We start from the raw sequence: 57346 nt of genomic DNA, 5'->3' as shown, positions 1-57346 counted from the left end.
CTAGCGACATCGGTCCGCCTGCGATGGCTGGTCGCATTCCTGACCGTCGTCGTCGTCGCGTTCGGCGCATGGCAGATCACCAGGCTGCCGATCGACGCGGTGCCGGACGTCACCAACCGTCAGGTGCAGATCAGCACCTTCGTCCCCTCGCTCGGCCCGGTCGACGTCGAAAAACAGGTGACGTTTCCCGTTGAGACGGCACTGGCCGGCATTCCCGGGCTGGAGATGACGCGCTCCTTCTCACGCAACGGCTTCAGCCAGGTGACGGCGGTCTTCACCGACGCGACCAGCATCTATTTCGCGAGGGCGCAGGTCACTGAACGGCTCGCCCAGGCCAAGGACAGCCTGCCCGCCGGCGTCCAGCCCAACCTCGCACCGCTCAGCACCGGGCTGGGCGAAATCTTCTTCTATTCGATCGCCTTCCGTCATCCCGACGGCAAGGGCGTTAAAGCGATCGACGGCAAACCGGGCTGGCAGTCGGACGGCAGCTATCTGACGCCGGAGGGCGAGCGGCTGACCACCGAACTCGCGAAGGCCGCCTATTTGCGCACGGTGCAGGACTGGATCATCCGGCCGCAGATGCGCAACGTGAAGGGCGTCGCAGGCGTCGATTCCAACGGCGGTTACGTCAAGCAGTACCTGATCGAGCCCAACCTCAATGCGCTTGCGTCCTACGGTATCTCGATCACCGAACTGGCCGATGCGATGGAGCGAGCGAACGTCTCGGCAGGCTCGAACTATGTGCGCCGCGCGGGCGAAAGCTTCCTTGTCCGTGCCGACGCGCGCCTGAAGTCGATCGAGGATATTCAAGAGGCGGTCGTCGCCACGCGCAACGGCGTGCCCGTGCGGGTGAAGGACGTGGGGCAGGTGACGATCGGCGGTGCGGTTCGCACGGGTTCGGGCAGCCGCATGGGGTCGGAGGCGGTCATCTCGACCGTGCTGATGCTGGTCGGCGAGAACAGCCGCATCGTTGCGACCGCGGTCGGAGAGAAGCTGGAGCAGATCAACCGGACGCTGCCGCCCGACGTGTTCGCAGAAGCCGTCTATAACCGCTCGAAGCTCGTCAACGCGACGATCGCCACCGTCGAAAAAAATCTGGTCGAGGGCGCCTTGCTCGTCATCGTCGTCCTCTTCCTGTTGCTCGGCAACGTTCGCGCCGCGCTCATCACCGCCGCGGTCATCCCGATCACGATGCTGATGACGGCATCGGGCATGAATGCGTTGGGCGTATCGGGCAATCTGATGAGTCTCGGCGCGCTCGACTTCGGCCTGATCGTCGACGGGGCGGTCATCATCGTCGAGAATGCGCTGCGCCACCTCGCCGAGCGTCAGCACGCCGAGAACCGCCTGCTGACGCTGGAAGAGCGACTGGAAACGACCGCCGTATCGGCGAAGGAGATGATCCGGCCAACCGTTTTCGGGCAGCTCATCATCTTCCTCGTCTTCGTGCCGCTGCTCACCTTCCAAGGCGTTGAAGGCAAGACGTTCTCGCCGATGGCGACGACGCTGATGATCGCGCTGGCCTGTGCCTTCGTCCTGTCGCTGACCTTCGTGCCGGCGATGATCGCGATCCTCATCAAGGGGCGGGTCAGCGAGACGGAGGTGAAGCCGATCCGCTGGTTCAAGGAGCGCTATGCGCCGCTCCTAGCGAAGGCGATCGCCCGTCCGCTGCCCTTCATCGCGGGCGGCGCCGGCGTGTTCGTCGCGGCGGTGTTCGCCTTCGGCTTCCTCGGCGAGGAGTTCATGCCGCAGCTTGACGAGAAGGACATCACCGTCACCAACTTCCGCGTGCCTTCGGCCTCGATCGACCAGTCGACGCAGATGCAGATGCGGATCGAGGATGCGTTGAAGACGCTGCCCGAGGTGGCGCTGGTCTTCTCCAAGAACGGCAATGCCGACCTCGGTACCGACCCGATGCCGCCCAACGCGTCCGACACCTACGTTATCCCTAAACCAGAAAGCGAATGGCCTACGGATGTGACGAGCAAGGAGGACATCCTCGCTCGCATTGAGGAGCGGATGAAGAGCGTCATCGGCAACCGGACCGAAATCCAGCAGCCGATCCAGATGCGCTTCAACGAATTGATCGCCGGCGTCCGCGCTGACGTGGCGATCAAGCTCTATGGCGACGACCTCGACGCGATGAGCACACAGGCACAGAAGATCGCGAACGCGGTCCGCACGATCCCCGGCGCCGGGGACGTGAGCGTCGAGCAGACCGACGGCGCGCCGACCTTCGACGTGCAGATCGACCGGCAGGCGGTCGGACGGCTCGGTCTCTCGGTCGAGGAGGTAGCGAACACCGTGTCGGCCGCACTTGGCGGCCGGGAAGCCGGGCTGTTGTTCGAGGGCGATCGACGCTTCTCGGTGGTGGTGCGTCTGCCCGACGCGCAGCGCGACGACATCGATACGCTGGGAGCGATCCCGGTCATGCTGCCGACGGCTGAGGGCCAGACCGCGCGCTCGATCCCACTGCGCGAGGTGGCACGGTTCAACTACACACAGGGGTTGAACCAGATCAGCCGCGAGAATGGCAAGCGCATGATGACCGTGCAGGTCAACGTGCGCGGGCGCGACCTTGGCGGCTTCGTCAAGGAGGCCGAGGCCCGCATCGATGCAATGCAGCTTCCCGCCGGGATGTATACCGGCTGGGGCGGCACCTTCGAGAGCCTGCAATCGGCGCGGCTGCGCCTGATGTTGGTGGTGCCGATCTGCTTCCTTGCGATCTACGCGCTGCTCTACATGGCACTCGGCGGCTTCGTTCCGGCGCTCATCGTCTTCTCGGCGGTGCCGATGGCGCTGGCAGGCGGCGTATTTGCGCTCTTGCTGCGCGGTATTCCCTTCTCGATCACCGCTGCGGTCGGGTTCATTGCCTTGTCGGGCGTCGCTGTCCTCAACGGCCTCGTCATGATGGGCGCGATCCGCAAGCATCGCGAGGAGGGCGAGGACGATGACAGGGCCATCGCTGACGGCGCGATGGAGCGGGTTCGTCCCGTCCTGATGACGGCGCTGGTGGCATCGCTGGGCTTCGTGCCGATGGCGCTTGCCACCGGCACGGGAGCCGAGGTGCAGCGTCCGCTCGCCACGGTCGTCATCGGGGGGCTCGTCACGTCGACCGCGCTGACGCTGCTGGTGTTGCCGGCGATCACCGCATGGGCATCGCGCTTGCAACGACGGCGCAGGGCAGTCGAACCAGCCCTCGACTAGATAAGTGCTGCCAATCGCTCGAACCGGCGATTGGCAGCACCCCGCTCAGCGACCCGCGCTACCGAAAATTACTCGGCAGCTCACTTCATCCTCTTCTCTCTGTCTTACGGGCTGGAAGTCAGCGTCCGACGACATTTTCAACAGCCACGTCCGGTTGTGACACCAGCGCGCAGCCCGCGGTTTCCGCGAAGTTATGGGTGTCAGAAGTCCACGTCAGATCGTCTGTGTTAGGAATGACCGGCCATCCGATGCAGGCTCACCATCTGCACTTTGTTCATACCTGCCGGGATGAATAGGCGTCCGCTTCTGGGAAAAGGACAAATGCTGGTGAATGACCGCAATTGGGTCTTATTAACCCCCATGAGTTCCGATGCCGGTCGGCCCCTCAATGACCTGGCGGACTTTGGTGGCGAGTTCCCGCCGCTTGTAAGGCTTCTGGATTAGCTCAAACTCCGATCCGCGCGCATCTACCCGCTCGATCGAGGACTCTGCATAGCCAGTCGTCAAAAGCACGCGCATACGCGGCCTGCGGCGTTTCACCTCCCGCGCCAGCATGACCCCGTTCATGCCTCCTGGCATGATGAGGTCGCTGAACAGCAGATCGACATGCTCGGCACCATCGAGGACCGCGAGCGCCTCATTGGCATCCTGAGCGCGCAGGACAGTGTAGCCGAACTCTGACAACACGGTCTCCGCATAGTCGCCGACATCGACCTGATCCTCGACGACGAGCACTGTTTCACTACCACGCTTGTCGGCGAGGGACCGTGGTAGCGGAGCACCGGTCGGATCCACCTTGGCGTTCGCACACGGGAACAGCATGGAGACGGTGGTGCCTTGTCCTTCCTCGGACACAAGCTGGAGCAGGCCACCGGACTGTTTCATGAAGCCATAGACCATGGAGAGGCCAAGCCCGGTCCCCTTGCCCTGATCCTTGGTGGTGAAGAAGGGCTCAGTCACCCGCTTCAACACCTCCGGTGACATGCCCGTGCCCTCGTCGGTGATCGCAACCGAGACATAGTCGCCGGGCGCAAGCTCGCTGAAGTCGCGATCACCGGCTTCGATCTGTCGGTTGCCCACATGGATCTTGATAGTGCCGCCATTCGGCATCGCGTCGCGGCCATTCAGCAGGATGTTGATGATTGCGAGCTCGGCCTGGGTCGGGTCGATACGCGCATTGCACGTCTTTTCCTGATGTTCGATCTCGACCTTCACGACACCGCCGGCCGTACGCTCGATGAGGGGCTGCAGCTCATCAATCAGGTCGACCAGGTTGACGACACGACCTTGCAGCTTCTGACGTCTCGAGAAAGCCAGCAACTGCTGGGTCAGCGTCGCTCCACGCTCTGCGGCCTGCATGACGGCATTGATCGAGCGAGCCGCACGCTTTCGGTCAAACTCACCCTCGCCCTCAATCTGATTGCGTAGCACATCGCCAAAGCCCTGGATCACAGTCAGCAGGTTGTTGAAGTCGTGCGCAACGCCGCCTGTCAGCTGGCCGACCGCCTCCATCTTCTGCGCCTGGCGAAGGCCCTCCTCGGCATCGCGTCGCCGCGTGACATCGAGCTGTGAGGCAAAGAAATAGATCAGCCGATTGTTAGCGTCGAAAACCGGCGAAATGAACAGCGCATTCCAGAAGGCGGCACCATTCTTCTTATAGTTGAGGATCTCGACGGAGATTTCCTGCCGCCGCTCGATGGCGCGGCGAACCTCCGCAACCGTGTCGCGGTCGGTATCCGGACCTTGGAGCAAGCGGCAGTTGATGCCGACCAACTCGTCCCAGCCATAGCCGGTCATGTTGATGAAGGCGGGATTGGCAAAGACGATCGGGTTGTCGGGCTGGTTCGGATCCGTGACGATCATCGGCATGCGCGTCGTCTTCACGGCGGCAAAGAAGATGCTGTTGCTGTCGTCTCCCATGTCGTGGTTCGCATCGCCAGACAGATGGGGCGGTGGGCCGCCGGGTGGCGTCTCGGAGGTTTCGTCGGTCATGTCGGTCCGGCTCAGGAGGAAGGCATGCCCCGAAGTGCCGGCCGCCTCGTAAAACTGCCACACATTAGGAACGTTCCCGTCACGATGATAGGACAGGAACCTTGTCTTGGTTACTCCGGTAGATGCCCGTCTACCGCTTCGTTTACAGATTTAAGATCCGACCGGATGGACCCAATCCAGCGGGCTTGTAGAGCCTGCTTTGAACGGGACCGAGGCCATCATGATCTGCAACCTGGATGACCTAGGCGATCATGTCGCGAAGATGAATGGGCGTCCGGAAGTGGCAAGCGGGTGAGAGGGTTTGAACGTCTGCTTCTGGGTCATCGCGGCGAAGGGGAGGGGCGGCAGCTCTCGCCCAATAGCGGACATTCGCACCGCTAAAGTCAGCGCATTAGCAGCTTCCATCGCAAAAATGCCGTCCGTCAATAAGCAGGGCCTCACTGACTTAGGTCAGTTGCTCCTTTGATGCTGGCATGCGTAACTTCGTCATGGGCAACGACGATGAGATCGCTCTTCTAAGGCGCCAATTGGAAGCCACCCAGGTCGCGCTACGCAAGAGCGAGACGCGAAATCGTCTCTTTCTCGAGGGCTTGGCTCAAGCAGTCTGGGAAACGGACGCCGCCGGGGCTGTCACCACCGATAGTCCGAGCTGGCGCGCCTATACTGGACAGACGGAAGAGGAGATGCTCGGCTACGGGTGGCTGAACGCCGTCCACCCCGACGATCGTGCCTATGCCGAGCGGCAGTGGCGGGAAGCCGTGGCCGAGGAGCGGTCGGCTAGCGCAGAGTTTCGAGTAAGCGCACCCGGCGGCGGCTGGCGGTGGACCAACGATCGCGCCGTGCCGTTGCGTGACGAGGGAGGCAAGATCGCGGGCTGGATAGGCGTCAACCTTGACATCGATGCCCGTAAACGCGTCGAGGAGGCGCTGCGGAAAAGCGAGGAGCGGTTCCGCACGATGGCGGACAATGCTCCGGTACTGATCTGGGAAACCGATCAGAAAGGGGCGACATCAGTCAACCGGCACTATACCGATTTTTTTGGCGTAAACGCTGACGAGATCGTCCGGATGGGTTGGACCAATTTCGTGCATCCCGACGACGCGCAAGGCTATCTGGATGCTTATTCCGAGGCATACCGACAGCGGACCGCCTATGTTCATGAATGTCGGTGCCTACGTGCAGACGGTCAATGGCGCTGGCTGCGCAGCAGTGGCGGCCCCATAGCGGAGGACCGCTTCGTCGGCTGCTCCCTCGATGTCACAGACCTGCTCAATGCCCAGCGAACGCTGCGCGAAAATGAAGAGCGACAGGCGTTCCTGCTACAGCTTTCTGACGCGGTTCGCCCGTTGGCCGATCCCGGAGACGTGCAGGGTGAAGCCACCCGGCGGCTGCGCAGCGAATTGAGTGCGGGTTGGTGCTACTACGTCAATTGGGAATTTCACCGACGCATCGGCCTCGTGCTTCGCGACAGCGCGAGAGAGGGTCTGCCGTCGCTGTCTGGCACGCATGACGTGTCCGACGCACCCGAGTTCCTCCAGCTCTTGGCCGAAGGCGATGTGCTGAACGTCCCCGACTATGCCAGCTACGAAAAGCTACCCCAGCGCATCCGTCGAAACTTCGAAGCTTCAGGGTTCCGTTCGATGATGGTCGCTCCACTCGTCAAGAACGGCCGGCTGATCGCATCGCTGATCGTTGGCGACACGGACGTTCGAAGCTGGTCCGATAACGAAACATCGCTCCTGATCGACGTCGCGGAGCGCACCTGGGCCGCTATCGAGCGCGCGCGTGCCGAGGCTGAGCAGCGCGTGCTATCTGAGCGCCAACTGGTGCTCGTCGCCGAGCTTCAGCACCGGACGCGCAACATCTTGGCAGTGGTGCGCTCGCTGGCGGACAGGACGGTGCGGGCAAGTGCCGGCCTTGACGACTTCCGCGACAGGTTTCGCGACCGTCTGAATGCACTGGTTCGCGTTCAGGGGCTCTTATCGCGGCTGCATGAGCATGACCGGGTCACCTTCGACGAGCTGATCGAGACCGAGCTGGACGCCTTGGCCTGCGGAGACGGTCGGGTGCGGCTGAACGGGCCCAAGGGAGTGCGGCTCCGATCCTCGATGGTACAGACGCTGGCGATGGCACTGCACGAGCTGGCGACCAACGCCATCAAGTACGGCGCACTGGCTCAAGCCGGAGGACAGCTTGACGTTATCTGGCACGTTAGCCGCGAGGACAGCGTCGATAAAGCGCGGCTTCACATTGACTGGCGCGAGAGCGGCGTCCAGATGCCGCCCAATGGATCGCAGCCGAGCGGCGGAGGACAGGGGCGCGAGCTGATCGAGAAGGCTTTGCCCTATCAGCTCAGGGCGCAGACGACTTACCAGATCGGCACGCGTGGGGTCCATTGCACCATCACGATCCCCGTCTCGACCATGCCCGAGCGAGGAGCGGACAATGCCTGACAAAACGCTCAAGAACTGCCGCGTGCTGGTCGTCGAGGACGAGTATATACTTGCCGACGACCTCTCGACTGAATTGGGCTTGGCCGGAGCGACTGTGCTCGGACCTGTCGGCACGGTGCCGGATGCAATAGCATTGCTCGACGAGGAGCATGTCGACGGCGCCATCCTCGACATAAATCTAGGCGGCGAGATGGTGTACGATGTTGCCGAGCAGATGATGGAGCGCGGCCTGCCGTTCGTGTTTGCGACAGGCTATGACGCCTCGGCGATCCCGCCGCGCTTTGCCCACGTCATTCTATGCGAGAAGCCGATCAGCATGAAGCGGGTGGCTCAGGCGATCGGGCGCGTAATGCACGACTAGGTGGACGCGAGAGGCGGGCTGGGGTCAAATGGAGCGGTTGGTTCGCCGCAACCGAGCCAAGCCGAAGCGTCCGCTTTCCCCATTTTCGGTCTTCATTCATCCTGAGAGGGCCGCAGTTTTGCTGCCAGGTTCAGATGAACGAACGGCGGAAGCTGGCAGACCGGAAGAGCGGGTCGGATGACCGCAATTGGGTCAATCGAAATCGCTGTGGGGCAAACAGGTGTCGACCTCAGTCACCATCGCGCCGGAAGCGGCTGAGGTGGAGCTTTGAAGTTTAGGAAACTGGTACGCCGCCCGTAACGGCGACGACGTTGCCAGACATGTAGCTACCCTCAGGGGACGCGAGCAGCACATATGCGGGAGCAAGCTCTCCCGGCTGCCCAGCCCGCCCCGTCGGCGTGTCTTGGCCGAGCGTTTCGAGTTCCTGCGGCGATTTGGCGATCGGCTGTATGGGGGGTCCAGATCGGGCCAGGCGCAACCGCATTCACGCGGATCCCGTTACTGGAAAGAAGGTTGGATAGTCCGACCGTAAGGCTCGATATTGCGCCTTTCGTGGCGGCGTAGACGATCATGGTCTTGCTCGCGACCTTGGCCTGCTCGCTAGTCGTGTTGATGATCGCAGAGCCCGGCTTCATGTGCGGCGCGGCTGCCTTCGCGAGGCGGATCATGGCGAAGACATTGGCGGCGAATGCGCCTTGCATCTCGTCGTCGTCAATGCTTTCCAGCCCTTCGTTCATGGTCTGAGCCGCGGCATTGTTGACGAGGACGTCGATGCCGCCGAACTCCGTGACCGTGCGGTCGACAATACTTGCGCAATGGTCCCGGTCACGAATGTCTCCCGGGAGCAACAGACAACGCCGTCCGGCTTTCTCGACCCAGGTCCGGGTCTCCTCAGCATCTGTTGGCTCGTCGGGGAGGTAGGATATAGCGACGTCTGCGCCTTCGCGAGCGTAGGCGATCGCCACTGCCCGCCCGATACCTGAGTCACCGCCGGTGATCAGTGCAACCCGATCCTTGAGCAGTCCCTTACCGACATAGCTGTCCTCGCCATGATTCGGCTTGGTTCGCATCTGTGTCGTGAGGCCCGGACGCGGCTGTTGCGGCTCGTTGGGAAAGCTTGTTGGATAGCGAATGTGTAAATCGTCGGTCATATCGGTTCCTGATGATGGAGAAGTCAGGAAACGGTCGATGAGCAGTTACGTGCCGAAGCAGCGGACGCCGCTCACCTGCACCGGGCCAACACAGCAAAGGTGAACGAACGTTCGATCTTGGGTGGTTGAAAAGTTGCTCGAGCGGCCGCTTTTGGGTCTACCGATAGGTGAAGCGGCTGGCGCGAACCATGTCCTCGATCCAGCTAGTGAGCAATACGGAATAGATCCGTTGATGTTTGGGATCGCGCATCGAATGCGTCGCGCCCGGAATGATGCGGTGGCTAAACGAGTTCGTCTGCCGGAACGCAGCCTGCATCGAGAGCAAGGCCTCACGTGGGATCTGCTCATCGCGCTCGGATTCGACGATCAGCACGTCGCCGCGATAGGCGGCGCAGGCTGACAGGGCACGGTCGGCGCCCCCCGCATGCGACTGCTGGCGATAGGCGCGTACCACCGCCTTGTCGAGCTTGGCCTTGGGCGTGTCCCATTGATCGTCCGGGTAGAGCGCGGGTACGCGCATCGCGAGCCATCGCACCGGCCGCCGCGCGGTGAGCAGCATCGCCAGATATCCCCCATAGCTTGTGCCGACGACGCCGATGGCGCTGCGATCGACCAGCGGTTGCGCGGCGAGATAATCGTATGCCGCCGTCACGTCATCAAGGCCGTCCTGCCGCGTCACTTCATCCTGGCGGGCATCGCTGCCGGCATGGCCGCGCAGGTCGAAGGTGAAGCAGACGCAGCCTAGCCGCGCCAATTCCTCGGCATGACCCAGATCCTCGTCCTGATCACCTCCCCAGCCGTGGATGAAGAGGAAACCAGGCACCGGCACTTCGGGGCGCAGCAACGTGCCAACGAGCGTCTGGTCGTCCACGTTGAGTGATACCGCGCCCTTGTCGATCGCACCCGGTTCGCTCATGCATATCTCATCGCATATTTGGTCATCGCCCCGACCACCGGATCGACGCCCCGATAATATACCGTCGCGCCGATGGGCGGAGTGACCATATCATAGACCTCGACCGTGGAGCAGCGCACCTGCATCGTGTCGGGCTCGGCGCCGAAAGCCTCGAATGCGGCGACCTCCGCTCCGCTCGCGCCACCCACCCGCCAAGATTGTTCCAGTACGCCGATCCGCCGGGTCCCTGCTGCGTCACTGCCCTCGATGACGTCGTAGTTCCGCCGCGTCAGGAGGATGTCGGGATAGGCGGCATGGGCTGCCGCGTCGAAGATCGCCGCGCACCGGATCGCCTGTGCAAGGCGATCGGGCAGATCGAGCGCTGCCAGCTCCGCAAAGCCGCCTCGCACGACGTGGAGATCGGTGCCGCCATAGACCTCGCGTCCCTTGTGGTCGGTGGTGAGCGTCTGCGTGCCCCAATAGCCGATGCTCTGATGTCCGAGTTGGACCACGCCGACGCTGTAGGTGACGACATCGATCAAATTTTCTTCCAGCACGATGCCGAATTCGGCGAGATCCGCGGCGTTCTCGCTGGCGAGCGCGGTGTCCAGGTGTTCCGCAGTGCGCACAACCTGCTGGCCGAGTCCCGCTTTGCCGCACACATCCTTGATGCGCACCGGACCCCTGGCAAGCAACAGGCGACCGGCCAGCGCCGCGTCGGCATGGCTGAAAGCGGTGTAGCCCGGCAGTGCCGCGTCTCCCAGCAGCCGACCCATATCGAACGACCAACGGGAAGGGCGTGCCGCCCCGTCGCTGACCAGGCCGTGGGAGATCGCCTTGGTGGCGACAAACGATGCAGGGACGACGCCACCCAACAGGCCGTGGCGATCGACGATGCCGGCGGCGCTGGCGACGCGTGCCTCCAACGCTTCGCCGGGCACAAGCAACACAGCGGCGAGCGAAGCTTGTTCGGCGTCCATGGGGTCGAGCAGGGGCTGATCAAGGATCGCCGCGATCCGTGCGAGCAGCGTCGCCCGAGACGCCCGATCATGGACGTTGCCGGCCGGCCGGACATGATCGATCAGCTCCGCGACGCCGCTGGTTTGCCATGGCAGCACAATAGGGACGCAGGACATGGCCGTCGCCACATCGCGAAGCTCGGGAACGCTGGGCATGCCGTTCACCTTGTCAGAGGAAAGGCCTCAACGGACCATCTCCGCGCCAGTTCACGGGGCTATCAACTATTTCGTGCGCCAACCTACGTGGGGAACAAATCGATACAGGAAAGCCCGCGTTTGCTGGCGCGTCCCGGCGCCCCTTGGTCCGCAGCATAGTAAGAGGATTGGTGCTGGACGTGCTCATAATCACAGAAATGCCGCCTGCGCGCGCATTAGAACGACGAAGCGCATTAGCCAGATGAACGAACGTCGGAAGCTTGGAAGCATCGAGGGCCACTAAGCGTCCGCAAATTGGGTCAACGCAGCGGGGCGCAGCGCCGCGCTCGTTCTGAGTGGTCGGCTGCGAGCACACTGGAGCCGTCAGGATCAATGGCCGGATCAAACCCAAATCATATGACCTGATTCCCGCGCATATGGAGCGATCTTCTTTTCCACAAAGCGAAATCCCCTTCCTCAAGGAACCCTGAGTCCGGGATCTTGCGACGACAAACTGGGCGTTTTGCTAACGCAAAGTGGAGGACGGGTTAACGCGCTGCAGGCAGTCACCGCTCTGTAGTGAAGGTCCCGAAATTTTTTTTACAAATGTGTTGCACCGCAACGCAAAGGCTGATTGACTATCATTTGTTTGGTGGGCCGCCAAACAGCGTTAGATAGTTTCACGCGTAACCGCGTATGCGCACAAGCGTTGCGGCTATTAGGTCAGGATGTTTGAGGTGTCGACCGCCGACGGGGCGGAACGCGTGGCAACTGCCGCGACGGGGGCACTCATATGGTAACACGCAGAAAGATGCTGGGTCGGCTCGGTCTTGTGGGCGGTCTTGGAGCGACTTTGGGGGCAATGCAGGCGCTTGGGCTCGCCGGCTCGGCCCAGGCTCAGGACATGAGTGGACTGACGCCAGCGCTTGGTAAGGGCCGACATGTCGTCATCCTTGGTGCTGGCATCGCCGGCCTGACCGCCGCTTATGAATTGGAGCAGGCAGGGTTCTTGGTGACTCTGCTCGAGGCGCGCAGGCGCGTTGGCGGTCGCGCTTGGACTGTTCGTAATGGCGACAAGATCGAGATGAACGGCGAGACGACGCAGATCGCACGATTCTCAGACGGGATATATTTCAATGCCGGTCCCGCACGCATTCCAAGCTTCCATCAAGGTCTGCTCGGCTACGCCAAGAAGTTCGGTGTACCGCTGGAGGTTGAGGTCAATTCGAGCCGCTCCGCCTATGTCATGGCGGACGATGGATCGAAGATCCGTATGCGCACTGCTATCAACGACATGCGCGGGCGTATTGCGGAACTGCTGGCGAAAGCGATCGGCAAGGGTTCGCTCGACACTGAGCTGACCGCTGTGGATCGTGACAAGCTCATGCCGTTCCTCAAGGCATACGGCGACCTCGGCGACGGCAACGTGTTCACAGGCACCGAACGATCGGGTTTTGGGACTTCGCCGGGGGCGGGCGTCACCTTCGCCTCACCATCGACCGCGATGCCCTTGGACCAATTGCTGGCCAACCAACGGTTGCCGATGACGCTTTTCGAAGACAACCTCTATATGCAGGCGACAATGTTCGAGCCAGTCGGCGGCATGGATCGTATCCATGCCGCCATGGACAATGCGCTGCGCCGCCCAGCCCTGCGTGGTGCCGAGGTGACGCGCATTCGGCAGCGGCCCAGCGATATTGAGATTGTCTATCGTGACACTGCAAGCGACGCAGTTGAGACGGTCGTGGCGGACTATATGATTTGCACAATCCCGTTCCCGGTACTGGCCGGCATCGACACCAACTTTTCGCCGAAGCTTAAGAAGACGATCGCGGGCGTCGTCTACGACTATTCTAACAAGGTCGCGTTCGAGAGCCCGAGATTTTGGGAGAAGGAGCAGATTTACGGCGGAATATCATTCGTAGGCGGACCAACGACGTTAGTGTGGTATCCCTCTGCTGGACTGCACACCGACCGCGGTATGCTGCTTGGATGCTATTCGTCTGGACCAACCGCCGCGGAGTTTCAGAAAAGGCCAATCGCCGAACAGATCGCGTTCAGCCAAGGCGTCGTCGAAAAACTACATCCCGGTCACGGCGCCGATCTCGTCAACGGCATCGCGGTCAATTGGCACAAGATCCCCTACAGCTTGGGGCCCTGGCCTGACTGGAACGCCGGCAGCGCGAACGGCAGGCAGGAGGGGCACATTGACACCGACGCCTTTCGCTTCCTTCAGGCTCCCGAAGGGCGCATCTACTTCGCCAGTGCGGCACTCAGCCAGACACCCGGCTGGCAGGAGGGAGGCATCCAGTCAGCGCGAGCGCAGGTTTTGGCCCTCGCCAGACGGGTAACCGCTCAGGCGCTGGTCACTTCTGGGGTCCGCGCGGCATGAGCTTGGCGGTGCCGACGCTCGTGCTCCGTTCCGCCGAACCAGGTGACGCGCCGGCGCTGGGCAGGCTGATCGAGCAATCGGCGCGGGCACTCAGCCGCACATACTATACAGCCGAGCAGATCGAGGCGGCCATCAGCCATGTTTTCGGCATCGACAGCCAATTGATTTCGGACGGTACGTATCTCATCGCGGAGCGCGATGGTTCACTCGCAGGGTGCGGCGGCTGGAGCAGACGCGGAACGCTATTCGGGAGCGACCACTTCCCCGGCCGCACGAGCGCCTTGCTTGATCCCGGCTTCGACGCGGCCCGAATCCGCGCCTTCTTCGTCTGCCCAAGTCATTCTCGGCGTGGGGTTGCCGCAGCACTGCTGGCGGCATCTGAAGGCGGAGCTCGGAACGCGGGTTTCCGCCGCACGACGCTCATGGCGACGTTGCCCGGCGAGCCCTTCTATTCGGCGCAAGGGTATCTAGCGGAGGGCGCGACCATGCAGGATTGCGGCGGGATCGAGGTACCCTTCATCGCGATGAGCAAGATGATTGTCAGTTAAGCGTCGTTCGGCCGCGACCTGATTCCGCAAGTTCGATCGATGTGTTCGACAGTTCGCAAAAACTAGAAATCGTGTGAGAAGTTTATCGGCAGTCACAATCGTCACGGACGCGCTTCCGAGGCCGATGCGTTATGTGCACAAAAAGGGCGCGGAGAGGATGGCGGGGCTAACCTGAACATAAGGGGGCAGTCCATGAATTTCGATTCGACCACTTCGCGAACCGCGATCGCAGTTACGCTCTTCATTGTTTCTACGAGCGTAGCCGAAGCCCAGACCACGCAATCTGCTTCCGCACTCGTGCTCACGCCGGTTGCTGCTTCGATCGCTACCGACCCGGTAGTCGATGGTCAGCAGGCGCTGGTTTCAGACGCGGCGCAGCAGGACGGCAGCGACATCATCGTCACTGGGACCCGGGCCACCGGCATCACGGCAGCCGAGAGTGCGGCTCCGATCAAGGTGCTGGACTCCGACACGCTCAGCCACGTGGGGCAGCCCAACCTCAACCAGGTGCTCACGCAGCTTGTGCCTTCTTTCACAGCGCAGGCCTTCGGCGGCGACACAGCCAATCTGACGTTGTCCGCGCGATTGCGCGGTCTCAGTCCAAACCACACCCTCGTGCTGGTCAACGGCAAGCGCCGCCATGGCACGGCCAACCTTGCCGTCCTCGGTGGACCATATCAGGGCGCTGCGACCGCCGATCTCGACCTGATCAGTCCATCGTCAATCAAGCGCATCGAGGTGTTGGAGGATGGGGCGGCCGCGCAGTACGGATCTGATGCGATCGCCGGCGTCATCAATATCATCTTGAAGGACGACAAGGAGGGCGGCGACGGCTACGTGACCGCGGGGCAGAACTACGACGTCGGTGGCGAAACCTACGCCGGCACACTCCACCTGGCGACCAAGGTCGGCGAAAGCGGCTACTTCAACGTCACTGCCTTCCATCGCTACCATGATTTCACAAGGGTTGGCGGACTCGATCGGCGCGTCACGGACGCTAGCGGAACGCTATTGCCGCTTTCGACACCGACAACCTACGGCATCAGTGCCATTCAGCGGCAATTATATCCTGGCATCGCCGGCTTTCCGTACGTCAACGCCATCAACGGTGATGCACAGTCGCGGCTGACCAACCTGCAATACAACACGGCATACGATTTCGGGGACGGAGAGGTGTATAGCTTCGGCACCTATTCGAAGCGGATCGCCAGCGCGAACGAGAACGTGCGGGTTCCGACCCGCGTGTCCCGAACGGTGGCCGGCGTCACCACCTACTTCGATCCCGAGGGGAACAACCCGGCGAATGGTTTCATCCCGCGCGAGAAGATCCGCGAGGACGACATGGCGTTCACCGGCGGCGTCCGCGGCATGCTGAGCGGATTCCACTACGATCTCTCAACGACGTTCGGTCAGGACAAGAACGAAATCTATACGGTGAATTCCGCCAACGCCTCGCTGTTTGCCGACACCGGCTTTACTCCGACCAGCTTCTACGACGGCTTTTTCAAGTCTACAGAATTTACCGTGAATGCCGACTTTACGCATGAAATAGATGCGGGATTGGCGGGGCCTATCAATCTTGCCTTCGGTGCGGAGTATCGCAAGAACGTTTATCAAATTGGCTCCGGCGACCCAGGATCGATCTATAAGGAGGGGGGTCAATCCTACCCGGGCTTCCGCCCTTCCGATGCCGGCATCAATGGCCGAAACTCGCAGGCTGCCTATGTCGACATTGCTGTCGACGCGATCGAGGGGCTTAAGCTCGACGTTGCAGGGCGCTATGAGCACTATTCCGATTTCGGCAGTAAATTCATCTACAAGGGCACTGGCCGCTACGACTTCTCCGACGCATTCGCGCTGCGAGGCACGTTCTCGACCGGCTTCCGTGCACCAACGCTTGCGGAATCGTATTATTCGGCGACCAACGTGTCCCCGACATCGGCCTTCGTGCAGCTGCCGGCCAATTCCGCTGCCGCGAAGCTCATCGGCTTCCAGAACCTGAAGCCTGAGAAATCGACCAACTACTCGCTCGGCACCGTCATCCGCCCGATCGATAGGCTGACGATCACGCTCGACGCCTACCAGGTGAAGATCCGGGATCGCATCCTGGGCACTGGCTCCATCTTCGGCAGCGGCGGAGCGGTCAATTTTCCTATCGTGACGCGCGCGATCGTTGCCAATGGCAACGTGCTTGATCCGACCGTCAGCCAGACGGGCATCAACATCTTCACCAACGGCGCTGATACACGCACCCGTGGCGTCGATCTCGTCGTCAGCTACGCCACCGACTTCGGCGATTACGGCAAGGCGAACTGGACGATATCCGGCAACTACAATGAAACCAAGCTCACCAACCTGATTGCCGCGCCCGCGACGCTGACCAACCCGCGCACCGGGACGGTGATCCCGCTGTTCGACCTCGGCGCACAGGCAAATATCGAGACGGCGTCCCCAAGGGTGAAGGTGATCTCGTCGGTGCTTTACACGCTGGACAAGTTCTCGGCGACGCTGCGCGGCACGGTCTACGGCAAGTCGTCCGCGCAGCTGACGCCGGACGGCGGGACCTATTACAAGCAGACGATTGGAACCGCCTTTATCGGCGATATCGAGCTGAATTACGACATTAGCCCTGAGCTTCAGCTCACCGTGGGTGCGAACAACGTCTTCAACAAACGCCCCCCGACCGTTCCGCTGGTGCCGGGTACCACGAACCTCACTTTGGTGAACGGCGGCAACGTGCTGGATGCGCCGCTGACGTTCAGCCCCTACGGCATCAATGGAGGCTATTACTACGCCCGGATCAACGTGTCCTTCTGAAGCACTGGAGATTCAACATCATGCGTCTTGCACCCCTCGGCTACGCCGCGATCGGCCTCGCGGCATTGACTGCGCAAGCGAACGCCCAAAGCGTTGTAAAACATCCCAACTCGACCCCTGGGTTGATCCTCCAATCAGTGACGGTGAAGTCCGGAGCTTCGACGCTATACCTCAGCGGACAGCTCGCGGCCCCGCTCGAACCTGCCAAAAACGTCCCTACTGCCGAACTGACAATCGCCGACTTCGGCGATACCAAGACGCAGACCGCGAGCATCCTCAACAAGATCAAGGGCATTCTTGCCGAGCACGGTTACACGATGGCCGACGTGGTCAAGCTCACGGTGTTCGTCGCAGGTGATCCCAAGCTAGGCGGAAAAATGGATTTTGCGGGCATGAACGAGGGCTTTAAGCAGTTTTTCGGCACGGCAGATAATCCTGGCACTGTCGCCCGCTCGACCGTCCAGGTCGCCGCACTCGCGGGTCCCGCGTTCCTTGTCGAGATTGAAGCCACGGCAGCCAAGTAGGCGCCGTCGTCGGCGGCACGCATTCGCACCGCGTGCCGCTGATGCGGTCTTCTGAGAATTTGGGGCGGTGCTCGAGATCGGCACTGGGCGTCAGGATAGGCACGGCAAAGGTCAATCGCCATGTCGTGGGCAGTGTGATGACGGGCGCGCATCAACTTTCAGGTTGAAGACCGCACTGCTGCGCAGGTGACCGCGATCCATATGCCCCCTCTGTCAACTGCAAAACCTGCCTAATACACCTCACGCAGTTGGCGGTATTCAGCGAGTATTGGCAAGCCAAACGAAAAAGCGGCTTGGTGACCTCTGCACAGAACCAAGCGCCACCTTACCGGACGGTCGGCATTGTCATGTGCCCCTCGCAGCTCCTCAAAAAGCCAGTCGAATATCACTGTGCGTTTTCGTTCACCGGTCTCTTGTGAGATGAACGAATGGCGGAAGATGGGAGGCGGTGAGGGCGACATGAACGTCTTGTTGTGGGTCAAGTGTACTGAATGCGCTCAGTACGCCTCGGCATCGACGTGCTGACTGAATCAGCGACTTTGGGGTGATCTAATGTCCGAAAGGTTCAAGCGTCCTACCGCAGCTAAGCGGTATAGCCTGAGTCCGCACAAGGGGACGTTTCATGGCCAGCATCGCACATCCGGCACGGGGGCGCAGGGACGAGAATTCCTTTTTCGTCCGATCAGCGCTGGTCATGGCGACGATCACTTTCATTGGGTTCGCAAGCAACTTCGTGCTTGGACGGGTGCATGCGTCGGCACTGCCGCTTCACGTGCATCTCCATGCGCTGCTCTTCGCCACCTGGATGGCGCTCTACGTCGCTCAAACTATGTTGGCCAACCGTGCGGCCATGCGACTTCACCGCCGCCTAGGCTGGGCGGCAACGGCACTCGCCGCGATCCTGGTGCCGCTTGGCATAGCCGTTACCCTGATCGCGATCCGGCGTCATTCGGTGCCCTTTTTCTTCCCTGTTCCAGTGTTCCTTGCGATCAACGTTTTCGGCCTCCTCGGCTTTAGCGGCCTTTTCGCTGCGGCGATCATGATGCGCCGGCGCCGCGAATGGCATCCGCGGCTGATGGTGTGCGCAGCCGCCATGCTGTCTGCGCCGGCCTTTGGTCGACTCTTGCCGATGCCGCTGTTGGGAAATTGGGGGCCGCTGGCGATCACAATAGCCGTGCTTGCATACCCGGTGGCAGGCATGGTTCATGATCGCAATTCGCGGGGCGGGGTGCACCGCGCATGGTGGGTCGGGGCCTGCGTCATCGCGATCGTCCAACTCACGGCAGGACCGCTCGCATTCAGCTCTGCCTTCCAATCGATATCGGAGACGATCGCCAGCGGATGAATCAGGTCTGGGCTATGCGAGCCCACGCCGGGAAGAACAGGGTCGGTGCTGCCCCCGTCAGTTCGGCGCATTCTCGCGTGAAGTGCGCCTGATCGGCATAGCCCGCGGCGTACGCCAGGTCCGTCCAGCGCGCTTCCGGCCGAACCTGACGCGCCTGAAGGATGGTGTTTAAACGGATCGTGCGCGCATACAGTTTGGCAGGAAGTCCTATCTGGCGGATAAAGCGGCGCGAAAATTGTCGCTCGCTGAGTCCGGCCCAACTGGCAAGTCGATCGATACGCACCTGCCCGCCGAACCGCAGCAGGAGCCGGGCTGCGATGTCGATCTGATCCGGACGTCCTCCACCTCCGCTCCAGCGTCGCAGCCAATCTTCCGCCGCGACCACTCGTCCCTCGAAGTCGGAGGCGCGTAGAACGCCGTCGCGCAGTTCGGCGGTGAGCGGACCCAGGACATCAACCAAGTCGACGCCTCGGTTCGCGAGCTCGGCCATGTTGATCCCGCAAAGCCGATGAAGAGTGCCGGGGCGAAGGCGGATGGAGAAGGCACGGATCTCGCCGGCAAGGAGCAGACGCACATGGCCTCGGCCGTGGGGGCCGACCAGTGACACCTCGGGTGAGATCTCCGCTGCGCCACCATCGTGCGAGACCCGATAACGGTCCGCACAATAGATCTCAATGAACTGATCCGGACGAGCAGGAAGTGGATGGGTCAGCGTCTCTCCGGCAAAGGCGGCCGATCGTTCCTCGTAGCAGCTCGCGAGATGCCTGAGCGGTGCAGAAGTAAGGCGACGACGGGGAACCATCTGGGATTCGAATCATGTCCTTCGGAGTCCGCAATGCCTAATACCAAGACCCGGCGGTCAGGCTAACCTTCGTTGGCTTGCTGAACGAATGGCTGAAGTGCGAAAGCTGCAAGGAAGCAGCGAATGACCATATCTGGGTCGTCACAGACTACCCTGCTGCGTGTAACCTGATCTTAGGTGATATCAGCCTTTTAACGAGCTCCGCCTTCGTCGGTCATCTGAGAGGGCATCCAAAGCCCAGAAGGGGAGAGGCGTGATACATGACAGGAATCGGGTCACCCGATTAGATCCCTGAAGGGTCAGGAGGATACTAAAGAAGCGCAGTAACGAGGACGAAGAAGCAGCAAATCGCGGTGAGGATTGCAAAACGTCGCCAACCGCCAGCAGGCGTGCTGAAGATGGCAAATCGGCGTCTATCGACCATCAAGGATTTGCCGCCTGTGCTGCGCACCCCTCAGAGCCGTCGGCGACGATCAATGGCACACTATGACCGCATTCGGGCGTTCGCACGGCCTCGCCGATCAAGAGAAGGGTGGGGTCGTCATCGCTGATCGTCTGGACCAGAAAGGCGAGCGCCGACAGCCGGCCACGGATGCATCGTTCCTGTGGCAGCGACGCGTTGACGACGATCAGCACGGGAGTCGCGGGCGCGCGGCCCGCAGCGATCAGTCGCGTTGCGACCTCGCCGGCGGCCGCACGGCCCATGTAGACCGCGAGCGTGCCGTTCGGCCGGGCGAGCGCGGGCCAGTCCAGATCGATCGTGTCGCCCTGGCGCGCATGGGCGGTGACGAAGGTCAGGGAACGCGCCAACCCGCGCAGCGTCAGCGAGATGCCGCTCGACGCGGCGGCGGCGCTGGCCGCCGTGATGCCGGGACAGATGTGGACGGGGACGCCCTGCGCCGTCAGATGTGCCACTTCCTCCGCGGAGCGGCCGAAGATCGACGGGTCGCCGCCCTTTAACCGGACCACCCGCAGCCCGGCCCTCGCCGCCGCCAGGATCAGGTCGTTGATCGAACCTTGGGCCTTGGAATGACGTCCCGATCGCTTTCCGACGGAGACGCGCTCGGCGGTCGCGGAAGCCAGCGCCAGCACGCCGGGGCCGACAAGGGCGTCGTAGAAGACGACGTCCGCGGCGGCGATCAGCCGCTCGGCCTTGCGCGTCAGCAAGTCGGGGTCGCCGGGTCCCGCGCCGACGAGCCACACGGTGCCGGGGGCGAAGTCAACGGACGACGGCATCGGCGATCTCCTGATGGTCGCTCACGAGGCGAGCGAGAGCGGGGCGGCACGAGCCGCAATTGGTGCCGGCGCCGAGCGCGCGGCCGATCGCGCCGACATCGGTCAGCCGCTGCTGCGCGATCGCGTTGACGATGATCGTCAGGCCGACATCGAAGCAGGCGCAGACGATCGGGCCGCGGTCTACCTGCGCGCCGGGCGCGCGGCCCGCGAGCAGGGTCGGCCCGGCAGGCTCGCCCAGTTGCTGGATCAGCCAGTCGCGCGGCGGCAGCGATCCGTCGCGGGCGAGGAAGAGACAGGCGGCGAGGCGCCCCTGATCCAGCACGGCGGCGCGCCACGCGCCACGCCCGCGGTCGTGCGTCTCGACCCGCTGGCCGGCGGGGAGCAGCCCCTCCAGCACGGTGGTGTCGTCATCGCCGGCAAGCTCGATCATCCAGCCCATCGGCACTGCCACGCGCGTCGCCCAGGCGACGCCGGGCAACGCAGGCGGTGCATCGGCGCGGACGATCGCGAAGGCGCGCCATGCGGTGGCGACAAAAGCGATGGCGGCCGGGGTCGCCTTGAAGCCTGGCTGTCCCGAATGCGGGTCCGCGAGTGGACGCGGCAGCAATCCGGTGCGCCCGCCGGTCGCGGTGCGATCGGTCCAGTGGATCGGCACGAACAGCTCGCCGGGGCGCTGCCCTTCGCTCAGCGCGACGCGATAGAGGCTGGAGCCCTGCGGCGTCGATACGCGCGCGAGGCCGCCGTCGGTCAGCGCGAGCGCGGCGGCGTCGGCGGGGTGGACTTCCACTAAAGGCTCCTCGCGGTGGCGGGCCAGTTTCGGGCTCAGTCCGGTGCGGGTCATCGTGTGCCATTGGTCGCGATAGCGGCCGGTGTTGAGCGTCATCGGCCATTGCGCGAGCGGCGCGGCGATCGGTGCCTGCTGCGTCGGGACCAGCCGCGCGCGACCGGTAGGCGTGGGGTAGCGCCCGTCGGCGAAGGGGATTCCGCCCCAGCGAGACGGCGTCATCGTCTCATAGGCGGCGTTAGCGGTCGCCGCATGGCCGGGCAGCGCGAACAGCCGCTCGCCCGTATTGCCGTACAGCGACAGGCGCGCATGTTCGCGCCAGATATCGGCCGGGCGATCGTAGGGGAAATGCGCCGCCCAACCCATGCGCCGGGCGACTTCGCCGACGATCCACCAGTCGGGCTTCGCCTCGCCGGGCAGCGGCAGCACCGCGCGCTGGCGGCTGATCGTGCGGTCGGAGTTGGTGACGGTGCCGTCCTTTTCGCCCCAGGCGGCGGCGGGCAGGCGGACGTGCGCGTGTACGCTGGTGTCGGTCCGCGCGATGACGTCGGAGACGACGACGAAGGGGCAGGCGGCCAGCGCCTCGCGCACGCGTGTGGCGTCGGGCATCGAGACGGCGGGGTTGGTCGCCATCACCCACAACGCCTTGATCCGGCCTTCGCCGAGCGCGCGGAACAGGTCGACCGCCTTCAACCCCGGCTTGGTCGCCATGTTGGGCGCCGCCCAAAAGCGACCGACGCGCGCGACATTCTCCGGCGCGAAATCCATGTGCGCGGCGAGCGTCGTCGCGAGGCCGCCGACCTCGCGCCCACCCATCGCGTTCGGCTGTCCGGTGATCGAGAAGGGCGCGGCGCCCGGCTTGCCGATCCGGCCGGTCGCGAGATGGACGTTGAGGATCGCGTTGACCTGATCGGTGCCGCGCAGCGACTGGTTGATTCCCTGGCTAAATAGCGTGACGGTGCGCGGGGTGGCGGCGAACAGATCGAAGAAGCGGTTGAGGTCGGCGGGCGGCACGTCGCAGGTGCGCGCCGTGGACCACAGGTCGCCATCGCGCTCGATTACGTCCCAGAAGCCGTCCGGCACGTCGAGCGGCGCATCGTCGGTCAGGCCGGCGCGGCGGCAATGCGCGAGCAGGCCGTTCATCAGCGCGACGTCGCTGCCCGGCCGGATGGCGAGGTGCAGATCCGCACCTTCCGCCGTCTCGGTGCGGCGCGGGTCGATCACCACCAGCCGGGTGCCCCGCGCCTCGCGCGCGGCCATGATCCGTTGATAGACGATCGGGTGGCACCAGGCTGTGTTCGATCCGACGAGCACGATCAGGTCGGCGGCGTCGATATCGTCGTAGCTCGCCGGCACGATATCCTCGCCGAACGCGCGGATATGCCCGGCGACCGCGCTCGACATGCACAGCCGCGAGTTGGTGTCGATGTTCGCAGAGCCGATGAATCCCTTCATCAGCTTGTTGGCGACGTAATAATCCTCGGTCAGCAATTGGCCCGAGACGTAGAAGGCGACGCTGTTCGGCCCGTGCCGCGCGATCGTGTCGCGAAAGCGCTTGGCGACGAGATCGAGTGCCTTGTCCCAACTCGCCGTGCGGTCGCCGATCATCGGGGTCAGCAGCCGCCCTTCGAGACTCACCGTCTCGCCCAGATGCGTGCCTTTGGAACATAGCCGGCCGCGGTTGGCGGGATGGTCTGGATCGCCCTCGATGGCGACCGTCCGTTCGCCGGTCCGCGTCGCCACGATGCCGCAGCCGACCCCGCAATAGGGGCAGGTGGTGCGGACCGGCTCCCCCATCTCAGGCGGCATCCGCGAGGGGCAGGGTGCGGGCGAGCAGGATCCGTGTCCCCTCGCGCCGCACCGCCAGCGTCGGCGTGCAGCCGCTGTCGTCGCCCTGCGCCTGACCGTTCGCCAGCGCGATCTTCCAATTGTGCAGCGGGCACGCCACCGCATGGCCGTGAACGATGCCCTGGCTCAGTGGCCCGCCCTTGTGCGGGCAGCGGTCGACCAGCGCGAAGACGTGATCGTCTACCGTGCGGAATACCGCGACGGGGGTGCCGTCGAGCGTCAGCGTGCGGGCGCCCTGCGCGGGAATGTCGGCCAGCGTGCCGATGTCGAGCCAGTCCTGCATGATCGTCTCCGTCATTCTGCCGCGACCAGCAGCGGCTGGTAGAAATGTGCGTCCTCGCCCGCGGCACGCTTTTGCCACGGGTCGTCCTGCATGAAGCGCTGCGAGAAGCGGAAGCGTTCGGCGAGCGCGGGGATCGCGTCGGGATCGTCGAGCAGGCTCGCCTTGATGTGGTCGAGGCCAACCCGCTCGATCCAGGGCGCGGTGCGTTCGAGGTAGCGTGCCTCCTCGCGGTAGAGCTGGACGAAGGCGGCACAGACCTCCATTGCCTCCGCCTCGGTCGCGACCTTGCAGAGGAAGTCGGTCGCGCGGACCTTGATCCCGCCGTTGCCGCCGACGTGGAGCTCGTACCCTGAATCGACGCAGACGATCCCGAAATCCTTGATGGTCGCCTCGGCGCAATTGCGGGGGCAGCCCGACACCGCGATCTTGAACTTGTGGGGCATCCACGACCCCCAGGTCATCTGCTCGATCTTGACGCCGAGGCCGGTCGAATCCTGCGTGCCGAAGCGGCACCATTCGGACCCGACGCAGGTCTTCACCGTGCGCAACGACTTGCCGTAGGCGTGGCCGCTGACCATCCCGGCGGCGTTCAGGTCGGCCCAGACGGCGGGCAAATCCTCCTTCCTGATCCCGAAGATGTCGAGCCGCTGGCCGCCCGTCACCTTGACCATCGGCGCGTTGTACTTGTCGACCACGTCTGCGATCGCACGCAGTTCGCGCGGCGACGTCAGCCCGCCCCACATCCGCGGCACGACCGAATAGGTGCCGTCCTTCTGGATGTTGGCGTGCATCCGTTCGTTGACGAAGCGGCTCTGCTGGTCGTCCTTATACTCGCCGGGAAGCGCGCACAGCAGGTAGTAATTGAGCGCCGGGCGGCAGGCGGAGCAGCCGTCGGGGGTCGACCAGTGCAGCTTGTGCATCACTTCGGGGATCGAGCGCATGTCCTGCGCGACGATCTCGCGTCGAACGTCGTCGTGGCCGAAGCTGGTGCATTTGCACATCGTCTTGACCGTGCGCTCGCCGCCGTAATCCTCGCCCAGCGTGATCGATAGCAACTGCTCGACGAGGCCGGTGCAGGACCCGCACGAGGCGGACGCCTTGCAAATCGATCGCACCGCGTCAAGGCTGACCGCCCCGTCGACGATCGCCTGGCAGACCTTGCCCTTGGAAACGCCGTTGCAGCCGCAGATCTCGGCATCGTCCGAGAGCGCCGCAACGGCCGCCTTAGGGTCCGCCTGCCCCCCTCCCGAGGCGAAGGTCTGGCCGAAGATCAGCACGTCGCGGATGGCCGAAACGTCCTCGCCCTTCTTCAGCAGGTCGAAATACCAGCTGCCGTCCGCGGTATCGCCGTAGAGCACCGCGCCGACGATGCGGTCGCCCTTCACTACGACGCGCTTGTAGACGCCGCGGCTGGCGTCGCGCAGGACGATGTCCTCGGCCCCGTCGCCGCCCGCGAAATCGCCCGCGGAGAAGACGTCGATCCCCGATACCTTGAGCTTGGTCGACGTCACCGAGCCGCGATAGCCGCTGTGCCGGTCGACGAGGCCGTCGGCGAGGCTGCGGCACATGTCCCATAGCGGCGCGACGAGGCCGTAGACCTGGCCGTCATGCTCGACGCATTCGCCGACCGCGAGCACGTCGGAATCGGACGTGACCATATGGTCGTCGACCTTGATCCCGCGGCCGACGTCGAGCCCGGCGGCGCGGGCGAGCGCGGTGGCGGGGCGGATGCCGACCGCCATGACGACCAGGCTGGCGGGGATCAGCGTGCCATCGGCGAGGCGGACGCCCTCGACTTGGCCGTCGCCGACGATCTCGGCGGTATTGGCCTCGGTCAGGATCACCTGCCCGCGTGCCTCCAGCGCGGTCTTGAGCAGCCAGCCGGCAGATTCGTCGAGCTGCCTCTCCATCAGCGTCTTGGAGAGATGAATCACCGTCACCTTCATGCCGCGCAGTGACAGGCCGTGCGCCGCCTCCAGCCCCAGCAGCCCGCCGCCGATCACCACCGCGCTGCCGCCCTTATCCGCGGCGGCGAGCATATGGTCGACGTCCTTCATGTCGCGGAAGGTGATGACGCCGGGCAGGTCCCTGCCCGGCACCGGGATGATGAACGGGTCGGAGCCGGTGGCGAGCAGCAGCTTGTCGTAGCTGACGCTGCGCCCCGACCGTGCGGTGACTGTCTTCGCAGCCCGGTCGATCGTGTCGACCGGGTCGCCCGCGATCAACTCGATGGCGTTGTCGGCGTACCAGTCGTGGCCGTTGATGACGATCTCGTCGAACGTCTTCTCGCCCGCCAGCACCGGGGACAGCATGATGCGGTTGTAGTTCACATGCGGTTCGGCGCCGAAGATCGTGACGCGGTAACGGCCGGGATCGCGCGCGATCAGTTCCTCGACCGCGCGGCATCCGGCCATGCCGTTGCCGACGACGACCAGATGCTGGCGCGGGCGCATGCCCGCACCGCCATCCGGCGATGCCTCTGGGGCGGTCTGTGCGAAGCCTTCGAAATCCATGTGCTCAATGCTCCGGAAACAGAAAAGGCCGCCATGCGGACGCTGGTGAACCCAGCGCCTGCATGGCGGCCTTGCCATCATCGTGATCGGTGGCGGACAGGCCGCGACCGGGGCGATGCGCCGGCCGGCTCCATCATTGGAGCGGCCGACCTATGGTCGACGGGCTTCGTCGCCCGATCGGGTAGAAGGATGCCGTGATTCGCCGCGACCCGCAAGAGCCTTTTCGCAGGCGCAGCATCTTCACAGCGTCCAGTCGACCTGCGCCCAGACCTTGCTGGTATCGACCGCGAACAGGTCGGCGCGATAATCGGCGTAGCGGAGCGAAACGGCGGTGCGTCCTACCTTGGCCGAGGCGATCAGATCCCATTCGTCGCCGTAATGGCGGACCATCCGGTCGCTTTCGAAGCGGTGATAGGTCGCCTGCAGCGTCACGACGCCAAGCTTGGGTCCGGCCTGCACGCCATAGCCGACACTGCCGTACAGGTCGCGCACGCCGTCGGGCGGGGTGGTCAGGAACTTGTCCGCCCAGCCCTGAAACTTGAAGGCGGTGGCGAGCGGGGTCTGGAACGACGTCAGCGCCACGCCGCGATCGGCACCCAGCACCTCGTAACCGGCGCCCAGCCTCAGCGCGGACAGCGCCAATCCCACATCGACCAGATAATAATCCGCCTGATAGCGGTTGGGATTGCCGTGCCAGTCCTGCTGGCGCGCGTAGCTCGCCTGATAGCTGAGCTTCGCGACCTTCGAGAGGGCGTAGGCACCGGAGAAGCGTGCGCCATAGGTCTGGCTCGACAGGCGGAACCCCTGCACCGCGGCCTCGTCCTGATCGACCAGATAGGCGAAGCCAGTGAGCGTGCCGAGGTCGGTCTTGTACCCGATATTAGCGAACATATTGTCGCCCGACACCGACTGCTGCCGCGCCCCGCGGCCGTCGATGCCCCAGATCGTCCGCTGCGCCCAGGCATAGGTGAGGTCCAGCTTCAACCGCGGCGTCGGCGTGATCTCGGCCCGGACGGCATCGAAGGTCTGGCCGTTGTCGCGAAAGGCAATGGCGCCGACGAACCGTTCGTCGTCCAGCGCGATCCGCTGCCGTCCGGCGGTGAGCGCGAGCCCCTTGCCGGCATAGCGGACTTGCGCGCGATACAGGGCGATACTCTGCGGATCGGCGACCAGTGGCCGGGTCTGTATGCCGTTCAGCCCGTCGAAATAGCGGTCGACGACCGCCAGCGTACCCTGTCCCTCGACCAGCGCGGAGAGGCCGCCGGATTTCGCCTCCAGCCCCGTGCGCAGCCGGACGGTCAGCGCGTCGGCGTCCTGCGCGATGCCGTCCTGCGTGACATGTTCGTAACGCGTGCGGGCGTCGATCAGCGGCGTCAGCGTGACGGATTGGGCGCATGCCGGCCCGGCGGCGGCCAGTGCGGCCGCCGTTGCGATCAGTTTCTGCATGAATTCCCCCCTGAAACGGGCGGGCGGCGTGTGAATCGCCACACGCCCCGATGCGATCAGATCCGCACGCCGTCTGCGGCGCCCCAGGTCCGCCGCCACTTGCCCTTGACGAGGGTCAGGCCGCCGAGTGCGACGAGCGCGAGTGCGGCGAAGATCAGGAAACCGGGCGCGAAGCTGCCGGTCCACTGCTTGGCGAGGCCGAGCGAGGAGGCGAGGTAGAACCCGCCGATGCCGCCGGCCATGCCGACCAGCCCGGTCATCACGCCGATCTCCGCCGCGAACCGCTGCGGCACCAGCTGGAACACCGCGCCGTTGCCGGTGCCGAGCGCCAGCATCGCGACGACGAAGAGCAGCAGCGCGAGAGCCAGCGTCGGCGCCTGACCGACCCCGGCGAGTGCGAGCGCAGCGACGACGAACACGCCGGTCAACGTTTTCACCCCGCCGATCTTGTCCGCCAGCGCGCCGCCCATCGGCCGGACCAACGATCCGGCGAAGACGCAGCCCCCGGTGCAATAGCCCGCGGTGATCGTGGTGAGGCCGAATCGGTCGGTGAAATAGATCGGCAGGCTGGCGGCCAGTCCGACGAAGCCGCCGAAGGTGACGGCGTAGAAGCCCATCAGCCACCAGGAATCCGCCTGTCGCAACGGCTGGAGATATTCCGCGAAGCTCTTGGGCGCGGGGCGGCCCGGTGCGTCCTTTGCCATCATCATATAGGCGATGAAGACGAGGGAGAGGGGAATGCAGGCGAGGCCCAGAACGGCATTCCATCCGAACAGCTTGGCGAGCGTCGGCGCGAACAGCGCGGCGAGCACGGTGCCCGAATTGCCCATGCCGGCAAGGCCCATCGCCTTGCCCTGATGCTCGGGCGGATACCAGCGGCTGGCGAGCGGCAGGGCGATGGCGAAGCTGGCGCCGGCAAAGCCCAGGATCACGCCGAGCGCGACGGTGCCGCCGAAGCTGTCGACACCCAGAACCCAGGCGGACAGCAGCCCGCCGATGACGATGATCTGGCTGATCGCGCCCGCGCGCTTCGGACCGATCCGGTCGACCAGCAGGCCGTTGACGACGCGCAGCACCGCGCCCGCGAGCGTCGGCGTCGCGACCATGAAGCCTTTTTCGGCCGGGGTCAGCGCCAGCGCCTTGGCGATGTCCGGCGCCAGCGGCCCGAGCAGCACCCAGACCATGAAGGCGAGGTCGAAATACAGGAATGCGGCGATCAGCGTCGGCGTGTGCCCGCTCGACCAGAAGCCGGTGTCGGCCTTGGCGGGGCTGTCCTTCCAATATGCGGTGGCCATCGGATGTCTCCGTCGGAAAAGGGGTCCTGCTCGCACGACAAACGCCACCGGCCGCCCCTTCCGAAACGAAAGGGCGGTCAGCGGCTTTGCTGGCGAAATCGATTGGGAACACCCGCCCGCGCTGGCGGGGCATCCCGGCTGACTCCCGCGGCATCGCGGGTCAGATGCGAAAGCTGATCGAAGTCCGATCGTTTCGCAAGTGAAAAATTTCAGGCGTCGGAACCGCCCGCGCGATATCGGCTGAGATAGCCCGCGACGTCCGCCGGGTCGAACACCGCCCCGTCGAAGAACCGGTCGGGCCCGAGCGTCAGCGCACCACGATGCCCGCCCACTGCCATCGGCTGCGTCACCGCGCCCTCCAGCTTCAGGCTGGCGCCCGGCATCGGCTCGCCCGTCTCGCCCAGCGCGCGGCGGTACACGTCGGAGCGGAATACCTCCGCAGCCTGGCGCTCATGCTCCGGGCTGGCGCCGATCATGCCCCATCGAACGAGCTGCGAATAGATCCACAAGGCCTGGCTGCGCCACGGAAAACCCGCCGCCTCGCGATGGAACAGCAAGGCATCGGGCACGTCGACGGCGCTCCGGTCGGCGCGCAGGACGAGCCGCCCCGACAGCGCGGGCAGGATATGCGCCGCCGGCTGGCCAACATAGTCGTCGCGGGCGAGCAGCACGGCCAATTCGTTGCGGTTCGCCGGATCGTCGCACCAGGCGGCGGCGGCGGCGAGCGCCTGGAGCAGGCGGTCGACCGTGTCGGCGTTCGCCTCCATCCAGTCACGCCGCAGCGCCAGCACCTTTTCCACGCCGCGCTGCCAGATGCGCGGGCCCAGCGCCACGGTTTCGGCCAAGCCGCCGGCCACCGCGACGCTGCCATAGGGCTCGCCCGCGGTGAAACCGTCGATCTCGCCGGTGCGCAGCGCCTCCACCATCAGCGACGGCGGCAGCACGCGCAGAGCCACGTCGCGATCGGCGTCGATCCCCGCATAGCCCAGCCAATAGCGCAGCATCAGCGCATGACTGGAAAAGCGATGGACCACGCCGATCACCGGCTTGTGATGATACAGCCCGATCGCGGCGGCGAAATCGTGCGCGGTGCCGAGCGCATCGGCGGAGCGCCGCGCGACATCTGGGTCGAGCGCGGCGGCGAAGCGGTTCGCCATCACCAACGTATTGCCGTTGACGTTCAGCTTGAACGGCGCGGCCAGCGCCGCGGGATGCTGGCTCAGCCCCAGCGTCACCGCGATGGCGAGTGGCGCGAGCATATGCGCGGCCTGCACCTGCCCGAACACCAGCCGGTCGCGCACCGTCGCCCAGGACGTGGTGCGCACCAGCATCAGGTCGATGTCGCGATCGGCGGCAAAGCCCTTCTCCCGCGCGGCGACCAGCACCGCGCTGTCGGTCAGCGGCAGGAAGGCGATCGACAGCGGCGTCATGCGCCGCCGCCCAGCAGGCCGGAGGCGGTAATCAGCGCTTCGGCGACGTCGACGATGCGGCGGTTCTGGTTCATCGCGGTCGAGCGCAGCAGCGCATAGGCATCGGGCTCCGACAGGGTGCGGCTGGTCATCAGGATGGTTTTCGCCTTGTCGATGGTCTTGCGGTCGGCGAGCGCGGTGGTCGCTTCGTCGAGCGCGGTCTGCATGCGGGCGAAGGCGTTGAAGCGGCGGATGGCGAGGTCGATGATCGGCTTCACCCGTTCCTTGCGCAGTCCGTCGACGACATAGGCGGAGACGCCGGCGTCGATCGCGGCGCCGATCATCGCCTCGTCCGACCGGTCGACGAACATTGCGATCGGGCGCGCAAGCGCGCGGCTGACGACCAGCATCTCCTCCAGCGTGTCGCGGCTGGGATCGCCCAGGTCCATAAGCACGACGTCGGGCGCCATCCGCTCCAGCCGGGCGACGAAGGCGCCTCGTGGCGGCACGACATGGATGTCGTCATAGCCCGCCTCGCGCAGCCCCTCCTCCAGGACGGTCGCGCGCAGACCCGTGTCGTCGATGATCACGATGCGCAGGATCTTATCCTCCCGATCGCCACTCTGATTGCTGCATCTGCGAACGTCAAACTGCGATCGAGCAGACGTCGTGATTGCGGAGCGACGCTCGAGCGCCTTCGTCACGTTGCGTCATGCTGCTGACGTGCCCCCAAAGCTCTACCAGCCATTACACGATTCCGGGGTTGGTGTTGAGGGTCCCCTGGCTTATCATCCAGTTTGAGAGTGAGTTTCCGGCGTTCATTCGGCCGCGATGTTAGCCGCGGCAGCAGCATATTCGACCGGCGTCAGCCAGCCAAGCGAGGTGTGAGGGCGGCTCTCATTGTAGTTCCGCCGCCAGGCCTCGATCCTGGCCCGCGCGCCTTCGAAGGACAGAAACCAGTGTGTTCAGGTGCTCGTCCCGCGGGCGACCGTGGTCATCCCAATTCTAGCCAATTCCACCATCGCCGGTCGAGGTGTCGGCGAACATGAATGGATGTCCGAAGTTGGGGAGCGCGAAATGACCGCTGAATGTCGTGTTGTGGGTCTTCTCGTCGGCGGAAAACCACATATGATCGTCCGATTGGGCGCACGTTACTGGGAGAAACTACCAAGCCCTCGATGCACTTCCCACTCGTTGCGCAGCCGCCTGTTCAACCTCGTTCAGATCGGCTTGCGTCATGACGCCGGCTGCCATCATCTTTCTCATCAGTTCGTCGACCAGCGCAGCCAGGAAGTGAACTTCGGCACGCTCAGAACCGGTGTCCTCACCATCAGCATTTACGTCCATCCGTTACGGTCCCCGTCCAGCAAGCAAGAACGTCAAGGGATATGCTATATCAGGTCACGTCCATGTCTAGGTGACTGCGACGAATACCGCCTGAATGCCTTCCTCGCCATCGGTCACTCAAGGCGGGAACGGGGTTCTGCAAAGCAGCCCCGATAATCCAATTTGGCGATCTGATTTTGCTGATACAGGACATACGATTGGCCAACGACGTTGTTGTCCGTGCTAATGTGCTATGAATAAATAGCATATGTCGAGAGGCATGCAGAGCACTTCAGGTGAAGGCTTCCAGGTCACATAAGGCCGCACCATGATCCATTGACCATTCGGTATAGTTCCTGCCGCCCGTTGCGCCATGAAGGGGCGGCAAGCTTGCGCCGACATGCAGCGGGTTCATTTATTGGGAAAATGGATCCCGCTGAGCTTATTGCCATCGGGATCACGAAAGTAGGCGAGCTCGATCGTACCCATCGATTGGGTCTCGCGCGGGCCGGGCGGGCCGTCAATCGAGGTGCCGCCGTTGGCGACGGCGGTGTCGTGCAGTTGCCTCACCTGCTCGGGCGAGTTGCACGAAGATGCGACGGTGCTGCCGTTTGCGATAGTCGCTGGTTCATCGTTGATCGGTTCGCTGACGATGAAGTTCGTCCCATTGCATTACTATAGATAAGCCGAGTATGGCCGCTGTCAGCGATGTTCCGCATAAGTTCGCCGACGCCGAGGGTGCCGAGGATCTTGTCGTAAAAGCGCTTCGATCGTTCGATATCGTTCGATCCGACCATGGTGTGAAAAAGCATACTTGATACTCCTGATCAGGGCGTCCGAGAATGCCGGATGCTGCGGACGGTAGCTGAGGGCTGTCAAACAAACGGCTCATGGGCCTTCATCGCTAGCACGCGTCTCGACGCGTAACGCTTTGCCCGACCTGAATCCGAGCGCCGTGCCAACACGGTCATCCCAGCCGTAGGGATCGTTCCGCACGATCGGATCGCCAGCGTCGTCGATTAATACCGTCTGGTAGAGTAACCTTACCGGGATCTGCTTGGGCAGCTTGACGAACGTTTCCTCACCAGTGCCACGCGCCTCGTGCCACTGGTCCGTCACCCCTTCGTCACGAGCTAGGATTTCGGCAAAGCCAAGCGCATCGTCGACGCGGACGCAGCCGTGGCTGCGCTGCCGCTGGATCATCGCAAATAGCTGCTTGGCCGGCGTATCGTGCAGGTAGATCGCCTGGTCGTTGAGCATGTCCAACTTGACTAGGCCGAGCGAGTTCTTCGGCCCTGGCTGCTGGACCAGCCATCCGTTCTTGCGCGCGATGTTATTGGCCTTAAGATAAGCCGCCCCCTTCGCCGCCGTCTCGTTCTCGATCGAGCGGGGGATTGTCCAGGTCGGATTGGCGACCAGGCGGAAGATCGGCGAGCCGAGTTGCGGCGTTTCACGGTCGGGCTCGCCAACCACGACCTTGCGGCTGTCGGCTATCTTGCCGTCACGCCAGTAAGTCAACCTTGCCGCTGCCAGATTGACGTCAATGCGCGTCGCGGGCGGGTTCCGCTCGAGCCAGCGCAGCCTCTCCATTGCGATTGCTACGGCACGCGCGCGATCGATGTCGGACATGTTGAGGATCGCAAGCGCCGCGCTGCCGATGACGCCGTCTGGCTTCATTCCGTAATCGGCTTGCATCTGCTGCACCGCCTTGACCATCCCAGGTGTGTAGAGATTGCCCTGCGCGGCCCCCTGATCGAGATAGTCGAGGATCACGAGTTCACGGGCGATCGTTGCGACGCGCGGATCAGTTGCGCCAGGTTTGATCGCCTCGCCGTTGACCGGGATTGCGGGGGTTGCGGCGCCGGGCTGCTGACGCAGCGCGAGGTAGGCCTTTGAGAGACGTTGGTAGTTCTGGTCGGCGGGCGCGAGGCTGGCGAGCCACCCCTTCACGTCGTTGCTACGCACAGCGTCGGCCAGCCCAGCGATAAGGTTCGGGTTGGGGCGCGGTACGGTGTATACGTCGTACAGCTTCGTCGGATCGGTCGCGCTTGCGCCAGAGCGGACGCGTAGGCGAGCGCTTGCCTGGTAAAGCCCGCCTCATTGGTCGCATCACTGGTGAATGGCATCTTGTCGAGCCCGTGCACGGCGCGCTCTTCGATTGCTTGGCGCAGCTGCGCACGCGTTGCGTTGGTCCAGTGCGCTGGGACGGCGAGTTCACTTGCATTTGCCTTCATTGCTTGATTGTCGGGTGCCACGCTTACGCTGCATCCCGCCAAGAGCAACGCGGCTACCGACATTCGACCCAGCTCTACAAGCACACTTAATTCCCCTTGTTACGCAGGCAGAACGCGTGTGCAGACCGTCCGCTCCCGCACCACCCGGCGGAGACCTGCATGTCAAAGACGCGGTTTCGGCTTTTCGCTGCCGTGCACGGCCGGACATCGGGGCCGTTCGCCTTAGACGGGTAGCGCCGATCGGCTTGACAAAACGTCTTCGACAGTTTGCGCCTCGAGCTTCTGATTTGGCCTGTGTGCTTTCGGAGGTCGGCGACGTGTCTACCGGCTCGATTCCTGGTCAATCAGTTAACCTCTTCGTATTAGTGCTGGGGGGAACGCCAGGGGCTTCTCCCACGCGACATGGTCCGCGTTTGATTCAGATTGTGGCCGACCGGTACGGAACCGGTAAGATATTCGCCTCACTCACTGGCGCGCAAAGGTCATGCGACTTCTCAGCACAGCGTTTGAAGACGGCCGTCTGAATGGCTTGTGGGAGGGCGGTCAAGTGCGGGACTGTCCGTTCCTTTTCAGCGAGCGCATCCACCGAGATATATGGCTGCTGGGCTTCTCGACGGGGCGTAGGCAGGCAGCATCGTTGTCGGCTTGGCCACAGTGGTGGCGCGACCGGGTATAGCTATTTCCTCGCCGTTGACCTACGTGATCTAGCTGACGTAGGAGGGCGGAGAACTCATTGTCGACTGGCGCGGGGACGGTGCGTCGCAACCCCTTTCCCAGCACGTCGAGGTTTACTGAGCTCACAAACAATCCGCTGGCACCATTTCCACTCAAACGTGCCACCGGATCGCATCCCAAATCTCAGGCTTATCTAGCCCTAACGCTTCAATCCTAATTTGGCATCAACGTTGATCGTGATCTGTATCAACGGGTAAGCCGTACTAGCGGCAGTCGCTGATGACAGGGCCGCACGCGCATCCGCGGCGATACCGTTTAAGAGATTAGGCGTGTTGTGCCCTGGCTGATCGGGAGCGCTGGCGCTCGGCACGGGCAGCCTGATCCACCTGTTCACGCTGTCGGAATTCCTCGCCGTGTACGGCCATCATGTCCCAGCGAGCGGCCGATCGCTCAAGCGCAGCCTTAACCGCGGGCAGGGTGATCCGGGCTGCCGCACGACGATGTTTCTCTGCTTGGATGCGACAATATGCTGGGTCGGCGAACATGACTGCGTCTCCCTTCGGGGCCACATCATGAACGTTCGTTCAGCGAGTTCACTTAGCTAAATCAGACAAGTTCCGTTACATTTCTGACCTAAGTAACGCTGCGGTGGCGCATCCCCCCCCCCATGCAAGTCCCGCGTCGAAAGCGCCAACCATCTGCTTGACGCTGCCAGGCCTACAAGCTGGCAGGTTTGGCGTCTCCGTCCATCACCTTGTTGATGAAGGACTCGGTGCCGGCCGCTTCCAGGTCGCGACCCAATCGAATAGCAACTTCTGGTGTCATACGGATAATCACGCCATCATAAGCTTTGACGAAGACGTGGCCATCGTTCACCCACACCTCAGTCGCAATACCATATTCTATGAAATCCGACATTGGGAAGATCCGCTATACGAAATTGTGGGTACGGTAAAACAACCGTCACTAGTCGATCTGCTTCATGTCCCGCCGCAAAGGCCATTGAGCGTCATGCGGCTGCCTGCGCGATATGCTGCGTTCCAATTGCGGGCAGATGGAGATAATCCGCTGAGAAGTGGCAGAAGTGCCGTAGCGCCTCGATGTCGGGTACCACCACCTCCCCGTTCGATATCTCTGCCAGTCCTTGCAAGCGGAGAAGCTTGACCATCCGGTTGATGTGCACAGGCGTCAATCCAAGCGCATCTCCCATATGCTGCTGCGTCAGCGGAGCATGGAAGCGTCCGGCATTCGCCATGCCGATCACCGCTGTCCTGGCATGCAGCTCGCACAGCAGGTGGGCTAAGGCTTGCGCAGCATCGTGCGAGTTCAAAAGCCAGGTGCGCAGGATCGCTTCATCCGTAAGCTTCGCGCGCCATAACGCCTGGCCAATGGCAGGTGAGTCCGCCACGGCATCGCCAATAGCCTGTCGAGGAATGCGGGCGACTTCGCAGTCGGTCAGCGCGACGATCGCGTGGTCCATCGCCTGGCTGGTTACGGCATGAATTCCACAAAAATCGCCGGGCAGCATAAACCCGGTGATGCGACGGCTGCCATTGCCCCTGATGCTGTACCGCGCGGCCCAGCCGGTTTCGACAACATAGACGTAATCAGGCCTGTCCCCAAGCGAGAGGATGTCGCGTGCGCGTCGAACCCGGACGACCGACCATGGCATTGCCTGAATGCTGGCGACATCCTCGTCGCTCAAGCTTGCCAAGCTGCATAGTCGCTCAGCGAACGACCGAGCCGTCATCCAGTCTCTCCTTGCGCGTCGCCCATCGACCCGGCGGCCCTGAGCAGAAGCGACGCCCCAAGAGGTGGTCAAAAGCCTCTCAGGACGTCGGCCAGAGGTTCATCCACCAGCGGTGCGACCGATACAACATACATTAGGGGGTTCAACGGCCAATCCGCCGCGCTCTCGATCCAGACATGAGGCTGCGGACTGCTAAGGCAAAAATGGCCGGCGACGCACGATGTGATCGAAGCATCGCCGGCAGTCTTGCTCGTTGAGCGTGCAGGAACACGGAGAGGCGCGACATGTTCCGGCCCATAGCGGGCTTGCGGGTATTCGGAATGGGCGCCGAGACAAACCGACAAACGCGGCTCGAGCTCACCCGCCCTGGTTTAGCCCGACTGCGCGATCCGGTTGGACAGCGTGGAGGATGGGCGAAAGCGGACTCGGAGCTTGCTCATCGCATCGCTCGGCTGACCCGTGCGGGGATTGACGTGACTGCCCCGCATAGGCTCACCAACCCAGAACGTTCCCAAGCCCCGAAGCTCGATGCGGCCGTGTTGCTGTAGCTGGACCGCCATGGTTTCGAAGAAGACGGCAATGGCCGCATCGCTTTCGCTGAGGCTCATCTCCGGATTGAGATCGGCGATCTGCCGGATCAACTCACTTCTCGTCATCGCCTGAGCCGTATCCGTCCGACTGCGTCCACCGTGGTGCTAACCTGACCATAAAGCCTGGATCAAGCTCAGCTTCCAATTTCCTGCCGTAGTAGCCTGGCGCGTCAGGAAGGCTAAGATATGATGGCGGCATGACCAGCTGGACGACGAGCGATCCCAGCGCCTGCGCGCCCCAGCGACACCACGTTTGCGTCGAGTACGGCCTATGATCACCAACGACGTGAGCGTGATTCAGCGCGCGTTCCAACTTGCGATAGGCGGAGGCTGTCATAGCGTCGCCGACATCCGGCGGAAGCTCTCGGCGGAAGGCTATGAAAGCGTAGGTGCGCATCTACACGGCGCGTCGATCCAGCGGCAGTTGCGCGAGGCTCTTACAGCGCGGAGCGTACAGTTGACGGCGCACAAAGATGGCGATCTCTAATCGGCGGACGCACACGCTTCTCACGCAAGCCAGACGCTCACAGGTAGCGGTCGGAAGTCGAGCGAGCGATCGGGGCGGTTCGCTGCGTCCAGATGACAGACAATTCAATTGATCGCGAGGTGGGATCAGCGCATCGAAACGATGACCGCACGATCTCCCGGTTGGAGCGGTTTCAGCGCCGGCTTGGTTTCCCCCGGGCCGGCGCTGAATCTCGCTCTGCTGCCTATCGCAGACCAACCACGTTCCTGGCGAAGATCCGGAACGCTCGTCCCGAGGTAGCATACCTTTCCCGCAGCCGAACGCTGACGAAAGAGGCTGTTAATGCGAATGATCTTAGAAGGTTAGCGAGTGACTACCCACCACTCGCGTCCTCGGCCTGTATAGCAGAAGTATTGTTCATCGGACCGAAGCGTGCGCCCCGCCGATCGGCAGCCAATCATTATCGGCGGGGCGTATTGGCCACCGCGAGCCCTCTCGCGGCGGTCGACAACGTACATCGATTGCGCGGAGAATCCCCGGCTGCGAGGGCAAAGCGTGTCCTCGTATGGGACTCGCTGACCTTGGTGGAACGCCAGCCAAGCCGTGACGTTTGCCCAGTTCACATCGAAAGTTTAGACGTGGGCGTACCGGTTGAGGATCGTTTGGCTGCGCTCGAGACAGCGCTTTTCGCCTTGTTGGAGCACCTCGATGGTCGAGAGGTGATCAGCGAACGTGAAGCCGCCGCACTCCGCCAAACTTTGACTGGCGGTGACCGCGCTTACCTCGATGAGGGATCAACGCCCGCAGCTAGGCCCACACAAACCGCCGCAGTCATGCTGATGGAAAGCACAAGCGGTCGGTCACACCGCATCTCTCCTGCGATCGACATCGCAGCCTAGGGCCGGCCGGCGGGTCGGGCCGTCTGGACAACGCCTGATCGCAGCGAGTTCCGTTCCGCCCGTCTGGTCCCGGCGGTAATTCCGGCGCTTCATTGCAGCGCAAGCGCGGCAGCGACAGTCGGCGCTTGGCCGACCGCTCCACTGCCAGCTGCTGACCTTGACCCTTAGAGGACCATCATGCGGCCATCCAAGCGCCCGATTACTCGCGGCGCCGACGTGAAGCCGAGAGCTACACCCGCCGGCAGCAGAGCGCCGACCAGTGTCACTCTTAAATCATGAGCATAAACCTTGAAGGCCGATAGATCAGATCGGCTTGGCACCCGGCGTACCGCATTTTGCGAATTTGCCGTTGGCTGCCTTGCAGCGCGTGACTTTCACCGGCGCGGTCGTCGGGCATTTGATAAACTTGCCGGTCTTCGCGTTTTTGCACGGCGCGGCGGCAGCCGGACCGGCCGCAAGAAGGCCAATGGCGGTGGCGGCGAGAAACAGCTGACGCATCGAACATCCTCCTGCCCGGGGTGGGCTGACCTAGGCTATGCCGGCGCATCTGCCCTTTCAACTGCCAGCGTGCCTCAGCCAGAGGAGTGGCTGGAGATCGCCGCCGAACGTCCGCTCTCCCCCCGATCCATGCGCTTGTTCCTGTTCAAACGATTGGTGCACGCCGACTGCCTCCGCGATGAACGGATGCCGGAAGTTGAGAGAGCGTAGGGCGGCCTTCAATAACCGATACTGGATCTAGTCGGCCCGCTGTTGAAATCCCATCGAAGCACGATCGTACCGCCGAGTTGATCCAGCACAATGCGGATGGGCTCACTTCCTGTAACGATATGTGTCTGGTCGTGGACACAAGGGAGCGGGATGCGAACTCAGCGTGGCGACATAGCGGCCCGCATTGCCGTCGCGCTGCTGCTAACAGGGTGCCAGCGAGAGGCTCGTGATATCGGACCTTCCCTGCCCCAAACCGGTCCGAACCGCGCCCACGATCCGCGCATCGTTTACTATCAGGACAATGTCTATCAGGTCGCACAAGGCGGCCGGTATTTTGGCTGGTATGGCTGCACCGCCTGCCATGGCGAAGACGCATCCGGGGTTCGCGATCTCGGGGATGGCCGCTGGCGCTACGGCGGCAGCTTCGATCAGATCTTCGCCTCGGTCGCGGAACGGCATGGCGGCCTGAACTACGCCGCGCGCGTGCCCCCAGAGCAGCTGTGGCAGATGGCTGCTTATGTCCGTGACCTGCCGCAGCATACGCCTGAGAAGCGGCGGCGGCTGAGCGTCGATCAGGTCGGCGAGCCACAGGGGCGGAACTGGTCAGGGCCCGTGCGGTGAGGGCGCGTCTTCCCATCGTCTGCCTGCTCCTCTCCGGTTGCACCGGTGTGCAGAGCGCTCTCGACCCGGGGGGTGATCAGGCGAGCGCGCTGTTCTCGCTCTTCGCGCTGATGATGTGGGTGTGCGGCTTCGTCTATGCCGTCGTGGCCGCTGGGCTGATCTGGGCGCTGTGGCGCGCATGGCGTCGCAGCGGGACGGACGCGCGGGGGGACGGCAGCGCCACGCATGGCACGGACGGGCGATTGGCGCGCCTGCTGCCGCTCGCCGCTGGTGCCATCGTGATTGGGCTGGCGGCACTGATCACCGCCAGCTTCTTCGCCGATCGCGCGCTGTTCGCGACCCGCGCGCAGCCGGCGCTGGAGGTGCGCGTCACCGGTCATCAATGGTGGTGGCGGGTCCAGTATCGCGGTCCGGCGAGCGGCGGCTGGATCGAGACGGCCAACGAGATTCACCTGCCACAGGGGCAGACGGTGCGACTGGTGTTGGGCGCAGCGGATGTGATCCACAGCTTCTGGGTGCCGAACGTCGCGGGCAAGCTCGACATGATCCCGGGGCGCATCAACGTCCTCGATGCTACCGCGCGCCAGCCGGGCTGGTTCCGGGGGCAATGCGCCGAGTTTTGCGGGTTGCAGCACGCGCACATGGCGTTGGCCGTGAAGGTAGAGTCGCCCGCGGCGTTCCGCGCGTGGCTCGCCCGGCAGGCGGCTCCGGCCGCTGCCGCCTCCGGGCGAGGCGCAGCGGTGTTCGCCACGGCCTGCGCCGCCTGCCACGCGATCCGCGGCACCATAGCGGGCGGCCGGGCCGGCCCCGACCTGACGCATGTCGCAACCCGCCGCACAATCGCTGCGGGCACGCTTACGATGACGCGCGGCAATCTTCAGGGCTGGATCGCCCAGCCGCAGGCGATCAAGCCCGGCACGTCGATGCCCGCCATCCCCCTCGACCCCGCCGATGCCGATGCGGTGGCGTCCTATCTGATGGCAATGCGATGACCCCCGATACCGACCGCCGCGACCGGCTCGCGCTCACCTGGCGCGACCCGCCGGGCTGGTGGGGCTTCCTCACCACGGTCGATCACAAGCGGATCGCGGCGCGCTACATCGTGACCGCGCTGCTGCTGCTTTTCCTCGCCGGGATGCTTGCTCTCGACATGCGCTGGCAATTGTCCTGGGCCGAAAACACGCGGATGGGGCCGCAGCTCTATAATGAGAGCTTCTCGCTGCACGGCTCGACGATGTTGTTCCTCGTCTCCGTACCGGCGATGGAGGCGATGGCGCTGTGGCTGGTGCCGCTGATACTCGGGCAGCGCAACATGGCCTTTCCGCGGCTCGGCGCATTCAGTTACTGGCTCTATCTCGGCGGCGTGCTGACGCTCTGGGTGGCGCACGCGCTCGATATCACGCCGGACCTCGGATGGTTCGAATATCCGCCGCTGTCGGGGCCGAACTATGCACCGGGGCACCGCGCCGACATCTGGGCGCAGATGATCACCTTCACCGAGGTGGCCGCGCTGTGTGCCTCGGTCAACGTCGCTGCCACGATCCTGAAGATGCGGCCGCCGGGGATGACGCTGGCGCGGATGCCGGTGTTCCTGTGGGCGATGCTGGTCGCGTCGCTGATGACGATCCTGTCGATGCCCGCGATCATGCTGGTGACGAGCATGCTGATCGCCGACCGGCTGGTCTCCACCCACTTCTTCGCGCCCGCCGCGAACGGCGACGTGCTGCTGTTCCAGCACCTCTTCTGGTTCTTCGGCCATCCTGAGGTGTACATCATCTTCATCCCGGCGACGGGCTTCGTCTCGTCGATCGTCGAGACCTTCGCGCGGCGGCGGCTGTTCGGGCATCATGTGCTGGTGCTCGCGATCCTGGCGATCGGCTGCCTCGCCTTCGGCCTGTGGGTGCATCACATGTTCGCGGCCGGGCTGCCGCGGCTCGGCAACGACTTCTACACCGCGGCGAGTATGGCGATCGCGGTGCCCGCCGGATTGCAGATCTTCTGCTGGATCGCGACCATGGCGACGGGACGGCTGTGGCTGGCGACGCCGATGTTGTGGGTGCTCGGCTTCGTCGCCACCTTCGTGCTCGGCGGGCTCTCCGGAGTGATGACCGCCTCGGCCGCGCTCGACCTTCAGCTGACCGACAGCTATTTCGTCGTCGCGCACTTCCATTACGTGCTGGTTGGCGGCGCGATGTTCCCGCTCTTCGGCGCCTTCTGCTATTGGTATCCCAAGGCGACCGGGCGCCTGATGTCGGAGCGCTGGGGGCGGGTGGCGGCCGCGCTGATCGTCGGCGGGTTCAACCTTGGCTTCGCGCCGATGCACCTGCTCGGGCTGATGGGGATGCCGCGGCGGGTCTACACCTATCCCGCCGGCATGGGCTGGGACGGGCTCAACCAGGTCGCGACGCTGGGCAGCGCGGTGGCGGTGACGGGCGGGCTGATGTTCGTCGCCAACGCGCTGCTGAGCTACTGGCGCGGCGCGCCGGCGGGCGCCGACCCCTGGAGCGCGTCGACGCTCGAATGGGCGGGCGAGTCGCCGTCGCCGCCGTGGAACCTCGCCTACACGCCTGTGGTCGACAGCCTGACCCCGCTATGGGACTCGCCGACCCTGCGCGTGATGGACGGCATCGCGATCGAGCGGCGCGAGGTGGTCGTCACCTCGGTGATCGATGCCGCGCCGCTCTACCGGCAGAAGAGCGCGTCGCCGTCGATCTGGCCGTTCGTCGCAGCCTGGGCGGTGACCGCGATGTTCATCGGCAGCATCTTCACGCCCTGGGCGATCGTCGCGGGCGCGCTGCCGATCGCGGCGGCGCTGACCGGCTGGTTCTGGCCGCAGCGCGGGCACGCCAAGACCGGTCCCTTGCGGGTGCGGTCATGAGCGTCGCGGAACCGCGCGAGGTGGAGATCGTCGGCGATCTCTCCGGCCTGCCGGCGAGCGCGAGCGGCGCGCGCCATCTCGTCTGGTGGGGCAATATCGGCTTCATGCTGATCGAGGGCACCGGCTTCGCGCTCGCCGCCGCGGCCTATCTTTACCTGATGACGCAGCAGGCGCCGCAGTGGCCGCCGTCGGGCACGCGCCCGCCCGACCTGGGCTGGGGCCTGATCTTCACGATCGGACTGCTGCTCAGTGAGCTGCCCAACCTGTGGGTGCGCCGCCGCGCGCTCGCCAAGGACGCACGCGGCGTGCGGATCGGCGTGGCGGCGATGGGCGTGATCGGCCTGCTGCTGCTGATCCCGCGGGGCTTTGAATTCGCTCACCTCAACACGCGCTGGGACAGCGATGCCTATGGCTCGGTGGTGTGGATGCTGATGGTGCTCCACACCAGCCATATCGTCACCGACTGGGGCGACACCGTCGTACAGGCGGCGTGGCTGTTCACCCATGAGATCGGCGACGACCAGTTCGCCGACGTCGAGGACAATGCCAATTACTGGACCTTCGTGGTCCTGACCTGGCTGCCGATCAGCGCGATCGTCTATGGGCTGGCGCGGCTATGGTGAGCGTGCGCGCCCGAAGCTGGCTGGCGCTGACGCTGCCGCCGGTCGCGTGGTTCGGCTTCCAGCAGGGCCTGTCCGCGCTTCTGCATGCGCGCTGCGACCTTGCCGGCTGGGGAATCGTTTGGGGCGTGGCGAGCCTTGCTGCCTGTGCGCTGGCGGCGTGGTTCGCACGGCCACTGGCGCGGCGGGGCGGCGATCTGCTTGCTAGCCTGTGGCTGGCGCGGCTGGGGCTGGCGATCGCCGGTATTTTCGGGCTGGCGATAACCTTCCAGACCCTCGCGATCCTGCTGGTGCCGCCATGCGTCGGATGAGCGGCCTCCTGTCGCTGCTGCTGCTGGCCCGCGCCGCGCCGGCCGTCGCGCACGCGGCCGGCGCGGCCGATGATCATGCGCCGCCGGGCTGGACGCTCGATCCGTGGATCACCGGGCCGCTTGCGCTCGCGGCGCTGCTGTTCGCGCGCGGCTGGTGGCGGCTGCACGCGCGTTCGGGGCAGGGGAGCGCCGCGCTGCGCCGGCGCGGCCGGCTTTATGCCGCGGGGCTGCTGGTGCTCGCCGCCGCACTGGTGTCGCCGCTTCATCAGGCGGGGGAGCGATCCTTCGCGGCGCATATGTTCGAGCATGAGCTGCTGATGCTGGTCGGCGCGCCGCTGCTGGTCCTGGCCGAGCCGCTGGCGATCATGCTGTGGGCCTTTCCGTCCGCGGCAAGACGCGCGATCGCCGCCACGGTGCCCGTGATCGCCGCACCGTGGCGTCGGCTCACCGGCGCGGTGACGGCCACCGTGTTGCAGGCCGCCGCGCTCTGGCTGTGGCACGCCCCCGCATTGTTCGACCGCGCACTGGCGAGCGAGGGCTGGCATGTCGCGCAGCATCTCTCCTTCCTCGTCAGCGCCTTGCTGTTCTGGACCGCGATGCTGCACCGGCGCACCCCGGCGGGCATCGCCGCGCTCTGTCTCGTCGCCACCGCGATCGTCTCGGGCGCGCTCGGCGCGCTGATGGCCTTCGCCACCAGCCCCTGGTACGCCGGCTATTCCAGCCTCGGCATGGCGCCGTTCGGGCTGACCCTGGCCGAGGATCAGCAGCTCGCCGGTCTCTTGATGTGGGTGCCGGGCAGTCTGGTCCATGCCGGCGCCGCGCTGGTGCTGATGCGCCGGCTGCTTGTCGACTCAGCAGAAAGAGAACCTCATGCCCGCTAGTCTGAAATGGCTCGGTGTGCTGTTCGTTGGCAGCGTGCTGGCAGCAATCGTCGCGGGCGGGAAGATGTACGCGCAGAGCCGCGCCCGGACGCGGATCATGGCGGAGCAGATCAGCGGCGGAAACAGCCGGGCCGGGCGGATGGCAATCGCCGCATACGGGTGCGGCAGCTGTCACGTCATACCGGGTATCGCAGGGGCGAGGGGACAGGTTGGGCCGGCGCTGGGCAAGATGGCGGTTCGTGCAACGATCGCTGGGAAGCTGGCCAACAACCCTGTGGCGATGGCTGGCTGGCTCGAGCATCCGCAGGCGATGATCCCCGGCAACGGCATGCCCGAGCAGGGCGTGACCAGGGGCGAAGCCCGGGACATGACGGCTTATCTCTATACGCTGAAATAAACCGGCCGAAAGGCGGCTCACACCCGGCATGGAGGTCACGTTATTTCAATATGAAGGAACGGCAGGTTTGGAGAAGGAGCGGAGTGCTCCTGGATGGCCGCATGTGGGTCTCTCCGCTTGAAAGTGCTGAGGCGTTTCCACGGATGCATCAGCTTCTACTCCATGCATGCGAGTAGATTATCGATTGAAAGAGAGCCGAACGCCGAGAAGCTGTCGGCGACTGCGTAGGGCAGCAGCATCGTGCGTCCGCTGAGCAGCGCGCCGCAGCTGTAGACGACGTTGGGCACGTATCCGTCCCGCTCATGCGGACTCGGCGCGAGAACCGGCCGCGGCGTACGTGCCAGCAGTTTCGAGGGATCACGCCTATCGAGAAGACATGCACCGATGCAGTAGTTGCGGACCGTGCCGACGCCGTGGGTGAGCACGAGCCAGCCCTCGTCGATCTCGATCGGCGAGCCGCAATTGCCCATCTGCACAAACTCCCACGGATAGCGTGGCTCGATCAGCTTCGAGCCGCCGGTCCAGTGGAGGAGGTCCTTCGAGACGTTCAGCCAGATGTTTTTGTTGTCCTGCCGCCCCAGCGTCACGTAGCGGCCGTCTATGCGGCGGGGGAAGAGCGCCATGCCCTTGGCACTCGCGACGTCGCCGGTAAGCGCCCGCATCTCGAACGACTTGAAATCCGCAGTCGAGAGCAGCTCGGACCTGGCTTCTGCGCCGCTGAACGCGGTGTAGGTGCCGTAATAGGTCACTTCCCCGTCGTCCTCGACGAAGCGCACGAGGCGCATGTCCTCGATGCCCTGGCGCTGGCTCGGCAGCGTCGGGAAGAGCACGGTTTCGGAAATGCTCCGTGATCCACCGCAGTCAAGATGGACCGCGCCGTCGTCATCGCCGCGAGGCACTATGATCGGCGGTACAGACGTTGAACCCGGATCATCGATCGTAAGATCGCCGCCCGGCGTCCAGACACCCGTCCGGGAGGTAACCGAGGACACGTGGCCCTCACCGACGCCGCGTAGCGAGAGCACGAGGCGCACCGTACCGTCCGGCAGGCCCGTTTGATCGGGGTGCGGGACGGCGCTCGGGTTGAAGAGCGCCGCGGCCTCGTAGGCGTATTCCTGGCTGAAGTAGGCGCCAATGAGGCGCTGCTGTTCAGGCGACAGGCTCTCCGGATCAGGGATGCGGTCGGCGATCTCGCCGAACCGGCGCATGAGGGTCGCGTCCACGTCGCGGTGGTTCTCGTCGAGCGATGCGGTGACCCCGACAAGCTGCCGATTAAGCTCCTCCTCGTCGAGGTTGCGGATCATCTCGACCGTCTCGTCTGTCCGCGTGCGACCACCGTCGAAGCCCTTCGGATATCCTGGCTCGAATGGTCGTACCACTGTGCGGGAGGGGTCAGGTTTCAGAACGACGTCATAGAAATTCACATGAGCGCGGTCAGTCATTCGTGTTCCTTATTCCGCCGCGGCGAACGGCTCCGCCTCCTGGGCTGCTGCTCCGCCGCAAGCCTTATCCATGTCGGCGCATGGTCGCTGGTCTTCTCCCACCCGCGCACCTGCCGGTCCACCTGTGCGTCCACCAGGCGATCGGCAAGCGGGGGGCTGAGGAGCAGATGGTCGATACGGAGGCCGGCATTTCGACCAAAGGCGTTCCGGAAGTAGTCCCAGAACGTGTAGATTGTCTCGTCTGGATGCAGCTTGCGCAGCGAGTCCGTCCATCCCTGTTCCACCAGCCGCGCGTAGAGTGCCCGGACTTCGGGGGCGAACAGGGCGTCATCCAGCCAGCGTTCCGGTTTGTAGACGTCGGCTTCCGTCGGCATGACGTTGAAGTCACCGGCTAGTACCACCGGCAGGCCGCTCTCCAGCAGCGTCGCCGCGTGCGCTATGAGCTTCTCGAACCACACGAGTTTGTAGTCGAACTTCGGGCCGGGCCGCGGATTGCCGTTCGGGAGGTAGAGGCCGCCGATGATGATGCCGTTCACCGCCGCCTCGATGTAGCGGCTCTGCGTCGGGTCGGGATCGTCCGGCAGGCCCCGCCGCGTCTCGTGGATGTCGCCGACTCGGCTAAGAATGGCGACACCGTTCCAGCTCTTCTGGCCGTGCCAGATTGCGTCGTAGCCGAGGTCGCGGATGACGGTCGCCGGGAACTTCTCCTGCGGCGCCTTCAACTCTTGCAGGCAGACGATGTCCGGCTGTTCTTCCTCAAGCCATCTTAACAGGACGGGCAGACGCCCGTTGACCCCGTTCACGTTGTAGGTTGCAATCTTCATAGGCGACTAGAGATCCGGGAGAACCTGGTCGGCACGCCCCCAGCCGACGAGCGACTTCGAGCCTGCACGCTTCACCAGCTCGGCGGCGTGGCCGACGTGCCAGTGCGCCGGCTTGTCAATGGTTTCCATCTCCTTCCAGGTAATCGGCACGGCGACAGGAGCGCCGGCGCGCGCGCGAACGGCGTAGGGCATGACGGCCGTCGCGCCACGCTGGTTGCGGAGGTAGTCGACGAAGATCCGGCCCTTGCGCTGTGCCTTCGGCAAGGCGGCGGTGAAGTTGTCGGGATCGCTCTGCGCGACCGCCATCGCCAGGCGGTGCGCGAAGTCCTTCACCTCCGGCCATTCGGCCCTCGGGGTGAGCGGAGCGATCACGTGCACGCCCTTGCCGCCGGTGACCATCGGGAAGGTCGTCAGGCCGATCTGCTTGAGGATGTCACGGAACTGGAACGCGGCACGTCGCACGGCTTCGAAGTCGAGGCCCTCGTCCGGGTCCAGGTCGAAGACGAGCCGGTCCGCCCTCTCCACGTCCTCGATGCGGGACCCCCAGCCGTGGAACTCGATCGTCCCCATTTGCACGCAGGTGAGCAGGCCATCTGGCGTGTCGACGTAGAGGTACGGCTCTTCATGGCCGTCTTTCTCCAGGATCGCGACATGATGCACGTTCGCCCCGAAGGTGCCGGCGTCGTGTTTCTGGAAGAAGCACTTCTTCGCCCGCCCTTGCGGGCAGCGGACAAGGCTGATCGGCCTGCTGCCCACCCAAGGCAGCATGAGCGGGGCAACGGCGGCGTAGTGGTCGGCGAGCTGCCCCTTGGTGACGCCGCCCTCGGGATCGATGACGCGGTCGCGGTTGGTGATCACGACGCTTGATGTGACATCGGCGGCCGCGCTCGCGACAGGCGCCTCGGTTTCGAGCACCACGGCCTCTGCCTTTTTGTCGGCGCGCAGCCCGAGATAGCTCGGGTGGCGCAGCGTGCCGTCCTTCGTCATCTCGGTGTAGGCAATCTCGGCCACCAGCGTGGGTCTGATCCAGTGCGCGCCCTTCACCGCCGCGCGCGGAGCTTTCACTGGAGCGCCCTCACTGGCGAGCGGCTCCATCAGCTCGCCGAGCTTCAGGATCTCGTCGTTGTTGAAGCCGGTGCCGACCTTCCCTGCATAGCGAAGGCTGCCGTCCTCATGGACGCCGAGCAGCAGCGAGCGGAAGCCGCGGCCCTTGTCCGAGGAAGTCCAGCCGACGATCACGAACTCCTGCCGCTTGATGCACTTCGTCTTGAGCCATGTGCCGGCGCGTGTACCGACGTAGGGCGCATCGGCTCGCTTGGAGATGACGCCTTCGAGGCCGGCTCCACAGAACTTCTCGAACAAGGCCTCGCCCTTGCCGACGATGTGGTCTGAATAGTGGATCGGACCAGCGCTCCCCTCGAGCAGCTTCACCAAGCGCTTCTTTCGCTCGACTAGCGGCAGGCTCGTCAGATCCTCGCCATCGAGGCTGAGGAGATCGAACGCGTAGAATTCGAGCCGGCCCGGCTCAGCCTTGATGGCGGATTGCAACGCCTGGAAGTTCGTACGGCCATCGGCATCGATCACGACGACCTCGCCGTCGATCAGCGCCGAGCTCGACGGGAGGCTCTCGGCCGCCCCCACGATCGGCTTGAACTTGTCCGTCCAGTCGAGGCCGGATCGCGTGAACGCGTGCGACGGCCCGCCGCCAACGCTTATCAGGCACCGATAGCCGTCGAACTTGAGCTCGTGCAGCCAACGGTTTCCTTCGGGCACCCGATCAACCAGCGTAGCGAGCTGGACCGGCTGGAACGGGGGCGCTGACGACGCAGCGCCGGCGGTTTGTCCTCGTGAACCTGCCGTCTCATCGGAGCTGGTAGACCTCCGTGCCATGTGATCAGCGTTCACAATACGCTACGTGCGAGGTGCCGGCGACCGGGCCGGCCGGCTCGGGGGCGAACCTCGGTCACTTGGCCTTCTTGAGCTTCGCGGCAGCCTCGTTGAGCTTCTCGCGGCTGTTACCCACCTTCTTGATGAGGTCTTCCGCCTGCTGCCTGGTGATGTCGTGCTTCCGGGCGAAGTAGTTCACCTCGTAGCCCTCACCGCCAGCAACCCGCGCACGATCGTTGGCTCCGCGCTTGCTCTTGTCGTCAGCCATGGATCTTCTCCTTGATCGTAAAAGCGACGATCGTTCGAACTGGTTCCGAAACGATGCGGCTCAAGCGCACCGAAAACCCTGATCGTGGAACGGTTTAGCTCGTGCTGGGTAGGTGGCCCATGCCGCCGCTGATTGGAACCGCCGGCTGGGCGATCCCGGCTGCCGACAGGTCCTCGTTTCCGGAGGATGGGACAGCGCTGCAGCGCTACGCTGCGGTGATGCCTTGCCTTGAGGTCAACTCCTCGTTCCATAGGCCGCATCGGCGAAGCACCTGGGAGCGCTGGGCCGCGTCGGTACCCGACGGATTTCGTTTCTCGGCCAAGATCCCGAAGGAGATCAGTCATGTCCGGAGATTAGTGGATGCGACCGACGCGCTTGGTCGCTTCTTGGGTGAGGCAAGCGGTCTCGGTGGCAAGCTCTCAGTGATCCTCCTGCAGCTGCCGCCGAGCTTCCCGTTCGATGCCCCGGTCGTATCCTCTTTCCTCGCCGCGGCATCGTCGCTCACCGATGCCCGGATCGCCTGCGAGCCTCGCCATGCGAGCTGGTTCACGCATGAGGCCGATGCGCTCCTCGTCGGCCACGAGGTCGCGCGCGTCGCGGCGGATCCCGCCAGGGTGCCCGACGCCGCACGACCTGGCGGGTGGCGCGGGCTGACCTATCGCAGGATGCATGGCTCACCCGTCATGTATCGATCGGCTTATGGGGAGGAGCGTCTGCGATCATACGCGAACGAGATCGAGGAGGATCTCGCAGCGGGGCGCCCCACATGGTGCATCTTCGACAACACGGCCTCGTCCGCAGCGCTCGGCGATGCGCTGAACCTGATCAAGCTGCTCGAGCCTTCGTCCCTAGAAAGCTGAGCTCAACCGCATAGCGCCGACGCCGTGAACGGGCGCACGCGTCGGACGTTCATAGGACGAACCGCAGCCCAGCCCGATGGAGAGCAGCATGCTGGCGACCGATCTCTCCCCGATGGAGGCGAAGCAGGTATCCGACTTGCCGGACGACGAAGGCTGGCAGTTCGAACCCAAGTGGGACGGCTTTCGCGCCCTGATCTTCCGGCAGGGTGACGAGGTCGAGATCATGTCGAAGTCCGGCAAGCCTCTGAGCCGCTACTTTCCCGATGTCGTGAGGGTAATCCGGCAGGTCGACTGCCCGGCGTTCGTGCTCGATGGTGAGCTCATCCTGCCGATCGGCGACGTGCTTTCGTTCGATGCGCTGCAGGCCCGCCTCCACCCCGCTGCCAGCCGCATCGAGCGGCTTTCGCGCGAGACGCCGGCCCAGGTCATGCTGTTCGACTGCCTGATGGTTGATGGCGAGGAACTGCTCGAACGCCCACTCGGTGAGCGCAGGTTCCTTCTCGAAGCATTCCATCGCTCCCACGGCGGCCCATCCATGCTGCTGTCGGACCGAACGTCCGACATCTCCGTCGCCAAGGAATGGCTCTCACTGGGTGGCGGAGCGCTGGACGGTGTCGTCGCGAAGCGGATCGACGAGCCGTACCGATCCGGCGAACGGGCCATGCTGAAGGTGAAGCAGCATCGCACCGCGGACTGCGTCGTCGGCGGCTTCCGCCGCGTCAAGGAGGGCGAAGGCGTCGCGTCGCTGCTGCTGGGCCTCTACGATGACGCCGGCCTCCTCAACCATGTCGGCTTCACCTCCGGCATCGCCGCGGGCGAGCGTCTCGACATGCTTCGACGGCTGGAGCCGCTCATCGAAGCACCGGGCTTCACGGGCAAGGCACCCGGCGGACCCAGCAGGTGGAACGACGGCAAGGAAAGCGAATGGGAGCCGCTGAGGAGCGAGCTGGTCGTCGAGGTGCTCTATGATCAGGTCACCGGCGACCGGTTCCGGCATGGCACTCGGCTGCTGAGATGGCGGCAGGACAAGGCTCCTGGTCAGTGCCGCATGGAACAGATGATCCACGAAGTGCGCTCGGCGGAGCTAGCAACGATGGGTCATGCGCCTCGAAGGCCGAAGTAAGTCCCATCCATGCTGCCAGCTTCGTAGGACCTAGCACACCTGAGGATGTCACATCGGCTCGCGCGTCGGGTTTAGACGATCGACAACCCCACCCTGCCGATCTCCAGTGCACCCTGCTTCTGCCTTTCGACTAGGCGCGTTCCTGCCGCATGGCCAGCTTCCCAGCGTCGCGCGACCGTCGGTCCGGAAAAGTCGAGCGCTTTCCCGGCAACCTCGTCATCCTGCTGATCGTAGGCTAGCCTGATCAGCGAAACGGCACGATCCTGCCGCTTATCGTACTCCTCCCGCCACCGCGCCATTGCACGCCGTGACTGCGCGGCGAAGATGAGATCCTGCATCCGACTTGCCGCTTCACCGAGCGTCGTGGGCAGCCGTTCGCCGAGCGGAAGAAGGTCCACGGCGATGCAGAGCGTCGGACGGGTCGACGGGTCGGACAGCACCGGATCAAGCGGCAGGTTGGCCGAAAGGCCGCCATCGACAAGCCATCTGCCGTCGATCTCGACCGGGGGAAAGAGGACTGGGAGGGCGGCACTGGCACGTATGTGGTGCGGCCCGATGGCGTGAGAAGCGGTGTCGAAGACGACGTCGTCACCCGTTTCGAGGTCGACGGCCGTTGCCGTGAAACGACAGGAGCCGCCATTCAGCCTGGCGAAGTCGACAGCGCCGTCGAGGGTGGTGGCAAGCTGCTCCGTCTCGAATACAGACGGTCGGTCGTCCGACCACGGCATCATCGCCGACATCACGGGACCGAAGCTGCCCGCTCGTCCTGCGATCGCCGTCCACGCCGCGGCCGCTGATCGACGAGTGGTCTCCATGCTCGGGGATAACCACGGATACGCCACGTTCGTCGGTCCGACTACGTGCGGCCGCCAGAAAGAGCGAAGCGCTTCGATCCTGCCCTCCGGCGGAGAGCCGGCGATCAGCGCTCCGTTGACGGCACCGATCGAGGCACCGATGATCCAGTCTGGCTGCAGCCCGTTCGTATGGAGCGCCTCGTAGACCCCGGCCTGGAAGGCGCCCAGCGCGTTGCCACCGCTGAGCACAAGCACGACGTCGAAGTCTCGGACGGCATGCTCCGCGTCGGCCATCCCCGTCATCGGCGCCTACTCGACCATAGGCTGTGAACGGCGGTTGCGCCGCCGCCGAGGACAGCGAGCGCGAGCAGCGGAGAAGGCGCCTTCTGGATCTGCAGCGCGATGCTGGATCGACGCGCGTGGACCTTCTGGCTGCTGCGTCGAGCATCCGTGCGGGGATGGTGCAGGTTGTCCCGGCGCGTCGCATCCCCCGCATCATCGGGCTTCTGCTGCACCGTCGTACCCGTCATCTCCATGATGACATCGGTGAGCCGGGGCGCCATCTGCCCCAGCATCGACGATAGCAGTCCGCCGCCTCCCGAGTATAGGGTCCGCCGGGGATGAGCGCAGGCGAATAGGATAGCGTCGGCCACGACGCTCGGAGCGTAGAGAGGCGGCGGCAGCCGCGCAGGTTCATTCATGAAGTTGCGCGCATGTTCCGGGAAGGGCGTGTCGATCGCACCCGGCTTGATGAGGGTGACCGAGATGCCTGTCTTGCCGCGTTCGAGCTCCATCCGCAAGGTTTCGGTCAGCGCCTGCACCGCGTGCTTGGTCGCGCAATACGGCCCCTGCTGCACGATTGAGCGGTCACCGAGGATGGAGCCGACGTTGATGATGGCACCGGCTCCGCGTGCACGGAGGTGGCGCGCGGCTGCAAGGGAGCCGTAAAGGGTACCGAAGTAGTTCACGTCGAACACCCGGCGATGATCCGCAACCGGCACCTGCTCGAGCGTACCGTAGGTCCCGACGCCCGCATTGTTGACCCAGCTGTCGAAGCCGCCGAACGCCTCGGTCGCGGCATCGACGATCCCGTCCACCGCAGCAGCGTCGCTTACGTCGGCGATGCAGGTGGCGATACGGCCGCCGCTGGCTGCAAGACGATGCCGCAATGTCTCGAGCGCGGCTGCGTTCCGGGCGACGGCAACGACGGCCGCTCCCTGCGTGATCGCTCCCTCCACGGTCGCCAAGCCGTTCCCGCTTGTCGCACCCGTCACCACGATGACCTGCTCGCGCAGCGGTTTCAGTCTCTTCGTCATCATCCATCCCGTTCGCACAGCCCGGACAATCCGGTTGAGTTGACGCCTCAACGCACGCGTACGGTGATCGACACCGCGAGGCGGCCCATTGTGCACGCCTCGCTGGGCGCCTGATTGACCGTGAGCGTCACCGGAGCATCGAAACTCGGACTGCAAGCGCGATGAACGAGCGTCCGCTTCCGGAAAGGAGACGAGAGGCAGCGAATGACCGAGGTTGCGTCACGACGTAGCGAGGAGGCGACGCCGCTAGAGCGAGGCGGTAAGCAGTTGCCAATGGATAGCAGAACCAATCCAAGGGCGATAAGCCCTGAGCTTACCGCCGTCTTCTCGATCGCGTGTGGCCTGATGGTCGCGAACCTCTATTTCGCGCAGGCGCTGATCGGCGAGATCAGCCCCGCCTTAGGTCTGCACGGCGGCGTTGCCGGCCTGGTGGTCACGTTACCCCAGCTCGGGTATGGCGCCGGCTTGTTCTTCGTCGTGTCGCTGGCGGACCGGTTCGAGAACAAGCGGCTGATCCTGCTGCTGACCACGGGTGCATGCCTCGGCCAGATCGGCACCTGGATGGCGGCGGGTGCGTCGAGCTTCCTCTTGTTCTCTTTCCTGACTGGCTTTTGCTCGGTCGGCGCGCAGATCATGGTGCCGCTCGCCGCCCACCTAGCCCCAGAGCACAGCCGCGGCCGCGTCATTGGCAACATAATGGGCGGATTGATCGGTGGTATCATGCTAGCCCGGCCTCTGGCGAACGGGCTAGCCGCCGTGGCCGGCTGGCGCGCGATATTCGGCGTGTCGGCAATCGCTATGGCCGCGGTGGCCCTGCTCATCCTTCGCTTTGTGCCGGAGCGGCGCCCTGCGCCCGATATGCGTTACCGACAGCTTTTGCTGTCGAGCCTGTCACTCTTGTCAAAGACCGCCGCGATCCGACGACGAACTGCCTATCAGGCGATCATGTTCGCGGCGTTCAACCTGTTTTGGACGGCGGTGCCGTTGCTGCTCGCAATGCGCTTCGGCCTTGGTCAAGGAGGCATTGCGCTGTTCGCGCTCGCTGGCGCTGGAGGCGCGCTCGCGGCCCCGTTCGCCGGAAGACTAGGTGATCGCGGCCATATACGGGCAGGCACCGCGGCGGCGCTCGCTGCGGCCATTGCAGCCTTCCTCGTCGCCGGCTGGGCGGCAGCGGCCCATGCGCTGATCCTGCTGGCTGCGGCGGCCGTGCTGCTCGATGCCGCAACCCAGATGAACCAGGTGCTGGGTCAACGGGTGCTGTTCTCCATCCTGCCCGAGGCACGGGGGCGCATCAATGCCGTCTACATGACGGTTGTTTTTCTGGCTGGAGCGCTCGGATCTACGCTCGCCACCTTGAGCTTCGACAAAGGGGGCTGGACGGCGACAGTGGCCCTTGGAGCCGCGCTGATCACAGCCGCGCTCCTCTTGTTTCTAACCGAGCCTAGGCGTCGTAGCGCCTGAATGAACGTCCGTATGTTGGAAGCCGAAGATCAAGTCCGAATGACCGCTTCTGGGTCATTCGGCCTATTTGAGCCCGAGCTGCCGCATGATGCCATTTAATGCCGCGGTGCAGCCCTGCGCGCGGCCGATATCGTGATCGGTGCCGGCCGAGTTCCAGAACATGTCGAGCGGCCAGCGCTCCGGGCAATGCGCGATCAGGCAGCGCAGCGCGAGGCGGACCTCGATCGTGTCGACGTTGCCTTTTCCCGAGCGAGCGGCGGCGGCGCGCAGGATGTGGAGGGATAGGTCGATGATGATCCGCTGGTGGCGTGACATGGCCGGTCGATCGGCCGATCAGTGGAAGTCGCGGGACTTGATCCGCACGACCGTCTCCGGGTCCATGCCGTTGGCGTGGGGCGGCCAGTAGCTGTCGCGCGGGCCGGGACGCCAGCCGGCGTCGCCGCGGTCGGGGCTGCCGGCATGACGTGCGCCGTCGCCGCGGCCGGTGGCATGCGGAAAGTCCATCTGACCGACCTGGGCGAGGAGCGGGCCATGGTCGATGATCCGGTCGCAGATGACGTGGATCACCTGTCCCTCCTTCTGCACCCGGCCCTTCATCCCGATCATCGCCGCCGACATGACGGCGCGGCGCTGCGCCTCGAACCGGTCGGGCCAGAGGATGCCGTTGGCGATGCCGGTCTCGTCCTCGATGGTGATGAACAGCACGCCTTTCGCGCTGCCCGGCTTCTGACGGACAAGGATGATCCCGGCGACCTCGACATGGAGGCCGTCCCTGATGTGGGCGAGGTCGGCGCAGCGGGTGATGCCGCGGCGGGTGAATTCCTGCCGCAGGAAGGCGAGGGGGTGCGCGCGGAGCGATAGCTGGAGCGCGCGATAATCCTCCACCACCTCGCGTCCGTCGGACAGCGGGCGGAGAGAAACGTCGGGCTCCAGCCCCTCAGGGCTGAACACCGCTTCCTGCGCGTCGGCAGCCGCGAAGAGCGGCAGCGGCGCATCGCCCAGCCCCTTGACCTTCCACAGGCCCTGCCGGCGGTCCTCGCCGAGCGTGCGGAACACATCGGCTTCGGCGAGCAGCTCGATCGCGGCGCGGTGTAGCCGCGCCAGACTGGCCTCGTATGCGCGGGGCAGGCGATCAGATCTTTGCGAAGCCCGAGTTACAGAGCCGGTCGCACGACGGCGCCGGCCTTCATGGCACCTCTTCGACGACGTCTACGAGGAGCCTGAGTTGCAGTGTGCAAGCCTGACGGGGCAGATGACTGAGGTGGGGCTTGTCAGTCATCGTGCTCCGTCCGTCGCCGCCGCTGGCAGCTGGCATCGTGAAGCCGGCCAGCTGCCGTTCGCCCTCTTCATCAGTTCCTATCTATGGCCGCCGGATCAGGGCCGCCCTGAAGACCTTCAAGCACCGCGTGGCGGTCAGTCAGCTTGCCTCGCGGGTGGACGCTTGTGCGCCATTGCTCATGCGTCCGCCGAGGGCGCTTTGCCCGCTCGCTGAGCTTGCCACCGCCGTATTTCGCGCGCTCAAGCTCCTGCTCAACCTCGCGGTGAAACCGGCGCAGGACGCCGATGATCGCGATGTACAATTCGATTTCGAGCTCCTCGTCGCCGCAGTAGCGATCAAGAAGGTCGAGCATCTCGGTTCGGCCCTCCCGCCGCTCGCGACGATGATTTGCGATCGCCTCGCGGCGATCGACGGTGAGACTGTTTTCCCAGACAACATCGGTTTGAAGGTGACTGCTTATCGAACGCAGGATCGTCCAGACAGGACCGAGGTACCCAGCCATAGCGAGCTGTTCCCCGAACGCATTGTAGAAGCGGCCGAAGGTCACTAGCCGCAGGTGCGATTCTGCCCGTCTCAAGGTCTCCGCGCTATCCGTTTCAGCTTTGATCGCGGTCTCGTGCTTCGCCTGCGCCGCTGCGCGCTCAGCGACCGCGGCATAGTGCCGCTTGCGTGCTGCCTGCTCAGCGCCGCGAGCACCCTTTGACCTTCCCTTGTCGGGATCAGCAAGTCGCACCGGCGTCGGCGGAAGCACGCCGCCATCTAGCCATTGCAACATACCGTCTGCATCGATGACAGCCGGCAAGATCGATAGCATCTTGCGGGCGAACCTGTCACGCGTCTCATCATCATCGTAGAGCCGGGCTATGGTCTCGATCGCGCGCGGATTGACCCTTGCCAGGGCCACCAACTCTCCCATCATTTCGATGATGTGCGCCTCTACGGGGGCGGTCGAATTGTTGGGTGTATCGTTCATCGCCTTATCTCCTGACGACGCTCGGCCTTGAGCGTCGGCGCCGGCTATGACCGATCCGGGCGCCACCAGAGGGGGACCCAAACGTTGCAGCACTGCCGCTTTGCGCAGGCGCGCAAGCGCGCGCGAGTAGGCGCACACGTGAGTACGTGCGTACGCGTGTGCGCGAGGCACAAGGGCAGATTGCCGATTCCGATGAAGCCGCCCCTCGTTTCCGAGATGATTGCGCCCCTTCGTTCCGAGATGATGTCGCCCCCCCGGAGACAGGGCCGTGCTGGCTACGTCTGTTGTTATTTCGTTCGTGCCGGTCG

Annotated in this window: 45 protein-coding genes and 4 pseudogenes (1 of these 49 cut by a window edge); 19 read left to right on the top strand and 30 right to left on the bottom strand. The window is 64.3% G+C overall.

Annotated elements, in window-relative coordinates; all coding sequences use genetic code 11:
• A protein-coding gene (locus ACGVWT_RS16400; protein WP_394427306.1) for an efflux RND transporter permease subunit crosses the window boundary here: on the top strand, positions 1-3207 show its 3' portion. 15 nt of this gene lie to the left of the window's left edge; the window shows 3207 of its 3222 coding nt (coding positions 16-3222); its start codon lies off the left edge, out of view; it ends in the stop codon at positions 3205-3207.
• A 351-nt stretch (positions 3208-3558) separates the two neighbouring features.
• Here ACGVWT_RS16400 and ACGVWT_RS16395 read toward each other — a convergent pair whose 3' ends face one another.
• Entirely contained in the window at positions 3559-5199 is a 1641-nt protein-coding gene (locus ACGVWT_RS16395; RefSeq protein WP_394427303.1) for a histidine kinase famiy protein, read from the bottom strand.
• A gap of 473 nt (positions 5200-5672) precedes the next feature.
• On the opposite strand from ACGVWT_RS16395, the gene ACGVWT_RS16390 reads away from it, so the two are divergent.
• Positions 5673-7652: a PAS domain S-box protein gene (locus tag ACGVWT_RS16390; protein ID WP_394427300.1), complete on the top strand. Its 1980-nt coding sequence runs from the start codon at positions 5673-5675 to the stop codon at positions 7650-7652.
• A complete protein-coding gene (locus ACGVWT_RS16385; RefSeq protein ID WP_394427297.1) occupies positions 7645-8013 on the top strand; it encodes a response regulator in 369 nt (122 codons plus the stop codon). The genes ACGVWT_RS16390 and ACGVWT_RS16385 overlap by 8 nt, the downstream gene beginning before the upstream one ends.
• A 274-nt stretch (positions 8014-8287) precedes the next feature.
• Here the strand turns inward: ACGVWT_RS16385 and ACGVWT_RS16380 are convergent.
• The 3 genes and pseudogenes from ACGVWT_RS16380 to ACGVWT_RS16370 all read right to left on the bottom strand — a co-directional run bounded on the left by ACGVWT_RS16380 (position 8288) and on the right by ACGVWT_RS16370 (position 11234).
• A pseudogene (locus ACGVWT_RS16380) lies at positions 8288-9164 on the bottom strand (SDR family oxidoreductase).
• A gap of 157 nt (positions 9165-9321) precedes the next feature.
• On the bottom strand, positions 9322-10080 hold the full coding sequence (locus tag ACGVWT_RS16375) for a S9 family peptidase (protein WP_394427294.1): 759 nt from the start codon (positions 10078-10080) through the stop codon (positions 9322-9324).
• Positions 10077-11234, bottom strand: a complete 1158-nt coding sequence (locus tag ACGVWT_RS16370) for a DUF3182 family protein (protein ID WP_394427336.1) — start codon at positions 11232-11234, stop codon at positions 10077-10079. Before ACGVWT_RS16370 ends, ACGVWT_RS16375 begins: the two co-directional genes overlap by 4 nt.
• Positions 11235-12006: 772 nt before the next feature.
• Here ACGVWT_RS16370 and ACGVWT_RS16365 point away from each other — a divergent pair.
• The 5 genes from ACGVWT_RS16365 (at position 12007) to ACGVWT_RS16345 (ending at position 18839) form a co-directional block, all read left to right on the top strand.
• The gene (locus tag ACGVWT_RS16365; RefSeq protein WP_394427291.1) at positions 12007-13605 is read left to right on the top strand and encodes a flavin monoamine oxidase family protein; all 1599 of its coding nucleotides are present in this window, start codon (positions 12007-12009) and stop codon (positions 13603-13605) included.
• The gene (locus ACGVWT_RS16360; RefSeq protein WP_315462539.1) at positions 13602-14153 is read left to right on the top strand and encodes a GNAT family N-acetyltransferase; all 552 of its coding nucleotides are present in this window, start codon (positions 13602-13604) and stop codon (positions 14151-14153) included. The genes ACGVWT_RS16365 and ACGVWT_RS16360 overlap by 4 nt, the downstream gene beginning before the upstream one ends.
• A 192-nt stretch (positions 14154-14345) precedes the next feature.
• Positions 14346-16970, top strand: a complete 2625-nt coding sequence (locus ACGVWT_RS16355) for a TonB-dependent siderophore receptor (protein WP_315462540.1) — start codon at positions 14346-14348, stop codon at positions 16968-16970.
• Positions 16971-16990: 20 nt separating this feature from the next.
• A complete protein-coding gene (locus ACGVWT_RS16350; protein WP_315462541.1) occupies positions 16991-17494 on the top strand; it encodes a RidA family protein in 504 nt (167 codons plus the stop codon).
• Between the two features lie 622 nt (positions 17495-18116).
• A complete protein-coding gene (locus ACGVWT_RS16345; protein WP_315462542.1) occupies positions 18117-18839 on the top strand; it encodes a hypothetical protein in 723 nt (240 codons plus the stop codon).
• Position 18840: 1 nt separating this feature from the next.
• Here the strand turns inward: ACGVWT_RS16345 and ACGVWT_RS16340 are convergent, their stop codons facing one another.
• From ACGVWT_RS16340 to ACGVWT_RS16265, 16 genes and pseudogenes are all read right to left on the bottom strand, one after another.
• On the bottom strand, positions 18841-19641 hold the full coding sequence (locus ACGVWT_RS16340; protein ID WP_315462543.1) for an AraC family transcriptional regulator: 801 nt from the start codon (positions 19639-19641) through the stop codon (positions 18841-18843).
• A gap of 423 nt (positions 19642-20064) precedes the next feature.
• Positions 20065-20877, bottom strand: a complete 813-nt coding sequence (gene cobA, locus ACGVWT_RS16335) for a uroporphyrinogen-III C-methyltransferase (protein WP_315462544.1) — start codon at positions 20875-20877, stop codon at positions 20065-20067.
• Positions 20861-23458 carry a nitrate reductase gene (locus ACGVWT_RS16330; RefSeq protein WP_315462545.1) on the bottom strand — a complete coding sequence of 866 codons (2598 nt, stop codon included), beginning with the start codon at positions 23456-23458 and terminating at the stop codon, positions 20861-20863. The genes cobA and ACGVWT_RS16330 overlap by 17 nt, the downstream gene beginning before the upstream one ends.
• Position 23459: 1 nt before the next feature.
• On the bottom strand, positions 23460-23792 hold the full coding sequence (nirD, locus tag ACGVWT_RS16325) for a nitrite reductase small subunit NirD (protein WP_315462689.1): 333 nt from the start codon (positions 23790-23792) through the stop codon (positions 23460-23462).
• A gap of 11 nt (positions 23793-23803) precedes the next feature.
• The gene (gene nirB, locus ACGVWT_RS16320) at positions 23804-26245 is read right to left on the bottom strand and encodes a nitrite reductase large subunit NirB (protein WP_315462690.1); all 2442 of its coding nucleotides are present in this window, start codon (positions 26243-26245) and stop codon (positions 23804-23806) included.
• Between the two features lie 300 nt (positions 26246-26545).
• Positions 26546-27751: an alginate export family protein gene (locus ACGVWT_RS16315; RefSeq protein ID WP_315462546.1), complete on the bottom strand. Its 1206-nt coding sequence runs from the start codon at positions 27749-27751 to the stop codon at positions 26546-26548.
• A gap of 56 nt (positions 27752-27807) precedes the next feature.
• A complete protein-coding gene (locus tag ACGVWT_RS16310; RefSeq protein ID WP_315462547.1) occupies positions 27808-29046 on the bottom strand; it encodes a NarK/NasA family nitrate transporter in 1239 nt (412 codons plus the stop codon).
• A gap of 209 nt (positions 29047-29255) precedes the next feature.
• The gene (locus ACGVWT_RS16305) at positions 29256-30476 is read right to left on the bottom strand and encodes a CmpA/NrtA family ABC transporter substrate-binding protein (RefSeq protein ID WP_315462548.1); all 1221 of its coding nucleotides are present in this window, start codon (positions 30474-30476) and stop codon (positions 29256-29258) included.
• The gene (locus tag ACGVWT_RS16300; RefSeq protein WP_315462691.1) at positions 30473-31054 is read right to left on the bottom strand and encodes an ANTAR domain-containing response regulator; all 582 of its coding nucleotides are present in this window, start codon (positions 31052-31054) and stop codon (positions 30473-30475) included. Before ACGVWT_RS16300 ends, ACGVWT_RS16305 begins: the two co-directional genes overlap by 4 nt.
• A gap of 219 nt (positions 31055-31273) precedes the next feature.
• Positions 31274-31448 (bottom strand): annotated as a pseudogene (locus tag ACGVWT_RS16295) (integrase core domain-containing protein); the annotation flags it as partial.
• A 171-nt stretch (positions 31449-31619) separates the two neighbouring features.
• Positions 31620-31802 (bottom strand): hypothetical protein, encoded by a 183-nt coding sequence (locus ACGVWT_RS16290; RefSeq protein ID WP_315462549.1) that lies wholly within the window; start codon positions 31800-31802, stop codon positions 31620-31622.
• A gap of 390 nt (positions 31803-32192) precedes the next feature.
• Positions 32193-32593, bottom strand: a pseudogene (locus ACGVWT_RS16285) (VOC family protein).
• Positions 32594-32669: 76 nt separating this feature from the next.
• Positions 32670-33767, bottom strand: a complete 1098-nt coding sequence (locus ACGVWT_RS16280) for a L,D-transpeptidase family protein (RefSeq protein WP_315472048.1) — start codon at positions 33765-33767, stop codon at positions 32670-32672.
• A gap of 1640 nt (positions 33768-35407) precedes the next feature.
• A complete protein-coding gene (locus ACGVWT_RS16275) occupies positions 35408-35608 on the bottom strand; it encodes a hypothetical protein (RefSeq protein WP_315462550.1) in 201 nt (66 codons plus the stop codon).
• Between the two features lie 91 nt (positions 35609-35699).
• Positions 35700-36395 (bottom strand): Crp/Fnr family transcriptional regulator, encoded by a 696-nt coding sequence (locus ACGVWT_RS16270; RefSeq protein WP_315462551.1) that lies wholly within the window; start codon positions 36393-36395, stop codon positions 35700-35702.
• A 416-nt stretch (positions 36396-36811) separates the two neighbouring features.
• Positions 36812-37096 (bottom strand): HU family DNA-binding protein, encoded by a 285-nt coding sequence (locus tag ACGVWT_RS16265; RefSeq protein ID WP_315462552.1) that lies wholly within the window; start codon positions 37094-37096, stop codon positions 36812-36814.
• Positions 37097-37301: 205 nt separating this feature from the next.
• Here ACGVWT_RS16265 and ACGVWT_RS16260 point away from each other — a divergent pair, with 205 nt between their 5' ends.
• Positions 37302-37517, top strand: coding sequence for a hypothetical protein (locus tag ACGVWT_RS16260; RefSeq protein WP_315462553.1), 216 nt, complete (start codon positions 37302-37304; stop codon positions 37515-37517).
• A 1181-nt stretch (positions 37518-38698) separates the two neighbouring features.
• On the opposite strand, the gene ACGVWT_RS16255 is transcribed toward ACGVWT_RS16260, so the two are convergent.
• Positions 38699-38893 carry a hypothetical protein gene (locus ACGVWT_RS16255; protein WP_315462554.1) on the bottom strand — a complete coding sequence of 65 codons (195 nt, stop codon included), beginning with the start codon at positions 38891-38893 and terminating at the stop codon, positions 38699-38701.
• A gap of 360 nt (positions 38894-39253) precedes the next feature.
• Between ACGVWT_RS16255 and ACGVWT_RS16250 the strand changes: the two genes are divergently transcribed.
• The 7 genes from ACGVWT_RS16250 to ACGVWT_RS16220 are packed head-to-tail and all read left to right on the top strand — an operon-like array spanning position 39254 to position 44811.
• The gene (locus ACGVWT_RS16250) at positions 39254-39724 is read left to right on the top strand and encodes a c-type cytochrome (protein WP_315462555.1); all 471 of its coding nucleotides are present in this window, start codon (positions 39254-39256) and stop codon (positions 39722-39724) included.
• On the top strand, positions 39721-40716 hold the full coding sequence (gene coxB, locus ACGVWT_RS16245; RefSeq protein WP_315462556.1) for a cytochrome c oxidase subunit II: 996 nt from the start codon (positions 39721-39723) through the stop codon (positions 40714-40716). The genes ACGVWT_RS16250 and coxB overlap by 4 nt, the downstream gene beginning before the upstream one ends.
• Positions 40713-42602 carry a cbb3-type cytochrome c oxidase subunit I gene (locus tag ACGVWT_RS16240; protein WP_315462557.1) on the top strand — a complete coding sequence of 630 codons (1890 nt, stop codon included), beginning with the start codon at positions 40713-40715 and terminating at the stop codon, positions 42600-42602. Before coxB ends, ACGVWT_RS16240 begins: the two co-directional genes overlap by 4 nt.
• A complete protein-coding gene (locus ACGVWT_RS16235; protein ID WP_315462558.1) occupies positions 42599-43225 on the top strand; it encodes a cytochrome c oxidase subunit 3 in 627 nt (208 codons plus the stop codon). Before ACGVWT_RS16240 ends, ACGVWT_RS16235 begins: the two co-directional genes overlap by 4 nt.
• Positions 43219-43533: a hypothetical protein gene (locus tag ACGVWT_RS16230; RefSeq protein ID WP_394427273.1), complete on the top strand. Its 315-nt coding sequence runs from the start codon at positions 43219-43221 to the stop codon at positions 43531-43533. Before ACGVWT_RS16235 ends, ACGVWT_RS16230 begins: the two co-directional genes overlap by 7 nt.
• A complete protein-coding gene (locus ACGVWT_RS16225; protein ID WP_315462560.1) occupies positions 43530-44414 on the top strand; it encodes a cytochrome c oxidase assembly protein in 885 nt (294 codons plus the stop codon). Before ACGVWT_RS16230 ends, ACGVWT_RS16225 begins: the two co-directional genes overlap by 4 nt.
• Positions 44404-44811 carry a cytochrome c family protein gene (locus ACGVWT_RS16220; protein WP_315462561.1) on the top strand — a complete coding sequence of 136 codons (408 nt, stop codon included), beginning with the start codon at positions 44404-44406 and terminating at the stop codon, positions 44809-44811. The genes ACGVWT_RS16225 and ACGVWT_RS16220 overlap by 11 nt, the downstream gene beginning before the upstream one ends.
• Before the next feature lie 155 nt (positions 44812-44966).
• Here the strand turns inward: ACGVWT_RS16220 and ACGVWT_RS16215 are convergent, their stop codons facing one another.
• The 4 genes from ACGVWT_RS16215 to ACGVWT_RS16200 all read right to left on the bottom strand — a co-directional run bounded on the left by ACGVWT_RS16215 (position 44967) and on the right by ACGVWT_RS16200 (position 49232).
• The gene (locus tag ACGVWT_RS16215) at positions 44967-46253 is read right to left on the bottom strand and encodes a glycoside hydrolase family 130 protein (protein ID WP_315462562.1); all 1287 of its coding nucleotides are present in this window, start codon (positions 46251-46253) and stop codon (positions 44967-44969) included.
• Positions 46250-47077 carry an exodeoxyribonuclease III gene (gene xth / locus ACGVWT_RS16210; protein ID WP_315462563.1) on the bottom strand — a complete coding sequence of 276 codons (828 nt, stop codon included), beginning with the start codon at positions 47075-47077 and terminating at the stop codon, positions 46250-46252. Before xth ends, ACGVWT_RS16215 begins: the two co-directional genes overlap by 4 nt.
• Positions 47078-47083: 6 nt before the next feature.
• A complete protein-coding gene (gene ligD / locus ACGVWT_RS16205) occupies positions 47084-48967 on the bottom strand; it encodes a DNA ligase D (protein ID WP_394427267.1) in 1884 nt (627 codons plus the stop codon).
• A 73-nt stretch (positions 48968-49040) separates the two neighbouring features.
• Entirely contained in the window at positions 49041-49232 is a 192-nt protein-coding gene (locus ACGVWT_RS16200; protein ID WP_315462564.1) for a DUF3606 domain-containing protein, read from the bottom strand.
• A 119-nt stretch (positions 49233-49351) separates the two neighbouring features.
• Here ACGVWT_RS16200 and ACGVWT_RS16195 point away from each other — a divergent pair, with 119 nt between their 5' ends.
• The gene (locus ACGVWT_RS16195) at positions 49352-50092 is read left to right on the top strand and encodes a DUF72 domain-containing protein (protein WP_315462565.1); all 741 of its coding nucleotides are present in this window, start codon (positions 49352-49354) and stop codon (positions 50090-50092) included.
• A gap of 88 nt (positions 50093-50180) precedes the next feature.
• Entirely contained in the window at positions 50181-51215 is a 1035-nt protein-coding gene (locus ACGVWT_RS16190; RefSeq protein WP_315462566.1) for an ATP-dependent DNA ligase, read from the top strand.
• A 71-nt stretch (positions 51216-51286) separates the two neighbouring features.
• Here the strand turns inward: ACGVWT_RS16190 and ACGVWT_RS16185 are convergent, their stop codons facing one another.
• Positions 51287-52312, bottom strand: coding sequence for a patatin-like phospholipase family protein (locus ACGVWT_RS16185; protein ID WP_315462567.1), 1026 nt, complete (start codon positions 52310-52312; stop codon positions 51287-51289).
• The gene (locus ACGVWT_RS16180; RefSeq protein ID WP_394427261.1) at positions 52309-53328 is read right to left on the bottom strand and encodes an SDR family oxidoreductase; all 1020 of its coding nucleotides are present in this window, start codon (positions 53326-53328) and stop codon (positions 52309-52311) included. Before ACGVWT_RS16180 ends, ACGVWT_RS16185 begins: the two co-directional genes overlap by 4 nt.
• A 201-nt stretch (positions 53329-53529) precedes the next feature.
• On the opposite strand from ACGVWT_RS16180, the gene ACGVWT_RS16175 reads away from it, so the two are divergent.
• Positions 53530-54786: an MFS transporter gene (locus tag ACGVWT_RS16175; protein ID WP_315462569.1), complete on the top strand. Its 1257-nt coding sequence runs from the start codon at positions 53530-53532 to the stop codon at positions 54784-54786.
• A gap of 63 nt (positions 54787-54849) precedes the next feature.
• Here ACGVWT_RS16175 and ACGVWT_RS16170 read toward each other — a convergent pair whose 3' ends face one another.
• The 3 genes and pseudogenes from ACGVWT_RS16170 to ACGVWT_RS16160 all read right to left on the bottom strand — a co-directional run bounded on the left by ACGVWT_RS16170 (position 54850) and on the right by ACGVWT_RS16160 (position 57038).
• A complete protein-coding gene (locus tag ACGVWT_RS16170) occupies positions 54850-55101 on the bottom strand; it encodes a hypothetical protein (protein ID WP_315462570.1) in 252 nt (83 codons plus the stop codon).
• Between the two features lie 18 nt (positions 55102-55119).
• A pseudogene (locus tag ACGVWT_RS16165) lies at positions 55120-55875 on the bottom strand (OB-fold nucleic acid binding domain-containing protein); the annotation flags it as partial.
• Positions 55876-56135: 260 nt separating this feature from the next.
• Positions 56136-57038 carry a hypothetical protein gene (locus ACGVWT_RS16160; protein ID WP_315462571.1) on the bottom strand — a complete coding sequence of 301 codons (903 nt, stop codon included), beginning with the start codon at positions 57036-57038 and terminating at the stop codon, positions 56136-56138.
• Positions 57039-57346: the final 308 nt, after the last annotated feature.

The sequence above is a fragment of the Sphingomonas sp. S6 genome, assembly GCF_043498045.1.
Classification (GTDB): domain Bacteria; phylum Pseudomonadota; class Alphaproteobacteria; order Sphingomonadales; family Sphingomonadaceae; genus Sphingomonas.
This window is presented reverse-complemented; position numbering and strand designations above follow the sequence as displayed.

Coding starts and splice junctions, on each gene's coding strand:
- ACGVWT_RS16195 (WP_315462565.1), top strand. CDS start 49,352: ATGCCGCCGCTGATTGGAACCGCCGGCTGGGCGATCCCGGCTGCCGAC.
- ACGVWT_RS16275 (WP_315462550.1), bottom strand. CDS start 35,608: ATGTCGGATTTCATAGAATATGGTATTGCGACTGAGGTGTGGGTGAAC.
- ACGVWT_RS16375 (WP_394427294.1), bottom strand. CDS start 10,080: ATGAGCGAACCGGGTGCGATCGACAAGGGCGCGGTATCACTCAACGTG.
- ACGVWT_RS16250 (WP_315462555.1), top strand. CDS start 39,254: ATGCGAACTCAGCGTGGCGACATAGCGGCCCGCATTGCCGTCGCGCTG.
- ACGVWT_RS16200 (WP_315462564.1), bottom strand. CDS start 49,232: ATGGCTGACGACAAGAGCAAGCGCGGAGCCAACGATCGTGCGCGGGTT.
- ACGVWT_RS16180 (WP_394427261.1), bottom strand. CDS start 53,328: ATGATGACGAAGAGACTGAAACCGCTGCGCGAGCAGGTCATCGTGGTG.
- ACGVWT_RS16385 (WP_394427297.1), top strand. CDS start 7,645: ATGCCTGACAAAACGCTCAAGAACTGCCGCGTGCTGGTCGTCGAGGAC.
- ACGVWT_RS16305 (WP_315462548.1), bottom strand. CDS start 30,476: ATGACGCCGCTGTCGATCGCCTTCCTGCCGCTGACCGACAGCGCGGTG.
- ACGVWT_RS16230 (WP_394427273.1), top strand. CDS start 43,219: ATGGTGAGCGTGCGCGCCCGAAGCTGGCTGGCGCTGACGCTGCCGCCG.
- ACGVWT_RS16215 (WP_315462562.1), bottom strand. CDS start 46,253: ATGACTGACCGCGCTCATGTGAATTTCTATGACGTCGTTCTGAAACCT.
- ACGVWT_RS16235 (WP_315462558.1), top strand. CDS start 42,599: ATGAGCGTCGCGGAACCGCGCGAGGTGGAGATCGTCGGCGATCTCTCC.
- ACGVWT_RS16175 (WP_315462569.1), top strand. CDS start 53,530: ATGACCGAGGTTGCGTCACGACGTAGCGAGGAGGCGACGCCGCTAGAG.
- ligD (WP_394427267.1), bottom strand. CDS start 48,967: ATGGCACGGAGGTCTACCAGCTCCGATGAGACGGCAGGTTCACGAGGA.
- ACGVWT_RS16355 (WP_315462540.1), top strand. CDS start 14,346: ATGAATTTCGATTCGACCACTTCGCGAACCGCGATCGCAGTTACGCTC.
- ACGVWT_RS16330 (WP_315462545.1), bottom strand. CDS start 23,458: ATGGGGGAGCCGGTCCGCACCACCTGCCCCTATTGCGGGGTCGGCTGC.
- ACGVWT_RS16390 (WP_394427300.1), top strand. CDS start 5,673: ATGCGTAACTTCGTCATGGGCAACGACGATGAGATCGCTCTTCTAAGG.
- ACGVWT_RS16360 (WP_315462539.1), top strand. CDS start 13,602: ATGAGCTTGGCGGTGCCGACGCTCGTGCTCCGTTCCGCCGAACCAGGT.
- ACGVWT_RS16220 (WP_315462561.1), top strand. CDS start 44,404: ATGCCCGCTAGTCTGAAATGGCTCGGTGTGCTGTTCGTTGGCAGCGTG.
- ACGVWT_RS16265 (WP_315462552.1), bottom strand. CDS start 37,096: ATGACGAGAAGTGAGTTGATCCGGCAGATCGCCGATCTCAATCCGGAG.
- ACGVWT_RS16225 (WP_315462560.1), top strand. CDS start 43,530: ATGAGCGGCCTCCTGTCGCTGCTGCTGCTGGCCCGCGCCGCGCCGGCC.
- ACGVWT_RS16350 (WP_315462541.1), top strand. CDS start 16,991: ATGCGTCTTGCACCCCTCGGCTACGCCGCGATCGGCCTCGCGGCATTG.
- ACGVWT_RS16260 (WP_315462553.1), top strand. CDS start 37,302: ATGATCACCAACGACGTGAGCGTGATTCAGCGCGCGTTCCAACTTGCG.
- ACGVWT_RS16185 (WP_315462567.1), bottom strand. CDS start 52,312: ATGACGGGGATGGCCGACGCGGAGCATGCCGTCCGAGACTTCGACGTC.
- ACGVWT_RS16395 (WP_394427303.1), bottom strand. CDS start 5,199: ATGACCGACGAAACCTCCGAGACGCCACCCGGCGGCCCACCGCCCCAT.
- ACGVWT_RS16160 (WP_315462571.1), bottom strand. CDS start 57,038: ATGAACGATACACCCAACAATTCGACCGCCCCCGTAGAGGCGCACATC.
- nirD (WP_315462689.1), bottom strand. CDS start 23,792: ATGCAGGACTGGCTCGACATCGGCACGCTGGCCGACATTCCCGCGCAG.
- cobA (WP_315462544.1), bottom strand. CDS start 20,877: ATGCCGTCGTCCGTTGACTTCGCCCCCGGCACCGTGTGGCTCGTCGGC.
- ACGVWT_RS16310 (WP_315462547.1), bottom strand. CDS start 29,046: ATGGCCACCGCATATTGGAAGGACAGCCCCGCCAAGGCCGACACCGGC.
- ACGVWT_RS16370 (WP_394427336.1), bottom strand. CDS start 11,234: ATGCCCAGCGTTCCCGAGCTTCGCGATGTGGCGACGGCCATGTCCTGC.
- xth (WP_315462563.1), bottom strand. CDS start 47,077: ATGAAGATTGCAACCTACAACGTGAACGGGGTCAACGGGCGTCTGCCC.
- ACGVWT_RS16290 (WP_315462549.1), bottom strand. CDS start 31,802: ATGGACGTAAATGCTGATGGTGAGGACACCGGTTCTGAGCGTGCCGAA.
- nirB (WP_315462690.1), bottom strand. CDS start 26,245: ATGCGCCCGCGCCAGCATCTGGTCGTCGTCGGCAACGGCATGGCCGGA.
- ACGVWT_RS16345 (WP_315462542.1), top strand. CDS start 18,117: ATGGCCAGCATCGCACATCCGGCACGGGGGCGCAGGGACGAGAATTCC.
- ACGVWT_RS16255 (WP_315462554.1), bottom strand. CDS start 38,893: ATGCGTCAGCTGTTTCTCGCCGCCACCGCCATTGGCCTTCTTGCGGCC.
- ACGVWT_RS16190 (WP_315462566.1), top strand. CDS start 50,181: ATGCTGGCGACCGATCTCTCCCCGATGGAGGCGAAGCAGGTATCCGAC.
- ACGVWT_RS16170 (WP_315462570.1), bottom strand. CDS start 55,101: ATGTCACGCCACCAGCGGATCATCATCGACCTATCCCTCCACATCCTG.
- ACGVWT_RS16365 (WP_394427291.1), top strand. CDS start 12,007: ATGGTAACACGCAGAAAGATGCTGGGTCGGCTCGGTCTTGTGGGCGGT.
- ACGVWT_RS16240 (WP_315462557.1), top strand. CDS start 40,713: ATGACCCCCGATACCGACCGCCGCGACCGGCTCGCGCTCACCTGGCGC.
- ACGVWT_RS16340 (WP_315462543.1), bottom strand. CDS start 19,641: ATGGTTCCCCGTCGTCGCCTTACTTCTGCACCGCTCAGGCATCTCGCG.
- ACGVWT_RS16315 (WP_315462546.1), bottom strand. CDS start 27,751: ATGCAGAAACTGATCGCAACGGCGGCCGCACTGGCCGCCGCCGGGCCG.